The sequence below is a fragment of the Burkholderia sp. SR8 genome (assembly GCF_052851275.1).
Window position 1 is genome coordinate 1 of sequence record NZ_JAULUC010000039.1, and the last position, 43,280, is coordinate 43,280.

The window sequence follows — 43,280 nt, forward strand, 5'->3', positions numbered from 1 at the left end:
TCTAGATTCTGTCGCGCGCATCAAACAAAGTTAAGTGAGACAAAAATTTTACCGAGGGCCGGCCGCTGGATCGGCACCGCGGCCCGGCTGCCGGCCGGGCCGCGCGTCGTCCAGGTACGGGCGGCGCGCCGCTGCAGGCTCGCGATGTCACGCGATGCCGCCGGCCGCCGACGACAATGAACAACGGGTATCCGATGATCGATCGACTGAAATACAGCTTCTCCGGCCTTCCCCCGTATGACGCGTGCGTCGCCGACACGCAGGCCGGCCTGTCGCGCCTGCTCGACGCCGCGCGGCTCGACGCGGTCGTGGTCACGTCGCAGGACGAATACATCACCGAATACCTGCCGCGCCGCAACAACCCGCGCTACGCGGTGTCGGGCTTCGACGGCTCGGCCGGCTGCGGAATCTTCCTGAGCGCGGCGACCGCGCAGGCGCTCGGCGTGCCGCCGTTCGTGCTGTTCGTCGACGGCCGCTATCACCTGCAGGCCGAGCAGCAGTGCGACCCGGCGCGCGTGCGCATCGAGAAGCTCGGGATGAACGTGACGATCTGGCAGGCGCTCGCCGACTGGCTGAACGCGCATGCGAGCCGGCTCGCGCGGGTCGGCTACGATGCGCTGCGAATCAGCGTCGCGCAGCGCGACCGGCTGCTCGCGCAGACGCGGGCCGCGTCGATCGACTGGACGAGCCTCGCGGAGCGCGAGATCGATCGCGCGATCGCGCTGCCGGGCTGGGTCGTCGAACGGCCGATCTTCGAGTTGCCGGACACGGTGACCGGCGCGAGCGTCGCGCAGAACCTCGACGCGCTGAATCGCCGGCTCGCCGTGCACACGGGCGCGGCGGCCGGCAAGACCGCGTTCTTCACGTGCGCATCGGACGATCTCGCGTATCTGCTGAACAGCCGCGGCTATCACATCCCGAATGCATCGTCGCACCTGGGCTTCCTGTTCGCGATCGGCGAGCAGGTCGTGCTGTTCTTGCCGGAAGGCTGCGACCGGTGCCCGGTCGAACTGGCGTCGTATCCGGCGCTGCACGTGATCCGGCGCGACGTCGCCGAACTCGAGCGCTTCCTCGCGCAGTTCGCGGTCGACCACGTGTGCTACGGCTTCGAATCGGTCAACTGCGCGCTCGCCGAATCGGTGAGCCGCGTGTGGCCGCACGCGCGCCACGCCGATTTCAACCCGGTCGAGGCGCTGCGCGCCGGCAAGACGCCGGCGGTGCTCGAGCGGTTCCGCGACGCGTTCGCGCGCAGCTCGGCGGCGATCGCCGCGACGATGCGCTGGGCGAAGGTCGGCGAGCCGGGGCAGCGCCATACCGAATACGACCTGGCCCGCGCAATCAACGACGCGTACGGCGCACGCTCGGCCGTCGCGCTGACGTTCCCGTCGATCGCCGCGAACGGCGCGAACAGCGCGTTCGCGCACTACACGGCAGCGAGCGCCGACGTCGAGCTGACCGAAGGCGAGCTCGTGCTGCTCGACAGCGGCGCGTACTACGACGCCGGCTTCGCGACGGACTGCACGCGCGTCGTGCTGCGCCGCACGCGGCCGGACACGGTCGCGCAGCCGTGGCAGCGCGAGATCTACACGGTCGCGCTGAAGGCCTGCATCAAGGGGCTCGTCACGCGCTTCCCGAAGACGGCGACGGGCGGCGACGTCGATGCGGCGGTGCGGCAGGTGTGCCGCGACCACGGCTACGATTTCGGCCACGGCACCGGGCACGGCGTCGGGATCCACGTGCACGAGGGCGGCGTGCGGTTCGCGCCGGGCGCGACGTACGGGCTGGTGCCGAACGCGGTGATTTCGGTCGAGCCGGGCATCTACGTGCCGGGCAAGGGCGGCGTGCGGATCGAGAACATCGTGATCGTGCGCGCGGACGACGCGGAATCGGACACCGTCGCGTTCGAGAACCTGGTGACGGTCGGCTACGACTGGGACCTGATCGACGTCGACCTGCTGGACGACGACGAGCGCGCGTATCTGCGCGACTACGAACGGCTTTGCGTGGAACGCGGCACGCAGGTCACCGCGTGCCCGCTGCTGTAGGACGGGGAAGGAGTGCGCGGCGCGGCAGGGCCGCGCGGCGCGTGGCCGGCGCATTGGTGCGCCGGCGTGGCGCATACATCACTGCATCAATATATCGCTGAGTCAGCGCATCAGCGCCGACACACGCCCGTCGGGCCCGTAGACACCGGCCGGCGCGGGCGCCGAGCGCAGCACCGCGAGCGCGCGCTCGTTGTAGTCCATCCGGATCCGGATCAGCATGCCGTTGGTCGCATTGGCCTGGCGCGCGCGTTCGGCGGCCTGCAGCAGCAGTTGCCAGCGGCCGGCGAGGCGTGCGTCGCGCTCGGCGGCCTGGTCCATGCCTTTCTTGCCGGCCGGAAAGCCGAGCGCGGACAGCTGCGTGTCACGCGTGCGCTCGAGCTGCGCGAGGCGGTCGATCAGCTCGCTCTTCTTCTCGACGATGCCGGGCAGCATTTCAAGCGGCTCCGGCGTCGTCAGCGCCTTTTCCTCGTAGGCGAGCAGGGACGCGAACGCTTCGACCGTCGCGTGTTCGTCGTTGACCGTGGCCAGCAGCTCTTCTCTCATCGCGTCATGCTCGTCGCGCCGGCACGCGGGTGCGCATGCCGGCAAACCAGGGGACCGGTCAGGGCGTGACGGGCCCCGGGCCGGCTCAGTTGCCCTGCGAGCGCTGCTGCTGCAGCAGGTCGCGGGCGGTATTCAGTACGCCGTCGGCGATCTTGTTCACGTCGATCGTCAGCGTGCCGTTGTTCAGCGCGTCCTTGATCGACTGGACGAGGGCCGTGTCGATGTCGGCGTTGCCGGAAGCCGACGCCGAACGCAGCTGGCCGGACAGACCCGACAGGTTCACGGTCGTGTCGCCGCCGGTCGATCCTGCGTCGGCCGGCTGCCCGGACGTCGACGAAGCCGCGCCGGATTGCGCGCGGGCCGCGCCGTTGCCGGTCGGCGCGAGTGGGCTCGGGTTCGGAGTGGAATCGATCTTCACGATGGGTTTCCTGGACGGTATGACCCAGATAACGGCCGGGTCGGCCCGAACTTTAGCACCGTGCTTCCGAAATTCTCCGAATAAACAATTCTTTACAATCTTGCGGCAGGATCCGCCCCTATAGCGGAATTTCGACGGTCCCCGCGTCCTTGACGACCGCCGTAACGATCTGGCCCGCGGCCATCCTGACCCGCACCGACTGGCCCGGCGCCGCATTCGCGAGCGCGCTGCCCTCGGCCGAGATCGTGAAACCCGGGCCGGCCGCGACGACCCGCACCGTCTGGCCGGCCGACACTGACGCGGCGCTCTTCAGCATGTCCTGGCGCAGCGGCAGCCCGGCCGCGATCCGCGCGAGTGCGGTCGAGCCGACCGCCTGCGCGGGATCGGTGATCACCGCGAGCGGCAGCACCGTCAGGTCGCCGTCGCGCGCGACGAGGTCGGCCGCGGTCAGCGGCTCTCCGGGCGCGATCTGGCGCGCGGCGACGTAATAGGTGGCGTGCACCGTCACCTTTGCCTGCAGATAGACGGTCCACGGCCGCTCACCCGCGCAGCGCACGCCGACGGTCGTGCGGCCCCACAGGCGCGCGCCGGTCGGCAGGAACGGCTCGAGCGTCGTGCACGCGGCGAGCCCGCGCGGGAACGCGGCGGCGACCGTCGCGGTGGTCTTGCCCGGCAGGCCGGCGATCTGCTGCTGCAGGAACGCGAGGGCCGTGCGCCGGATCGACTCCGGGTCCTGCTGGCCGGGCGGCGTTGCCTGGGCCGCCGGCGCGGCGGCCGCCGGTGCGCGCGGCGCCGAAGCGGATGAAACGGATGAAGCGGATGAAGCGGTGCGCAGCGCGGCCATGCGGGCGGCGAGCGCCTGCCGGGCCGGATTCGATACGGGATCCGCGGTGGCGGTACCGGCGACGACGGTCGCGACACTGCCGGGATCGGCGGCGCGCGGCGCGCCGTAACCGGTGTTCGCGGCGTTCACGCGGGCTGCTGCGTAGACGGCGCGCGGTGCCGGAACTGGCGTCGGTACCGGCGCAGGCGCCGGAACGCTCGTCACGACCATCGATCCGGCCGGCTGCGCCGTGTAACCGCTCGCGGTCGCGCCGGCGGCAGTGGCCATGCGGGAAGCGCTGCCCGTGGCCGCACGGGGCGCGCCCGCCATGCCGGCGGCACCGGCCGCCGCTACGCCAGCCGCGCCGGCCATGCCGGCAGCACTGCCCGCCGCACCCGCCATGCCGGCAGCACCGCCCGCCGCGACACCCGCTGTACCGGCCATGCCGGCAGCACCGCCCGCCACCACGCCCGCCGCGCCGGCCATGCCGGTCGCGCCCGCCACGCCGAGCGCACCATTCCCGACCGCCTCCGAACCCGTGCCGGCGGTCCCGCCGAACTGCCCGCCGCTCGCCGCATTCGCATGCGCGAGCGCCGTCTCGGCCGTCTCGCCGCGGCCCGGAATCACGATCGTCCCGTCGTCCGCGTGCGCGGCCGGCGCCGCGACCCACAGCGCCGCGGCGAGCGCGAACGCACGGCGCAGGCGCGTACCGCGTCCGGCGTGTTCGCGAAGTGCGCTGCCTGCCATTGCCGTGTCCTCGAAGCCGTTGATCCGATTCGCATTCTAGGGAGCCGGCCGGGCGCGCAAACGATGAATAGAGGGGGCCTTTGCCGCGTTATTCGTCCGATTGCCGGTTGCATGCGCCGCCTACCATCGCTGTCATGGAAAAAAGCCCCTTGGGTCGCCATCCGGCGCGAGGGGCGTGCAGCGCTTCATACGGAGAGACGCACACATGCTGGACAAACTCGATGCCGAATTCGCGTTCGGCCGACAGGCGCTCGACGTGCGCGCCTATCGGCAGGAACTGCTGTCGTCGAACATCGCGAACGCCGACACGCCCGGCTACCAGGCCCGCGACGTCGATTTCGCGTCGACCCTCGCGCGCTCGCTGAAGCAGACGGGCGGCACGCTCGCGCCGAGCAACGCCGCGCAGCTGCCGATGGCGCAGCCGGCCGGCGTGACGAGCGGGATGTCGATGGTGTCGACGGCGCCCGGCCACATGGCCGGCACCGCGAAGCTGATTCCGACCGGCGGCCCGAGCGACGACTACGGTCGCGCGCAGTACCGGATGCCGCTGCAGCCGTCGCTCGACGGCAACACGGTCGATCTCGACGTCGAGCGCGTGCAGTTCGCGAACAACGCGCTGCACTACGAAACCGGGATGACCGTGATGACCCAGCAGATCAAGGCGATGATCGCCGCGATCTCGACGAACTCGTAAGCGCGCGCCGCTTCCGTACCCGAACCAGGAGCCTCCATGCCCTCGTTGATGAACATCTTCGGCGTCGCCGGTTCGGCGCTGTCCGCGCAATCGCAGCGCCTGAACGTCACCGCGTCGAACCTCGCGAACGCCGACAGCGCGACCGGCCCCGACGGCAAGCCGTACAAGGCCAAGCAGGTCGTGTTCGCGACCGACCCGATCGGCGGCGCGCGCACCGCGTCCGGCCAGGGCGTCGGCGGCGTGCGCGTGACCAAGGTCGTCGACGACCCGTCGCCGATGAAGTCGACCTACGACCCGGCGAACCCGGCCGCCGACGCGAACGGCTACGTGCAGATGCCGAACGTCGATCCGGTGCAGGAAATGGTGAACATGATCTCGGCGTCGCGCTCGTACCAGGCCAACGTCGAGACGCTGAACACCGCGAAGACGCTGATGCTGAAGACGCTGACGATCGGCTCGTAAGCCGCGCCGGCCGACGCTACAGATCCGATAGACCCGACAGTTCCGACCCAAGGCCACCCAGGATGACATCCTCCAGCACGACGATCGGCAGCAACGGCACCAACGTGTCGACCCTGCCGACCGACACGATGAACACCAACAACGTGTCGAGCACCGGCACGTCGGCGAGCGACCTGCAGGCGACGTTCCTGAAGCTGCTCGTCACGCAGCTGCAGAACCAGGACCCGACGAGCCCGGTCGACAGCTCGCAGATGACGTCGCAGCTCGCGCAGATCAACACGGTGAGCGGCATCGCGCAGCTGAACACGTCGCTCACGTCGCTGTCGACGCAGCTCGCCGCCGGCCAGCAGACGCAGGCCGCGCTGCTGATCGGCACGAACGTGCTCGCGCCGGGCAACAGCGTCGGGGTGAAGAGCGGCGCGGCGTCGCCGTTCGGCGTGTCGCTCACGAGCGACGTGTCGAACCTGACGATCACCGTGAAGAACAGCTCGGGCGCGGTCGTCAACACGATCAACGCGGGCAAGCAGTCGGCCGGCACGGTGCCGTTCAACTGGACGCCGACGGATGCGGCCGGCAACACGCTGCCGGACGGCACCTACACCGTCAGCGCGCAGTACACGGGCAGCGACGGCAAGACCTATGCGCCGACCGTGCTCGCGGCCGCGACGGTGCAGAGCGTGATCAAGCAGGCCGACGGCACGGCGGGGCTCGTGCTGTCGAACGGCACGACCGTGGGGCTGACCCAGGTTGCGTCGATCTTCCCGAACACCGCGTCGTCGTCGTCCGGCGGCACGAACACCACCAACTGATCCAGCTTTCTCGAAAACGGAGACCGAAATGGGTTATCAACAGGGTCTGAGCGGCCTCGCCGGTGCATCGAACGCGCTCGACGTGATCGGCAACAACATCGCGAACGCGAACACGGTCGGCTTCAAGTCGAGCACCGCGCAGTTCTCCGACATGTACGCGAACTCGATCGCGACGTCGGTCAACACGCAGATCGGGATCGGCACGACGCTCGCGTCGGTGCAGCAGCAGTTCGGCCAGGGCACGATCAACACGACGAACTCGTCGCTCGACGTCGCGATCAACGGCAACGGCTTCTTCCAGATGTCGAACAACGGCGTGACGACGTACTCGCGCGACGGCACGTTCCAGCGCGACAAGAACGGCTTCATCGTCAACTCGGCGGGCGCGAACCTGATGGGCTACGCAGCCGACAAGAACGGCGTGATCAGCACCGCGCAGACCGTGCCGCTGCAGGCGCCGACGACCAACATCGCGCCGACCGCGACGACCAAGATCTCCGCGCAGTTCAACCTGAACTCGCAGGACACGGTGCCGACCAAGACGCCGTTCGACGCGACCGACACCACGACGTACAACTATTCGACGGCGATCCAGGTGTACGACTCGCTCGGCGGCTCGCAGGCGGTCAACATGTATTTCGTGAAGTCGGCGGCCGGCACGTGGGAAGCGTACGCGGGCGTGCAGGGCGGCACGACGACCGATCTCGGCACGGTCACGTTCGATTCGTCGGGCGCGATCAAGAGCACGACGCTGCCGGGCTCGACCACGCCGACCGCGTCGGTCGGCCAGTTCCAGTTCAGCGTGCCGACCAGCGACGGCTCGGCGACGCCGCAGAACCTGACGCTCGACATGACCGGCACCACGCAGTACGGCGGCAAGGACGGCGTGAACAACCTCGCGCAGGACGGCTACGCGAGCGGCACGCTGACGACCTTCTCGATCGGCTCGGACGGCAAGCTGACCGGCAACTACTCGAACGGCCAGACGGCAGTGCTCGGGCAGATCGCGATCGCGAATTTCAACAACCCGAACGGGCTGATCAACCTCGGCGGCAACCAGTATGCGGAGACGTCCGCGTCGGGCGTCCCGCAGATCTCCGCGCCGGGCAGCACGAACCACGGCACGCTGCAGGGCAGCGCGCTCGAGAACTCGAACGTCGACCTGACGTCGCAGCTCGTCAACCTGATCACCGCGCAGCGCAACTATCAGGCGAACGCGCAGACGATCAAGACGCAGCAGACCGTCGACCAGACGCTCATCAACCTGTAACGCGCGGATAACCGGCAGCCATGGACCGACTGATCTACACGGCGATGACGGGCGCGTCGCAGTCGCTCGACCAGCAGGCGATCGTCGCGAACAACCTCGCGAACGCATCGACGACGGGTTTTCGCGCGCAGCTCGCGACCTACCGCGCGGTGCCGATGAACTTCGGCGACGGCAGCAACATCGACCCGACGACGACGCGCACCTACGTGCTCGCGTCGACGCCGGGCGCCGACTACGCGCCGGGTCCGATCACGCGCACCGGCAACCCGCTCGACGTCGCGGTGCAGGGCGCCGGCTGGCTGTCGGTGCAGACGGCCGACGGCAGCGAGGCGTACACGCGTGCCGGCAACCTGCACGTCGACGAGAACGGCCAGCTCGTCAACGCGAGCAACCTGCCGGTGATCGGCAACGGCGGCCCGATCTCGGTGCCGCCGAACGCGGAAGTGACGATCGGCAAGGACGGCACGGTGTCGGCGCTGATGCCGGGCGACCCGCCGACGGCGGTCGCGATCGTCGACCAGATGAAGCTCGTGAACCCCGACCCGGCCACGCTCACGCGCGGCAACGACGGGCTGTTCCGCACCGCCGACGGCAATCCGGCCGACGCCGACCCGACCGTGGTCGTCACGCCGAACTCGCTCGAAGGCAGCAACGTGAATCCGGTGACCGCGATGGTCGCGATGATCGACAACGCACGGGCGTTCCAGCTGCAGTCGAAGCTGATCCAGACGGCCGACCAGAACGAGCAGTCGGCGAACCAGCTGCTCAACTTCAGCTGAGCGGCCAGGCCCTCGCTACCAGGAGAAGATTCAACATGAACCGATCGCTCTACATTGCCGCCACCGGCATGAATGCGCAGCAGGCGCAGATGGACGTGATCTCGAACAACCTCGCGAACACCAGCACCAACGGCTTCAAGGCGTCGCGCGCGGTGTTCGAGGATCTGCTGTACCAGACCATCCGCCAGCCGGGCGCGAACTCGACGCAGCAGACCGAGCTGCCGTCGGGCCTGCAGCTCGGCACCGGCGTGCAGCAGGTCGCGACCGAGCGCCTGTACACGCAGGGCGGCCTCACGCAGACCGGCAACTCGAAGGATGTCGCGATCAACGGCGCGGGCTTCTTCCAGGTGCTGATGCCGGACGGCACGAACGCATACACGCGCGACGGCTCGTTCCAGACCAACGCGCAGGGCCAGCTCGTCACGTCGAGCGGTTATCAAATCCTGCCGGCGATCACGGTGCCGCAGAACGCGCAGTCGCTGACGATCGGCAAGGACGGCGTCGTGTCGGTCACGCAGCCGGGTTCCAGCAACGCGGTGCAGATCGGCTCGCTGCAGATCGCGACCTTCATCAACCCGGCCGGCCTCGAGGCGAAGGGCGAGAACCTGTTCGCCGAGACCACGTCGTCGGGCGCGCCGAACGTGTCGCAGCCGGGCCTGAACGGCGCGGGCGTGCTCAACCAGGGCTATGTCGAGGCGTCGAACGTGAACGTCGTGCAGGAGCTCGTCAACATGATTCAGACGCAGCGCGCGTACGAGATCAACAGCAAGGCCGTGACGACGTCCGACCAGATGCTGCAGACCGTCACGCAGATGAAGAGCTAACCGGAACACCCGCCGTCGCCATGAAGCAGGTTCGCCTTCTCCCGTCAGCCTCCGTCCGCGCCGCGTGCGCGGTCGCGGTGGCCGCGCTCGCCGGTTGCGCGCAGATTCCGCGCGACCCGATCATCCAGCAGCCGATGACGGCGCAGCCGCCGATGCCGATGTCGATGCAGGCGCCCGGCTCGATCTACAACCCCGGCTACGCGGGCCGGCCGCTGTTCGAGGATCAGCGGCCGCGCAACATCGGCGACATCCTGACGATCGTGATCGCGGAGAACATCAACGCGACCAAGTCGTCGGGTGCGAACACGAACCGGCAGGGCAACACCGACTTCAACGTGCCGACGGCCGGCTTCCTCGGCGGGCTGTTCGCGAAGGCGAACCTGTCGGCGGCCGGCACCAACAAGTTCGCGGCGACGGGCGGTGCGAGCGCCGCGAACACGTTCAACGGCACGATCACGGTGACCGTCACCAACGTGCTGCCGAACGGCAACCTCGTCGTCAGCGGCGAGAAGCAGATGCTGATCAACCAGGGCAACGAATTCGTGCGCTTCTCGGGGGTCGTCAACCCGAACACGATCTCGGGCGCGAACTCGGTCTACTCGACGCAGGTCGCCGACGCGCGGATCGAATACTCGGCGAAGGGCTACATCAACGAAGCCGAGACGATGGGCTGGCTGCAGCGCTTCTTCCTCAACATCGCACCGTGGTGATGACGATGCAGCAGCCTCTTTTCCACCGTCTGTCGTTGCGCGCATCGCGTGCGCTCGGTGCGCTGGCCGCCGCGTTGGTGCTGGCCGCGGGCGCGTTCGGCGCGGCGCCCGCGCACGCGGAGCGCCTGAAGGACCTCGCGCAGATCCAGGGCGTGCGCGACAACCCGCTGATCGGCTATGGCCTCGTCGTCGGCCTCGACGGCACGGGCGACCAGACGATGCAGACGCCGTTCACGACGCAGACGCTCGCGAACATGCTCGCGAACCTCGGCATCTCGATCAACAACGGTTCGGCGAACGGCGGCACGTCGTCGCTGAACAACATGCAGTTGAAGAACGTCGCGGCCGTGATGGTGACCGCCACGCTGCCGCCGTTCGCGCGGCCGGGCGAGGCGCTCGACGTGACCGTGTCGTCGCTCGGCAATGCGAAGAGCCTGCGCGGCGGCACGCTGCTGCTCACGCCGCTGAAGGGCGCGGACGGGCAGGTGTATGCGCTCGCGCAGGGCAACATGGCCGTCGGCGGCGCGGGCGCGAGCGCGAACGGCAGCCGCGTGCAGGTGAACCAGCTCGCGGCCGGCCGGATCGTCGGCGGCGCGATCGTCGAGCGTTCGGTGCCGAACGCGATCGCGCAGATGAACGGCGTGCTGCAGCTGCAACTGAACGACATGGACTACGGCACCGCGCAGCGGATCGTGTCGGCGGTGAATGCGAGCTTCGGCCCGGGCACCGCGACCGCGCTCGACGGCCGCACGATCCAGCTCGCCGCGCCGGCCGATTCCGCGCAGCAGGTCGCGTTCATGGCGCGGCTGCAGAACCTCGACGTGAGCCCGGACAAGGCCGCCGCGAAGGTGATCCTGAACGCGCGCACCGGTTCGATCGTGATGAACCAGATGGTCACGCTGCAAAGCTGCGCGGTCGCGCACGGCAACCTGTCGGTGGTCGTCAACACGCAGCCGGTGGTGTCGCAGCCGGGGCCGTTCTCGAACGGGCAGACCGTGGTCGCGCAGCAGTCGCAGATCCAGCTGAAACAGGACAACGGCGCGCTGAAGATGGTGACGGCCGGCGCGAACCTCGCCGACGTCGTGAAGGCGCTGAACACGCTCGGCGCGACGCCGGCGGACCTGATGTCGATCCTGCAGGCGATGAAGGCGGCCGGCGCGCTGCGTGCCGATCTGGAGATCATCTAAATGGCGGCGAACCTTCCGAACGCAAACGACCTCACGCAGCGCTTCGCGCTCGACGTGCAGGGCTTCGACGCGCTGCGCGCGCAGGCGAAGCAGTCGCCGCAGGCCGGCGCGAAGGCGGTGGCCGGCCAGTTCGACGCGATGTTCACGCAGATGATGCTCAAGAGCATGCGCGACGCATCGCCCGACGGCGGGCTGCTCGATTCGCACACGTCGAAGATGTACACGTCGATGCTCGACCAGCAGCTCGCGCAGCAGATGTCCAGGCGCGGGATCGGCGTCGCCGACGCCCTGATGAAGCAGCTGCTGCGCAATGCGGGGCAGGGTGCGGGCGACGAAACCGCGGCGGATGCCGGCGCGGCCGGGCTCGGCGCGGCCGGCTTCGGCACGTCGGGCAACGAAGGCAGCCTCGCCGCGATGAACGCGATGGCGAAGGCCTACGCGAACGCCGCGAACAACGGCGCGCTCGCCGGCGCGCGCGGCTACTCGGCCGGCAGCGCGCTGACGCCGCCGGTCAAGGGCGCGAGCGGCGTGCAGGATGCCGATGCGTTCGTCGACCGGCTCGCCGGCGCCGCGCAGGCAGCGAGCGCGACGACCGGAATCCCGGCGCGCTTCATCGTCGGCCAGGCCGCGCTCGAATCGGGCTGGGGCAAGCGCGAGATTCGCGCGAGCGACGGTTCGACGAGCTACAACGTGTTCGGCATCAAGGCGAACAAGGGCTGGACGGGCCGCACGGTGTCGGCGCTGACGACCGAATACGTGAACGGCACGCCGCGCCGCGTCGTCGCGAAGTTTCGCGCGTATGATTCGTACGAACACGCGATGACCGATTATGCGAACCTGCTGAAGAACAACCCGCGCTACGCGGGCGTGCTGAGCGCGAGCCGCAGCGTCGAGGGTTTCGCGCATGGTCTGCAGAAGGCCGGTTACGCGACCGACCCGAATTACGCGAAGAAGCTGATCTCGATCATGCAGCAGATCGGCTGACGCGCAGCGGGCCGGCACGGCTTGCTGCAGTCTTACGGACCGCGCCCGGCGTTCGCCGCGCGCGGTTTCAACGTTTGCGCGAAAAATATCCGCAATTCGATCTAAACTTTCGGTGAGCACTGCCGCTAAGTGTGTGAGACCGCAACCGGGCCATGTTCTGGCCCGGTTTTATTGCGCACCGGTCACCCGGGCGCCCATGACAAGAAGACCGGCTAGCCATGAATATCGAAACGTCGACCGATCCGAGCCTGGATGCGGGTCATTCCGGGCCCGACTACGCCCGCCGTAATCCGCTGGAGATCGGCGTGCAGCTGCGCAACCTCGTGAACCGCGGCGACTTCCTGACCGTCCAGTACCCGGGCGGCCAGCTGGTCACGCGCCTGCTCGAGGTCGACGTCGGCGCGCGCACGTTCACGTTCGACTGGGGCGCGCTGTCCGAGCAGAACGCCGGCATCCTCGCCGCGTCGCACTGCACGTTCGCGGCCGCGCCGGAAGGCGTGCGCGTCGAATTCACGACCGGCACGCCGCGCGAGACGCGCTACGAAGGGCTGCCCGCGTTCGTCGCCGATTTTCCCGACGTGCTGACGTGCATCCAGCGGCGCGAGTACTTCCGCGTCGATGCGCCGATCGTCGATCCGTTCCTGTGCCGCGGCAAGCTGCCGGACGGCGACGGTTTCGTGTTCGAGGTGCACAACCTGTCGCTCGGCGGCGTCGGGCTGCGCACGGCCGACGAACGCGTCGAGGCGCTCGAGGTCGGCACGCTGCTGCCCGACGTCGAGCTCGAACTGACCGGGCACGGCAAGCTGTCGCTCGACCTGCGCCTCGTGTCGCAGCGTTCGACGCAGATGCCGAACGGCTCGCGGCGCTATCAGCTCGGCTTTCGCTTCATGTCGCTGCCGGGCAGCGCGGAGAACACGCTGCAGCGCCTGATCACGCAGCTCGAGATGAAGCGCCGCTCGCTCGCGCGGGCCTGACGCATCGTCCGCGGCCCCGCCCGGGGCCGCTTGCGCACCGGTGCCGGCGGGTTCGGCCCGGGCGCCCGGCGGGCGACGCGCGCAGGCGCGCCGCACGCGCATTTTTTCCTCAATTTTTTCGATCCGCGGCCGTTATACCGGGAGTCACGCAACCCGGCGGCCGCAGCGCGGCCGGCTCATCAGGATCGCGCATGTCCAACACACTCATGAACCTCGGCGTCAGCGGCCTCAATGCCGCGCTCTGGGGCCTCACGACGACCGGCCAGAACATCAGCAACGCCGCGACGCCCGGCTATTCGGTCGAGCGTCCCGTCTACGCCGAGGTGAGCGGCCAGTACACGGCGAGCGGCTACATGCCGCAGGGCGTGAACACCGTCACCGTGCAGCGGCAGTACAGCCAGTACCTGAGCGACCAGCTGAACAGCGCGCAGTCGCAGGGCGGCGCGCTGTCGACGTGGTATTCGCTCGTCGCGCAGCTGAACAACTACGTCGGCAGCCCGACGGCCGGTATCTCGACCGCGATCACCGGCTATTTCACCGGCTTGCAGAACGTCGCGAACAGCGCAGCGGACCCGTCCGTGCGGCAAACGGCGATCAGCAACGCGCAGATTCTCGCGAACCAGCTCAATGCGGCCGGCCAGCAGTACGACGCGCTGCGCCAGAGCGTGAATACGCAGATCTCCAGCACGGTGTCGCAGATCAACACGTACACCACGCAGATCGCGCAGCTGAACCAGCAGATCGCGGCCGCGAGCAGCCAGGGGCAGCCGCCGAACCAGCTGATGGACCAGCGCGACCTCGCGGTGTCGAACCTGTCGGGCCTCGCCGGCGTGCAGGTCGTGCGTAACGACAGCGGCTACAGCGTGTTCATGGCGGGCGGCCAGCCGCTCGTCGTCGCCGACAAGAGCTACCAGCTCGCGGCCGTCACGTCGTCGTCCGATCCGAGCGAGCTGACCGTCGTGTCGCAGGGGATCGCCGGCGCCAATCCGCAGGGGCCGAACGAGGCGCTGCCGGATGTGTCGCTGTCGGGCGGCACGCTCGGCGGCCTGCTCGCGTTCCGCAACCAGACGCTCGACCCGGCGCAGGCGCAGCTCGGCGCGCTCGCGACCAGCTTCGCCGCGCAGGTCAACGCGCAGAACGCGCTCGGCATCGACCTGTCGGGCAAGCCGGGCGGCGACCTGTTCACGGTGCCGGCGCCGACCGTCTATTCGAATCAGGGCAATACCGGCAACGCGGCGCTGACCGTGTCGTTCGCGAACGCATCGCAGCCGACGACGAGCGACTACACGCTGTCGTACGACGGCACGAACTACACGCTGACCGATCGCGCAAGCGGGTCGGTGGTCGGTCAGTCGACGTCGATGCCGGCGTCGATCGGCGGGCTGAACTTCTCGTTCTCGTCCGGCGCGATGAACAGCGGCGACCAGTTCACCGTGCTGCCGACGCGCGGCGCGCTCGACGGCTTCGGGCTCGCGACGACGAGCGGCTCGGCGATCGCGGCTGCGTCGCCGGCCGTCACGTCGGCGTCGAGCACCAACATCGGCACCGGCAAGATCGCGCTGAGCGGCGTGAGCGCCGGTTATCAGGTGCCGTCGACCAAGCTCACCTACGACGCGGCGACGAAGTCGCTGTCGGGCTTCCCGGCCGGCACCACGGTGACGATCCCGGGCACGCCGCCGACGTCCGTCACGATCAGCAGCCCGACCGACCCGGTGCCGTACGACCCGTCGACCGGCGCGACGATGACGATGTCGGGAACGGCCGCGGGCGCGCTGAACGGCGTGACCGTCACGCTGTCGGGTACGCCGTCGGACGGCGATTCGTTCACGATCGGGCCGTACGCGGGCGGCACCAGCGACGGCAGCAACGCGCTCGCGCTGTCGCAGCTCGTCAACGCGAAGACGCTGGGAGGCGGCACGACGACGCTCACGGGCGCCTACGCGAACTACGTGAACAACATCGGCAACGCCGCGAGCCAGCTCAAGTCGTCGAGCACCGCGCAGACGGCGCTCGTCGGCCAGATCACGTCCGCGCAGCAGTCGGTGTCGGGCGTGAACCAGAACGAGGAAGCCGCGAACCTGATGCAGTACCAGCAGCTGTACCAGGCGAACGCGAAAGTGATCCAGACGGCGGCATCGCTGTTCCAGACCGTGCTCGGTCTGTTCAGCTGACCGGAATCGAGAGGACCGAACCCATGCGGATTTCCACGACCCAGTTCTACCAGCTGAACGTCGGGCAGATGAACGATCAGCAGGCGCAGCTCGCGCAGCTCTACCAGCAGATCTCGAGCGGCGTGAGCCTCACGACGCCGGCCGACAATCCGGTCGGCGCGGCGCAGGCCGTGCAGCTGTCGATGACGTCGGCCACGCTGTCGCAATATGCGGCCAACCAGAGCACGGCGCTCGCGTCGCTGCAGGCCGAGGACCAGGCGCTGCAGAACGTCAGCAGCGTGCTCGGCAGCATCCAGTCGGTGATCGTGCGCGCCGGCGACGGCTCGCTCGCCGACAGCGACCGCGCGGCGCTCGCGACGCAGCTCGAGGGCTATCGCGACCAGCTGATGTCGCTCGCGAACTCCACGGACGGTGCGGGCAACTACCTGTTCGCCGGCTTCAAGAATGACGCGGCGCCGTTCACGAAGAACGCCGCCGGCGGGATCAGCTACGTCGGCGATACGGGCACGCGCACCGTGCAGATCGACGATTCGCGCAGCGTGCCGCAGGGCGACTCGGGCGTCGCGGTGTTCATGTCGGTGCCGGCGCTCGGCAGCTCGCCGGTGCAGGCGGCCGGCGCCGGCAACGCCGGTACGGCCACCATCGGCAACGTCACGGTGACGGATCCGTCGGCCGCGACGAACGGCCATCAATTCACGATCACGTTCGGCGGCACCGCGGCCGCGCCGACCTACACGGTCACCGACAACACGGCGGCGCCGCCGACCACCACGCCCGCGCAGGCCTATACGTCGGGCACCGCGATCGCACTCGGCAGCGGGATGAAGGTGGCCGTGTCGGGCACGCCGTCGCCGACCGACACGTTCTCCGTCACACCCGCGCCGCAGGCGAGCGGCGTCGACGTGTTCTCGACGCTCGACTCGATGATCACGGCGCTGAAGACGCCCGTCACCGGCAATTCGGTGGCGAGCGCCGCGCTGTCGAACGCGATGGGCACGGCCGCGACGAAGATCAACAACTCGATGCGCAACGTCACGACCGTGCTGGCGTCGGTCGGCGGCCGCGAGCAGGAAGTCAAGGCGATGCAGACCGTGAACCAGACGGCCGCGCTGCAGACCACCAGCAACCTGTCGGACCTGACCAGCACGAACATGGTCACGACGATCAGCCAGTACCTGCAGGTGCAGAACGCGCTGAGCGGTGCGCAGAAGGCGTATGCGCAGCTGCAGAACATGTCGCTGTTCCAGTACATCAACCCGTGACGTACGCGGCGCCCGCTGCGATGTGAGCGCCCGCTTACGTCGCGCGGTGCGCCGAGCGCCGCACGCCGAGCGCCGCACGCCGCACGCCGCACGCCGAGCGCCGAGCGCCGAGCGCCGAGCGCCGAGCGCCGAGCGCCGAGCCGTCGGCCTGCGCGTGCGATCGCGCGCCTGTCGACGCCCACCGGCCGCGCCACGCCGTCGCGCCCGGCGAGCGGACGCGCCGCGCTTGCCAGCCCCATTTCCGCTCCGTAAACTCGCGCCAGATTCCAGACCGGCGCACCGTCCGCAGCCGGCGATCGACAGGAGCCCTTTTCCCCATGTCCGATTCCTACTTCCCGCGCTGGCGGGTGCAATCGACCGGCGCCGCGCGCGTGGTCGGCCCCGACGAACGCCTCGCGTGGCCGCAGATGGTCGCGATGGGCGTGCAGCACGTCGTCGCGATGTTCGGTTCGACCGTGCTCGCGCCGCTGCTGATGGGCTTCGATCCGAACCTGTGCATCTTCATGTCGGGCATCGGCACGCTGCTGTTCTTCGTGCTGGTCGGCGGCCGCGTGCCGAGCTACCTCGGCTCGAGCTTCGCGTTCATCGGCCTCGTGATCGCGGTGACGGGCTACGGCGGCAGCGGTCCGAACCCGAACATCCCGGTCGCGCTCGGCGGGATCATCGCGTGCGGTGTCGTGTACGTCGCGCTCGGCGCGCTGGTGCAGGCGATCGGCACGCGCTGGATCGAGACGCTGATGCCGCCCGTCGTCACCGGCGCGGTGGTCGCGGTGATCGGGCTGAACCTCGCGCCGATCGCGGTCAAGGGCGTGTCGGCGTCGACCTTCGACTCGGTGATGGCGCTCGTCACGGTGCTGTGCGTCGGCGGCGTCGCGGTGTTCGCGCGCGGGATGGTGCAGCGTCTGCTGATCCTCGTCGGGCTCGTGATCGCGTACGCGATCTACGCGCTCGCGACCAACGGGATGGGCCTCGGCAAGCCGATCGATTTCGCGATCGTCGCGCATGCCGCGTGGTTCGGCGTGCCGGGCTTCCGCGCGCCGGTGTTCGATCCGCACGCGATGCTGATGCTCGCGCCGATCGCGGTGATCCTGGTCGCGGAGAACCTCGGCCACATCAAGGCCGTCAGCGCGATGACGGGCACCAACCTCGACCGCTACGTCGGCCGCGCGTTCATCGGCGACGGGCTCGCGACGATCGTGTCGGGCAGCGTCGGCGGCACGGGCGTGACGACCTATGCGGAGAACATCGGCGTGATGGCCGTCACGCGGATCTATTCGACGCTGGTGTTCGCGGTCGCCGCGCTGATCGCGATCGGGCTCGGCTTCTCGCCGAAGTTCGGCGCGGTGATCCAGACGATTCCGGGCCCGGTGCTCGGCGGCGTGTCGATCGTCGTGTTCGGGCTGATCGCGGTGACGGGCGCGCGGATCTGGGTCGTCAACAAGGTCGACTTCTCCGACAACCGCAACCTGATCGTCGCGGCCGTCACGCTGGTGCTCGGCGCCGGCGACTTCTCGCTGAAATTCGGCGGCTTCGGGCTCGGCGGGATCGGCACCGCGACGTTCGGCGCGATCATCCTGTACGCGATCCTGCGCAAGGAAAAGGAACCGGGCCCGGTGGTGTGAGCCGCGGCGGCGCCGGCGCCGCGAGCGTCACGGGTTCGGCTGCACCGAAAACATCAGCGGCCATGCGAAGGTCCCGTCCTTCGCCTTCGGCGCGAACACGAAACGATAGGTCAGCGTGAACGTCGTGTTCAGCGCCGTGTAGGGCACGTTGATCGTGCCGCCCGTTCCCGGCAGCACCACCTTGCTGCCGAAGCCGCCGATCTCGATCGAACTGAACTGTGCCTGGCTGGCGGCGGCGACCTGGACGAGCACCGTGTAGCCGGCGCGGTCGTTGGTCTGCACCGCGAGCGTCGTACCCGACGGATTGTTCGCGCTCGGCACGGCCAGGTAGCCGATGCTCGTGTCCTTGTTCGCGATCACGAGCCGGGCCGGATTGGCCGCCTTGAGCCGTGCGTACGCCTGGACCGTCGTTCCCACCTGCACCGACCGGATCGCCTGCTTCGCGGCGCCGGATCCCGGCGCCGCGCCGACGAGCGCGATCGACAGCGCGACGAGTGCGGCCGGCAGCCGGCGCGCGCGGCCGGCGTCACGCGGCGGCGCGAAGGCTGCCGTGCGGGTCTGTCCGCGCCGGGCACACCGCGATGCGGCGGCGCTCGCTGTCTGGGTTCGATTCATGTCTGCCCCCGTTGTCCGAATCCGTGATGGCGATCGATGGCGGCACGCGCAACGCGGCCGCCGCCCGCGCGCCTGGTCCTAGTAATTGAACAGGATCATGATGTTGCGGTCCGCATAGCTGCCCGGCACGGCGTTCTGGCCGCCGCGGATCAGCCCGTATACGTTCGCGCTGAACGTGCCGGCACCCGTGATCTTGCCCCACGAAATCGCCGACGTGCCGCTCGTGCCGTCGCCCCAGATCGACGTGTGCGCAGTGTCGAGGTACAGGTTGTAGCCGAGCGTCTGCGTGTTGCCGGTGCGCGTCATCAGGCGGTTCGCGAAGGTGCCGCCGCCCGCGCTCGCGGTGACCGTCGGCGCAGCGTTGCCGCTGCCGGTGCAGCTGACCGAGATCGTGACGGCCGACGTGGCCGCGTTGATCGTGTCGTACGTGCCGAAGACCATCGACGACGGTGCGTTCATCGTGCAGGTGGTCGCCGCGCGTGCGGGCGGCGCGACCAGCACGGCGGTACCGGCCGCCAACGCGGCGAACGCCGCGGCTGCCGCGCGAACGCGTGCGAGCCCGGCCGGCCGCCCTGCATGCTTGCGATGTCTCATGGTGTGACTCCCTTGCAAAGATGGGTGCCCAGGTCCGGCAGCGGGTCGTCGCCGGCGGGAAAGCGCACGGTCGCGTCGCACTGCCGGTCGCGCCACGCCGCATGCAGGTGGTTCTGCTCCGACAGTCCGGTGACGTAGACGACGCCGTCGCGGCCGACCGGAAACGCGTCCTTCTGTCCTGCAATCGTGACGATCGCGCCGGCCGGCAGAGGCGCGCCGTTCTCGAGATCGAGCGTCAGCATCGCGCCGCGCGAGCGCGTGATCGGGAACACGAGCGCCATGCCGCTGCGGAAGTACGGCACCGCGTCGAGCTTCAGCGTGCCGATGGTCGCGTCGAACGGCAGGTCGGCCTGCTCGATCGAGATCGGGTTGCTTTCGTACGCGCGCAGCCGCGGCAGCAGCGCGACGCCGCTCGCATCGGTGCGCGCGACGAGCTGGTTGTCCGCGAGGATGCCGACGTTGGCGAAGCCCGGCACCTTGACCAGCGCGAAGCTGTCGGTGATCTGCCGCGACAGGCGCGCGGTGCCGTCGACGAACGCGACGCCGCCCGCGACGTTGGCGCGCACGCCGGCGCGGCCGCGATACGCCGCCGCCTCGACGCTGTAGGTGCCGGTGCGCGTCTGCAGCGTCGCGCTCGCGTCCTGCGTGTCGTTGCCGGCCTGCAGCGAGTAGCCGAAGCCTTCGCCGACCGGCAGGCTGCGCTGCAGCTGCGCGAGCATTTCGGTGCCGCCCTGCTGGTGCGTCATCGTGACCGATGCGCTGGTGCGGTTGTCGACTGGAATCGTCCATGCGGCGCCGACGATGGTCGCGCCCGCGCCGCTCAGCGGCTTGCTGACGCTGATGTTCGCGAAGCCGAAGCGGCCGAGCTGCGCGCTGTAGCTGAGCGACAGCAACTGGGTCTTGTAGCCGTCGCGATTGTCGAGGAATACGTGCGCGAGCCCGAGCGAGCCGAAGCGGCCCATCCCGAGGCCGACGTTGACGCTCGTCAGCAGCTTCGGCGCGAGCCTGCCCGGCTCGAGGCCGATCTGCGCGAAATGCGGCGTCGCCCATTGCGCGTGCGCGCCGATGTCCACGAGGCCGGCCTGGCTCTCGGCGCCGATCGTCGCCAGCGCGCCGGCGCCGTCCGTGCTGCGGCTCGCCGCCGCCGACGCATTGACGACGCCGAGCGGCCCGGCCAGTACGACGCCGCCGACGCCGAGGTTCTGCCGCGACGCTTCGGCTTCCGCGTGGATCTCGCCGGTGAACCGGTCGGTCATGCCGATCCGGTGCGTCGCGCTGGCGAACCAGTGCCCGTAGTCGTTGCTCGCCAGCCCGAAATCGCGCCGTTCCTTGCCGATCTCGTACGAGAAATCCTGCATGCCCTGCTTCAGCAGGTTCGCGCTCGCATAGAACGACTGCGTGATCACCTGCTCGCGGCCCATCACGTCGCGCACGACGACGCGCACGTCGCCCTGGCCGGTCACCACCGGCACGTTGTTGATCGCGAACGGGCCGGGGGCGACCTCGCGCGTCGACGTCAGCGCGTTGTTCACGTAGACGTCGACCGTCGAGGGCAGCACGGCCTGCCCGCTCACGCCCTGCAGCGGAATCGTGACGAGGCCCGGCTGCGTCGCGAAATTGGTTGCGTACTGGATCCCGCCGAAGCGGATCGCGCGGCCCCACATGCCCGCGCGGCTGATCGCGTCGCCGATTCGCAGGCTCGCGAGATGGCCGGGCCGGTCGGTCGTCCACGTGGTTTCGAGGCGGGTCAGGCGCCGCGTCGGGCCCGATTCGTCCGCGAGGAACGTGCCGACGCCGACGCCGAAGCGGTTGAAGAAGCCGAGCTCGAACAGCCCGGAGCCGTGCGTCTGGCCCGCGGCCTGTTCGGCGAGCAGGTCGTAGTTGAAGAAGCCGCCGATGCCCGGCTCGACGGCCAGCACGCGGCGCCGGTCGGCTTCGTCGAACGTCGCGCCGACGAACGCCTGCGCGGGCACGCTGATCGCCATCGTCAGGTTCTGCTCGTCGACGGTGTACGCGAGCCCCGCGATCGCGTTCAGCGGGTAGTACGGCGTGTCGTTGCCGGCGAGCGGCGCGACGTCCGGCCGCTTGAGCCGCCAGCGCTTCAGATCGTCGGCCGACACGTAGAACGCGCCGTCGGCCGCCTTGATCAGCAACGCGGTTTCGTCGAGCCCCTGGCGGTTGATGTCGATCTGGTACAGCAGCTCGGCCGGGCCGCCCGCCGCGCCATGCGACGCCTGCGCGGCCGCGGCGGCCGGTGCCGCGACGAGACGCTCTTCCGCGAGTGTGGTCTGCGCGCTCATGAGAATCGCGATCAGCAGCGCCGCGTCAGCGCGCGCTCGGCGCGACCGTCGAATCGATGTCGCCCGCATCGGAGTAGCCGATCAGGTGCATGCCGGAGGCAACGGCCGGCGCGGCGCCGGCGCCGGGCTTGAACATCAGTTCGCGCGACTGGCCCGGCAGGACATATGCGAATTCCGCGTGCGTGGCGACCGGGCGATCGCTGCCCGGCGCGAACAGCGCGAGGTTGGCCACCTGCGCATGCGCGGTGCCGTCGTTGGTCACGCGCAACGCGAGCATGCCCGCGCCGCCCGGCCGCGGTTCCGCGCTAAAGCGCAGCCGCGGCGCGGTGTCGGCCGCCGGCTTCACGAAGATCGGCAGGCTCATTTCCAGCGCGATCTGCACGCCCGCGAAACCGGGCTTCGGCGCGGGCGGGATCTCCTGCAGATAGAGCCGGTAGCTGGTTTCGCGATCCGCGGCGGGCGGATGCCGCAGGCCGACGCGCACGACCTGCGCACTGCCGGGCGCGATCGTGAAGATGGGCGGCGCGGCAATCAGGTCGCCGGTCGACGCATAGACGTCGTCGCCCGCGTTCTGCGACCACGCGACGGTGCGCAGCTGGACGATCACGGGCTGGTCGGGCGACTCGTTGCGCACCGTGAGCGCGACGCTGCGCTGCGCGGCCGACAGCTCGACGCGCACGGGCGACACGGTGAAGTCGGTGGCCTGGCTGTCGGCGGATGCGGCGGCGAGCGTCACGGCCGCGAGCCAGGTCGCGAGTTTGCACACGTTCGGTTTCATCACAGATCCACCTCCAGGGATTCGCTGCCGAATGCTCGGTGTCGGCCGGTCGGGAGGGCGCGCGCGTCTGCGCTGCGGCGCGCCCTCCGCGCGGCACTAAAACGTCACGGTGACCGTCACCGTGTCCGCATAGCTGCCGGGCACTGCATTGGGCTGGTCGGGCACCTTGCCGTACACGGTCTTGGTGATCGCCTGCGCCATCGCCATGCCCTGGCCCATGCCGTTGACGGTATCGGTCGTCGGCGTGTTGCCCCATACGACCGTGCGGTTCGAATCCTGATACAGCGAGTAGTTGAGCTGGTTCGAGCCGCTCGTCATGATGCGGGTGGCGACCGTGGCGCCGGACGTCGAGCCCGCATTCAGGCCGATGTTGAAGTTCGTGCCGTTCGTGCAGCGGACCGTGATCGCGGACTGCGCCGCTTGATCGCCGGTGCCCGGCGTATAGGCGGGGAAGGTCAGCGCGCCGGCCGAGTCGATCAGGCAGGTTGCGTTGACGGTGGCGGACACGCCGAACGTCGTGCTGGCCTGTCCGGCCGATGCCGTGACGGCTGCGCAGGCGAGCGATGCGGCAAGCGCCGCGTGAGTCAGTACGGACTGCTTCATGATGCGTTTCTCCCTTGAAAGCTGGAATGTGCGGCCGGTGCGACGAGCCGTTCGGGACGGCGTCTCGATCGTCCGGATGCGCGAGGGTCTTCTGGGTGCGTCGGAATCGGGTCGCTTGCTGGGCGGGCACCTCCTTCGTGTCGTTATGCGGAGTCGGAACGGCGTCCGGGTCCACTGGCCGCTGCGCGGCGGCGCGTACGGCGTTCGTCGTGGCCGTCGCCGGCGCGTGCGCGGCGGCACGTGGACGGACGGGCGCGGGCGGCACTGCCCGCATGAACGGCACGAACGGACGCTGCGCGCATGCGCGCGGCGAGGGACTCCCGGGGTTCGCCTATCGGATCGGCGCGTCGTGACTTCGGGTGACGGCGTGGGCCGTGTTCGCGCATCGGACGGCGGCGGCGCGAAGCCGCGCCGCCGGTATCGGCGGATGCGTGACAGGAACAGTGATGCAGGACAGCAGCCGTGTGACGGCCGATATGAGATTCGACATGATTTCCCCGACCCGCTTGATGATTGTTTGTCGCCTGCATCGAGCCGCTCGCCCGTGCAATGTCGTTGTCTGCACCGCTGCATCAGCAAGCAACGGGCCAGCGTGCGGACGACCGCGCTGACACGGGCTCGGCGGTCGTCGAACGGCTACCGGGTGACGGCGTACACGCGGAAATGTTTCAGCCGTGAAACGCGACGCGGTGACGGGAAGTCGGCCGCTCGTCCGGCTGGCGTGCAGCGGCGGGGCGACGGGGAAATCGCAGGGGGCGCGTGACGGCGATTCCGCTGTGGAATCGCACGCGTCGCAGGCCGATCGGTTTCATTCGTGCAACGCGCGGGGGCCGGTGGCGCGCATCGCTACGGAGTCGATCGGGTGCCGGCGGCGTCGCGCGTCACGTGTTCACGTTCGACTGCGCGGCGAGCCACGCGCAGAACTGCGCGACGAGCGGATCGTCGGCCCGCGCGCCCGGCGCGATCCACCAGTAGCTGCGCGTCGCGATGCGCGGCCCGTCGAGCGGCATCACGAGGCGGCCGCTCGCGAGCTCGTCGTCGATCAGCGGCAGCGGGCCGAGCGCGACGCCGAGCCCGTCGACGGCCGCCTGCAGCGCCAGGTAGAAGTGGTCGAACGACTGCCGCTTGCGGCCCTTCATCGTCACGCCGGCCGCCGCGAACCAGTCGCGCCAGCCTTCGGGCCGCGTATCGGAGTGCAGCAGCACGTGGCGCGCGAGATCGTCCGCGCGGGCAATCGGCGCGCGCTTGAGCAGCGCGGGGCTGCACACCGGAATCACGCTTTCGTCGAGGAAGTGGCCGCTCATGCAGTTCGGCCACTGGCCGGGGCCGCGGCGGATCGCGACGTCGAAGCCGTCGAGCGTTTCGAGCGGCGCGTTCGACGTGGACAGCTTCAGCTCGACGTTCGGCACGTCGCGCTGGAACCGCGACAGCCGCGGCAGCAGCCATTTCATCGCAAAGGTCGGCAGCGCGTTGATGCGCAGCACGCGCGCGGCACCGGTGTGGCGCAACTGCTCGGTCGCGAGCGCGATGCTGTCGAACGCGGCGCGCACCGTGTCGAGATAGCGGCGGCCTTCGTCGGTCAGCTTCACGCGCTTGCCGTAGCGGTGGAACACCGGCTTGCCGAGCCACGCCTCGAACCCGGCGATCTGCCGGCTGATGGCACCATGGGTCACATGCAGCTCGTCGCCCGCGGCGCTGAAGCTTTCGTGTCGTGCCGCTGCTTCAAAGGCCCGAAGCGCGGAGAAGGGCGGGAGGTCGCGTGCCATGCTTGTGATTCTAGATCACAAGGGCGCGCCGATAAAATCGTTTTGCCGGGATCCGGAACGGCGGTAACCTCGGGGCATCGTTTGTTGAGGATCCCCATGCAATCCGTTTCCCCGCCGTCCGCCGCGCCGGCCCGCCGGATCGGCCTCGCCGAGCTGTTCACCGGCTTCCTGTCGCTCGGCCTGATGTCGTTCGGCGGCGCGCTGCCGTTCGCGCGGCGCACGATCGTCGAGCAGCGCAAATGGCTCACCGCCGACGAATTCACCGATCTGCTCGGGTTGTGCCAGTTCCTGCCGGGCGGCAACGTGATCAATCTGTCGGTCGCGGTCGGCATGCGCTTTCGCGGCGTTGCGGGCGCGTTCGCCGGCATTCTCGGGCTGATCGCGGGGCCGACGCTCGTCGTCGTCGCGCTCGGCGTGCTGTATGCGAAGACGCAGGGCGATCCGCGCGTGCAGCACCTGTTCGGCGGGCTCGCCGCCGCGGCCGCGGGCCTGCTCGTCGCGATGGCCGTGAAGGTCGCGAAGCCGCTGCTGCGCGCGCCGCGCACGGCGGCCGCGATCGCGGTGCTCGCGTTTGTCGCGATCGCGGTGCTGCGCATTCCGCTGTTGACGACGATGCTCGTGCTGACGCCCGTCAGCATCTGGCTCGCGTCGCGGCGCGGCGACACGCCGGCACCGCAGCGCACCGCCGCGCGCGATGGAGGCCGCTCGTGAACGACACGCTGATCGCAATCGCGACGATCTTCAGCCAGCTGTCGTTGCTCGCGTTCGGCGGCGGCAACACGATCCTGCCGGAGATGCAGCGGCAGGTCGTCGACGTGCATCACTGGATGAGCGCGCACGAATTCACCGCGCTGTTCGCGCTCGCGCAGGCCGCACCTGGGCCGAACATGATGATCGTGTCGCTGGTCGGCTGGCATGTGGCCGGCTGGTCCGGGCTGCTCGTCGCATCGATCGCGAAGTTCGGGCCGTCGTCGGTCGTGACCGTGCTCGCGCTGCACGCGTGGGAGCGCTTTCGCGACCGGCCGTGGCGCCGCTACGTGCAGCAGGGGTTGATGCCGATCACGGCCGGGCTCGTCGCGGCCAGCGCGGTGCTGATCTCGGAAGCGTCGAACCGCACCGCGATCCAGTGGGGCATCACCGCCGCGTGTGCGGTGCTCGCGTGGCGCACGCGCATCCACCCGCTGTGGCTGCTCGCGGGCGGCGCGCTGATCGGGCTCACCGGCATCGGGCAGTGAGCGGCGGCCGGTCGTTGGCGCGGCACCGGCGTCGAATCGGTCGGTGAGCGGCGGCGGTCGGTGCGGCACTGGCGCCGAATCGGTCAGTGCGTAGCGGCGGCCGGCGTGCCAGCGATGACGAATCGGTCGTGGAGCGACGGCGATCGATGCGGCACCGGCGTCGATCGAACGGGGCGACCGCTATGGCGACGCCGGCCGGTCGCCGTTCACGAGGCCGAGCAGCCGGCCGCGCTCGCCGCCGACGTCGTCGGTCGCGGCCGGCCAGTCCACCACGTAACCGGCCTCGAGCGCGTCGCGCATGATCGCGTCGTAATCGGCCTTGCCGAGCCGGCCGCTGCCGTGCAATGCGTCGGCCACCTCGTGCTTCAGCTTCGGCGTGAACGACGGATAGGCCGCCACCAGCGCCGCATACTGGCGCGCGTCGATTTCGCCCGATTCGCGATGGAACGCCCAGACGGCCACCAGCACGATCGCGACGAACGGGATCACGGTGTAGCGCACGAAGAACTTCGCGGGTGTCATGGCATTCGGTCGCGGGTCGAGAGGGCGTGCGTATCGAAAAGTCGCGCGCGAGCGCCGCAGGCCGTGCGTGCAGCCGCCGCGCAACGCTCCGGCCACCTCGTGTTTCCGCTATGGCGTGAACGACGGTTCGGCCGTCGCCGGCGGTTCGCGTAGCCGCTGACGCAGTGGCCGTTATACTCGGCCGGTCTTTCGGCCCGGCCACTCGCCACGGCGGTGCGGGCCGGCACGTTGCGCACGCACCTGCGCTTGCGGCGCCAATCATTATATTGGCGCGGCTCGCAAGCGGAAGCCACGGTCGCGTGCAAGTCGCGGTGTGCGGCGCTCGCCGCAACACACAGTTTCGCGTCGCCCGCCGCGTGCGGCCGGGCGGCGCGCCACACGGGAGGATCGATGGATCTCGACGGCGCCAGCCGCAACCTCACTGTCGCCGCGCTGCTCACGCTGTCGGGCGGCTATCTCGACGCGTACACGTACGTCGGCCACGGCCACGTGTTCGCGAACACGATGACCGGCAACGTCGCGCTGCTCGGCATCAGCGTTTCTGCCGGCGAATGGGCGGCTGCGCTGCATCACGTGCCGCCGCTCGGCGGCTTCGTGGTCGCGGTATTCGTCGCGCACCTGCTGGGCGTCGCCGCGCAGCGCGGCTGGATGCGTCACACGGCGTTCGCGAGCCTGATCGTCGAGATCGCGTTTCTCGGCGTCGCCGCGAGCGGGCTCGTCGGCGCGTCGAGCGCATGGCTGATTCCCGGCATCTCGTTCGTCGCGACGCTGCAGACGCTGTCGTTCACCCATCTCGAGGAACTGTCGTACACGTCGGTGATGACGACCGGCAACCTGCGGCGCGCCGCGCAGAAGCTGTTCGTCGGCCTCATTCCGCGCTATGACGCGGGGGCGCTGCACGACGCGGCGCTGCTCGCGACGATCAGCTTCTGCTTTCTGGCCGGCGCGGTGCTCGGCGGCTTCGTGACGCGGCTCGTGCCCGATGTCGCGCTGTGGGGCGCGGTGCTGCTGCTCGTCGGCGCGTTCGTGGAGATCGTGCGGCGGGCGCGGCGACGCGCCGGGGATGGCGGCGGCGCGAGCGGCAACGATGGCGACGCCGGCACCGGTGACACTCCCGACGGCGGCGCGCCGCGGCCGGCTTGACGGGAGCCGGTCCGCAGCCCCGTGCGGCCTGCCGTCATATCGCACGGCCGGATCGCCGCGTCATCGCTTCATCGACCCGCTACTGCGCCCGAATCCGAAGCGCGCGACCGAATCGCCGCTTCATGGTTTCACCGTCCCGCCCGACGCCCGGCCCCAATCCCGCTGCCGGTGCCGTATCCGATATCAGCGATCGGTGACCGGCGCCCGCACCCGGCCTCGTTCCTTACAACACCGTCCTGCCTCCCGCGGTCGCTCGACCTCCCGCCGTTCCCGCCACCGCCCAAGCCCGGCGCGGGGAAAACGTTGTGCCCGGACGACAAACGCGCGTTACCGGGCATTTCAATTTCTTTCAGGCTGCGCACTCGTCTTATGATTCAGCCCACATCGCGCGCGCCATGAGCGGGCGCGATCGCCACCCGGCTGCGCACGCGGCCGGCCATGAATGGAGACACCTACAAAAAGGAAAGCTCATGAAGCAGACCACCCGACTCGCAGCCATCGCAGGGGGCGCGGCGCTGGCCTTCGCCAGCCAGTACGCAGTCGCACAAAGCTCGGTCACGCTCTGGGGCGTCGCCGACGCCAGCATCCGTTACCTGACCAACGCCAACGCGAAGAACGACGGCCTGCTGTCGATGACCAACGGCGCGATCACCAACAGCCGCTTCGGCATCTACGGCACGGAAGACCTCGGCGGCGGCCTGAAGGCCGTGTTCAACCTCGAAAGCGGCGTGAACCTGCAGAACGGCGCGTTCGCCGACAGCGGCCGCCTGTTCAACCGTGCAGCGTACGTCGGCCTGCAGAGCCCGTACGGCACGGTGACCCTCGGCCGCCAGAAGACGCCGCTGTTCGACCTGCTGTCCGACACCTACGATCCGCTGACGGTCGGCAACTACCTCGAAAACGCGTGGCTGCCGGTCGCGCTCGGTGGCGGGCTGTATGCGGACAACCAGATCAAGTACACGGGCAAGTTCGCGGGCCTGACCGCGAAGGCGATGTACTCGACGGGCACGAACTACGAATCGACCGGCGCGGGCGGCTTCTCGGGCCAGATCCCGGGCTCGCTCGGCAAGGGCAATGCCTGGGGCGTGTCGCTGTCGTACGTGATGGGTCCGCTCAGCATCGCGGCCGGCGCGCAGCAGAACAGCGACAACTCCGCCCGCAAGCAGACGATCTACCACGCGAACGTCGTGTACGCGTTCAGCAAGGCGAAGGTCTATGCCGGCTACCTGCGCTCGAAGGACGACACCGGTTTCGTCGACAGCCTGCTCGCGCAGCAGTCGATTCCGGTCGCGAAGGGCACGGGCCGGATCGACGACGGTCCGTTCGCGGGCGTGAGCTGGCAGGTCAGCACGCCGCTGACGCTGACGGGCGCGTTCTACTACGACCACATGCGCAACGCGATGACCACGAACGGCACGCTCGCGAGCGGCAACCGCTATGCGATCGTCGGCATCGCCGAATACGCACTGAGCAAGCGCACGGAAATCTACGGCACCGTCGACTTCAACAAGACGAACGGCGCGGCGAACGTCGAGCTGCCGGGCCGCAGCAACCAGACCGGCATCGCGATCGGCCTGCGCAATATCTTCTGACGAACGTCGGAACGCTCGCGCCGGCTCCTGGCCGCCGCGTATCGAAGAGGCTCCTGCGGGAGCCTCTTTTTTTCGTCACGCGCCGTTCACGCGCGCGCCCGACCATTCAGCGATCGCTTCATCGGTGCAGGCCGCGCCGTAAGCGTTCCGTCGGCATTCCAGAACATACTTTGACAGTGCGCGCGAAGCGTTTCCGCTACGCTGCGTGCATGGTTCGCCGTGTGCCGCATGCGCACGCGCGGGCGACGTTCCGGCGCGCGTTTCGCGTGCGGCCGGCCTGGTGCGTAACTTGTGTATCCGGTGGTGACAAACACCGTCCGCCGGTTTTTTTCGTGGGACGATGCGCTCACGATTTTCTTGAAAGGGGATGACGATGGGTATCCTGAATACCGTGGGTGAAATCGCCGGCGCAGTGGCCGCAGTCGAAGCAGCGGAGAAGGTCGATCCGGATGCGGGCCTGCTGACCAAGGCCGCGGCAGCGGTTGCCGGCTTCAAGGGCGCCGAGGCGATCGAAGGCATGCTCGAGAAGAAGGAAGAGCAGCCGCAGCAGGCGGACGACACGCAGGCGACGGACGGCAGCGACACGTCGCAGGCCTGAGCATGGCGGCTGGTCGCGCCGCGGGTGCGCCGTTCGCGCGCCCGGGCGGACCGGTGCCGCGCGGCCGGCAGGCCGGGCATGCGGTCGATCGGTGACGCATGGCACACCCGGCAGCTGGTTTGACCGGCGAGAGGCGACGTCTCTCGCCGTTTTTTATCGTACACGCGCGACGTCGCGCCACCTTCCGCACGAATTCCCGAATCTTGCTATCGTGCCGTCATCCGAACTGCGATGAGGGCTTGCGATGGATTTCGACTACGACCTGTTCGTCATCGGGGCCGGCTCCGGCGGCGTGAGGCTCGCCCGGATGTCGGCGTCATACGGCGCGCGCATCGGCATAGCGGAGGAGGAGCAGATCGGCGGCACCTGCGTGCTGCGCGGCTGCATCCCGAAGAAACTGCTCGTCCATGCATCGCACTACCCGCACGAGATCGAGGACGCGAAAGGCTTCGGCTGGACCTTCGGCGCCGGCTCGCTCGACTGGCCCGCGCTGATCGCCGCGAAGGATCGCGAGATCAACCGGCTCAGCGACATCTACATCAACCTGCTGCGGCAATCCGGCGTCGACATGCACGCCGGGCGCGCGACGCTCGTCGACGCGCACACGGTCGCGCTCGGCGACCGCAGGTTCCGTGCGCGCCACATCGCGATCGCGACCGGCTCGCGTCCGGTGCTGCCGCCGCGGCCCGGCATCGAGCACGCGATCACGTCGCGCGAGGCGCTGTCGCTGCCGCAGCTGCCCGCGCGCATCGCGGTGGTCGGCGGCGGCTATATCGCGGTCGAGTTCGCGGGCATCTTCAACGGCTTCGGCAGCCACGTCGACCTGTTCTATCGCGGCGACCGGATCCTGCGCGGCTTCGACGACGACGTGCGGCAGTTCCTGACCGACGAGATGACGAAGCAGGGTGTCGCGATCCACGCGCACGCGGTGGTCGAATCGATCGCGCGCGCGGATGACGGCACGCTGACCGTGCGCGTCGGCGACGCAACGCACGGCCCGTACGACACCGTGCTCTATGCGACGGGCCGCGTGCCGAACGTCGACGGGATCGGGCTCGAACGCGCGGGCGTGCTGCTCGACGCGCGCGGCGCGATCGCGGTCGATGCGTATTCGGCGACGTCGGTGCCGTCGATTCATGCGATCGGCGACGTGACCTCGCGGCCGCAGCTCACGCCCGTCGCGACGCGCGACGGCGCGCTGCTCGCGCGGACGCTGTTCGGCGGGGCGCGCGTCGCGACCGACCACGCCTACGTGCCGTCGGCCGTGTTCAGCCAGCCGGAAGTCGCGACGGTCGGGCTCAGCGAGGCCGACGCGCGTCGCCTGCACGATGCCGTCGACATCTACCGCACGTCGTTCAAGGCGCTGCGTCACACGCTGTCGGGCCGCGACGAACGCACGCTGATGAAGCTCGTGGTCGCGCGCGACAGCCAGCGCGTGATCGGCGCGCACATGGTCGGGCGCGACGCGGGCGAGATCATCCAGGGCGTCGCGATCGCGATCCGCGCCGGTGCGACGAAGGCGCAGTTCGACGACACGATCGGCATCCATCCGACCGCGGCCGAGGAGTTCGTGACGATGCGGCAGAAGGTCGCCGACTGACGCGAACCGGCACGCCGGCTCACGGGCCGGCGCGGCATCCCGCAGATGCCGCGCCGGTGCGCGACATAGCACGGGATGCGCGGCGATTCCGAAAGAACGTCAATTCTGCTCAGGAAATCCCGCGTCGATAACGAGGCTTGGTATGATCGGCCAAAATCACATACGGGGCCGATCATGCGCGATCAACAGCGCAGCAAGCACAACCACGGGGTAGCCGGCGCACCCGGCATTGTCCAGCGATGCGCCGCGCATTCGCATCCTGCCGCAATACGTCCGTTGCGCGCACCTTCCCTTCGCATGCCGCCATCTCCATCGCCGTCCGGGCGATGAAGTCGCGCGCGCCAGCCGTTTCGATCACGCAACAACCGCCGGCTCGTCAGTGAGTCTGTGCGCCGGCGTGCCCGTTCCGGGCCATCTTTTCACGCAAGGAGACCAGCAGTGAACATTCAGACTCGACGCACCGTGCTCGTGGCGGCGGCGCTCGCCGCGGCGCTGTCCGGCTGCGCGACCGAATCGTCGCGCACGCTCGACGTGCCGGCCGTCAGCAGCGCGCAGAAGCCGTACGCGGGCAAGCCCGTCGCGATCGCGGTGGGCAAGTTCGACAACCGTTCGAGCTACATGCGCGGCATCTTCTCCGACGGCATCGACCGCCTCGGCGGACAGGCGAAGACGATCCTCGTCACGCGCCTGCAGCAGAGCCGCCGCTTCAACGTGCTCGATCGCGAGAACCTCGAGGAGATCAAGCAGGAAGCCGGCTTCATGAAGAAGGCGCAGGCCGTGAAGGGCGCGAACTACGTCGTGACCGGCGACGTGACCGAATTCGGCCGCAAGGACGTCGGCGATCACCAGCTGTTCGGCATTCTCGGCCGCGGCAAGACGCAGGTCGCGTACGCGAAGGTCAACCTGAACATCGTCGACACGACGACGTCGGAAGTCGTCGCGTCGAGCCAGGGCGCGGGCGAATTCAGCCTGTCGAACCGCGAGGTGATCGGCTTCGGCGGCACGGCCGGCTACGACTCGACGCTCAACGGCAAGGTGCTGGACCTCGCGATCCAGGAAGCCGTGAACCACCTCGTCGACCAGGTCGACGCCGGTGGGCTGAAGGCGCCGCAGTAAGCGTCGCAGCATGCGCCGCAGCGCGCGCCGCGAGCCGGCGCCGCGCTGGACCGATTCACCACGACACCAATCAAAAGAGAACAGACCATGAAACGGGGTAACTGGCTGCCGACGACGGCCGCCGCCTTGCTGCTCGCCGGCTGCGCGAGCTCCACGCCGCCGCTGTATCAGTGGACCGGCTATCAGCCGCAGGTGTACGAATACTTCAAGGGGCAGAGCTCGCCGCAGCAGCAGATCGACGCGCTCGAAAAGGCGCTGCAGGAGATCCGCGCGAAGGGCCATACGCCGCCGCCGGGCTTCCACGCGCATCTGGGCATGCTGTACGCGAGCGTCGGCAACGAGCAGCAGGCCGAACAGGAACTGCAGGCCGAAAAGCAGCTGTTCCCGGAATCGTCGACGTACATGGATTTCCTGCTGAAGAAAAAGACCGGTGCGCCGAAGACCGCGGACCAGAAGACGGCCCAGGCGATCGCCGGCCAGAAGGATCCTGCACCGACCACCGCCAAACAGTAACGCGCCCGCCATGTTCAAGACACTCTCATTCAAGCTGATGTCCGTGCTGTCGATCGTCGCGCTGCTGAGCGCGTGCGCGCAGCCGGTGAAACGCCCGGACTACACGGCGTTCAAGAAGAGCCAGCCGCGCTCGATCCTCGTGCTGCCGCCCATCAACGACACGTCCGACGTGACGGCGACCTACGGGATGCTGTCGCAGATGACGCTGCCGCTCGCCGAATCCGGCTACTACGTGGTGCCGGTCGCCGTGATGGACGAGACCTTCAAGCAGAACGGCCTGACCAACGCGGCCGAGATCCAGCAGACGTCGCCCGCGAAGCTGCGCGAGATTTTCGGGGCGGATGCCGCGCTGTATTCGAAGGTGTCGCAGTACGGCACCGTCTATCGGGTTCTCGCGAGCGCAACGGTCGTGTCGGCATCGGCCAAGCTCGTCGACCTGCGTACCGGCGACGTGCTGTGGCAGGGGCGCGCGAGCGCGAGCAGCGACGAAGGCGGCAACAACGGCGGCGGCGGCCTGATCGGCATGCTCGTCGTGGCCGCGGTCAAGCAGATCGCGAACACGTTGATGGATCAGAGCCACAGCGTGGCCGCGTACACGAGCAGCCGGCTGCTGTCGGCCGGGCCGCCGAGCGGGATTCTGTACGGGCCGCATTCGCCGAAGTACGGGACGGACTGAGCGGCGCATCGCGCGCGGTGCCGCGGGTGCTGCATTCGCCTGCCGCGCCGCGAACACGCCGATGGCCTGCGTTCCGGTCGAACGGCCGCGCTTGTTGCGCGGCCGTTTTCATTTTGCGTCGGTGCACGGTGCACCGCGCACGGCGTGCATGCGCTGCGACCGTCATCGCACCGCACGGACGCCGCATCACGCTCAATGCACGCCGAACGCATCGAGCAGCCGGTACCAGCTCATCGCGAGCACGAGCGCCGGCGTGCGCAGCGCCGCCCCGCCCGGGAAATCGCGATGCCGGATCCTGCCGAACAGGTCGAAGCGGCTCGCCTGGCCGTCGATCGCTTCGGCGATCAGCTTGCCCGCGAGCGCGGTCGTGTTCACGCCGTGCCCCGAGAAACCCTGCGCGAAGTACATCGTCGGCGCGACGCGCCCGAAGTGCGGCGCGCGATTCATCGTGATGTCGACGAAGCCGCCCCACGCGTAATCGACCTTCACGTCGGCGAGCTGCGGGAACGTCTTCAGCATGTCCGCGCGCATCGCCGCCGCCAGATCGCGCGGCGGCCGCGTCGAATAGCTGACCTTGCCGCCCCATACGAGCCGCGTGTCGGGCGCCGGCCGGAAATAGTCGAGCACGAAGCGGCTGTCGCACACGGCCGCGCGCGCCGGCATCAGCGCGGCGGCGCGCGCTTCGCCGAGCGGCTCGGTCGCGATCACGTACGTGCCGACCGGCATGATCTTCTTCGACAACGCGGGTGCGAGCGTGCCGACATAGGTGTTGCAGGCGAGCACGACGAAGCGGGCGCGCACGTGCCCCTGCTCGGTCTCGACGACGTGGCCGCCGGCGACGTCGCGCACGCGCGTCACGCAGCTGTCCTCATGAATCCGCACGCCGGCGTCGGTCGCCGCGCGCGCGAGTCCGAGCGTGTAGTTCAGCGGATGCAGGTGGCCGCTGTCGGGATCGTACAGGCCGCCGCGATAGCGCGCCGACTGCACGTAGTCGCCGAGTTCGTCCGCTTCGACGAAATGGAACCGGTCGTAGCCGAAGCGCTTCGCGGCCGCGTCGCGCCAGCGCTTCAGCGCATCCGTGTCGCGCTCGGTGTTCGCGGCGGTCAGGTAGCCGGGCACGAGCGCGCAGTCGATGCCGTGCCGCGCGATGCGCGACTTCACGAGCGACAGCGTTTCGAGCCCCATGTCCCAGATCCGCTTCACGTCGGCTTCCGGCATGAATTGCGCGAACGTGTCGATGTCGCACGCGAAGCCGCCGATCAACTGTCCGCCGTTGCGACCGCTCGCCGCCCATCCGACCCGCGACGCCTCGAGCACGGTCACCGAATGGCCGCGCTCGGCGAGGTTGAGCGCGGCGGACAAACCGGTGAGGCCCGCGCCGATCACGCACACGTCGGCATCGGTCGCGCCGGCGAGCGGCGCATGGCGGGTCGTATCGTTGACGGTCGCCGCGTAGTACGACGCGACGTGCGGCTGGTTGGCAAAGGTCTGCATGATCGGATGAACGGATAAGGAAGGCTCAGAACAGCTCGCGCACGCGGTGGTACAGCATCCCGAGCTCCAGCGCGGGCTGCCGCCACGCGTCGCCGCCCGGAAAGCGCCGGTGGCGCAGCTGCGCGAACAGGTCGAACGCGCTTGAGTCGCCCGCGATCGCGCCGGCGATCGCGCGACCGGCGATGCCGGTGAGCGCGACGCCGTGCCCGCTGAAGCCCTGCACGTAGAAGAAGTTCGGATCGAGCGCGCCGAAGTCCGGTGCGCGGTTGCGCGTGACGTCGACGAAACCGCCCCACGCGTGTTCGACGCGCACGTCGGCGAGTTGCGGGAACACGCCGACCATGCGCTGCCGGATCGTTTCGGCGAGCGTGTCGGGCGATGCGCCCGCGGAGTTCGCACGGCCGCCGAACAGCATCCGGTCGTCGGCCGACAGCCGGAAGTAATCGAGGAAGAAGTTGTTGTCGCACACGGCCTCGCGCCGTGCGATCAGCGCATCGGCGCGTGCGCGGCCGAGCGGCTCGGTCGCGATGATGTACGACGCGATCGGTGCGATGCGCGCGGCGGTCGCGGCCGGCAGGATGCCACCGGGGCCCGCGTTGCAGCACGACACGACGAAGCGGCAGCGCACTTCGCCCGACGGCGTGCGCACGACCGGCCGGGCGCCGCGCACGACGTCGAGCGCGCGCGTCTGCGCATGGAGCGCGACGCCTTCGCGGCGCGCGGCCTCGGCGAGACCCAGGCAGTACTTGAGCGGATGCAGATGACCGGACAGCGGATCGTAGACGCCCGCGACATAGCGGGACGACGCGACGCGCGCACGGATTTCGCCGGTATCGAGCCACGACAGCGACGGATGGCCCCAGCGCGAGCCTGCGGCCTGCATCCACGCGCGCAGGTCGTCGACGCGGCGCCGCTTCGTCGCGACCGTCAGGTAGCCGCGCGCGAAGTCGCAGTCGATCCCGTAGCGTGCGATCCGCTCGGCGATCAGTGCGACGCCGTCGAGCGACAGCGACCACGCGGCGCGCGCGCCGGCCGCGCCGAGCTGTTTCTCGATCACCTCGTCCTTCGCGAAGCCCGTGATCGCCTGGCCGCCGTTGCGGCCCGACGCGCCCCAGCCGGGCCGGTGCGCGTCGATCACGGCGACCGACAACCCGCGCGCCCGGCAATCGAGCGCCGTCGACAAGCCCGCGAAGCCCGCGCCGATCACGCACACGTCGACGTCGATCGTGTCTTCCAGCACAGGATCGTCCGCCAGCGGTCGCGTGGCGGTTGCTTCGTAGTACGAGTCGCGCGCGAGCGCATCGGCGCGGCGGGTGAAAGACTGCGTCATCGAACCGGCTCCCGTCGGTTGCGGCCGGCGCGGTGCGCGAGGCACCGCGGTCCGGCCCGGTGAAACGAAGCGGGACGTCGTGCATGCGGCACGGCGTCCCGCGCGGCCTGCATCAGAACGAATAGATGAACTGCGTCGCGAGCAGGTCGTTGGACTTGCCGTACGACCCGTCGTTGCGCAGGAACACCTTGTTGTTCGCCCAGTCGTGCCGGTATTCGACCTTCACGGTGATCTGCTGGGTCGGATAGAACAGCAGGTCGAGCGCGACGTCCTGACGGACCGCACCCTTGCAGTCGAAGCCGAGGCCGCCGTTCGCCTTCGACGTCGCGAGGCAGTCCGCGTCGACGCCGAAGCCGTTGAACGGATCCATCCCGTTGCCGTTCAGCGCGATGCCGCCGCCGCCGCCGCCGTTCTTGCTGTTCACGAGCGCATCGTAGCGCAGCGTCACGCCCATGCGGCCGACCACCGGCGCGTTGAACTTGCGGTGCGCGAGCAGCGACAGCCCGTACCACTGCGCGAGCCCGCCGTTGTACGCCGCATGCTGCTGCTGGCCGTAGTCGAGCTCGGCGTTGTACTGGATGTCGGCCAGCGTGTAGGTGGCGTCGACTTCGCCGAAGAAGAACGTGCCGTATCCGCTCGGCGCGGCGCCGCCCGGGCCGTAGTGCACGACGCCGTTCGAATCGATCGCGCTCGCGAGCGTCTGGCGGCCGATGTTGATCGAGCCGCCGAGATCGAGCGCGCTGGACCACGTGTAGTCCGCACGTGCGGTGAAGGTCGGCACCTTGTTGCTGGTCGTGATCGGATCGCCGAGCGCGTTGGTGCCCGTCTGCGTGACCGAGCCGTAGGTGCGGTACTGCTCGTTGCCGACGAAGAACTTCCACGCCCAGGCGCCCTTCGTGTAGTTCGCGCCCGCGCCGACGTAGCTGCCAGGATCGGAGAAGTCGTACAGCAGGTTGTGCGTGAGCGTGAGCATCTGGTTCGACTGCTGCACCTCGTAGCCGCCGAAACTCGGGATCAGGCCGGCAACCAGCGTCGTCTCGGCGGTGATCGGCACGTTGACGACCGCGGTGTTCAGCAGGTTGTCGGTGATCGAGCCGCGCGAGTTCTGCAGCAGCGTGATGCCGTTGCCGCGGTTCGGCATCAGCGTGATCTCGGCCGACGGCGCCATCGGGCCGACGCCGAAGGTCTTCTTGATGTCGAGGTACAGGTCGCCGAACGTGCTGTTGAAGTAGTTGTACGCGTTCTCGTGGTTCGCGAACAGGAACGACGACGTGCCGGCCGCGCGGTTGTAGATGTAGGTCGGGTCGATGTAGCCGGTGACCGACAGGCCCGCGAGCGGCCCGGTGTTCGCTGCGTCGGTCAGCGAGTCGACCTTCAGCTGCTGGTTCGCGATCTGCTGCTTCATTTCGCTGACCTCGTCGTTGGTCAGCGCGGCCTGCGACTTGCCGTAGTCCGGCGACGACGGATCGGCGGCCACGATGACCGGCCTGGCCGCGGCCGTCGTGCCTGCTTGCGCGACCGCGGTGCCGCCCGGCTTCGCGGCGAGTTGCGCCTGCATCGCCTTCATCTGCTTCTGCAGCGCGGCGACCTGCGCCTGCAGCGCCCTGATTTCGGCGGATGTCGAGCTGGCCGGCGCGATGCCCGGCAACGCGCCGGCCACCAGCAGGCAGATCAGTTTCTTCTTCATTGCGGATTCTCCTGGTCGTGCGGTTGTCAAAGTGCGTTTCGACGGGCGCGCCGCATCGCGCGGCGCGCCGGTCTCGTTATCGGTCGATGGGGAAGCGGCGCGTCACGCGGCGGCGAAGGCTGCCTTCATGTCGGCCACGCGGCGCCGTTCGCGCGCGATCATCATCTGGTTCACGACGATCACGCCGATCGTCACCGCGGTGATGAACAGCGTCGCCAGTGCGTTCATTTCCGGGTTCAGGCCGAGCCGCACGCGCGAGAACACCACGAGCGGCAGCGTCGTCGAGCCGGGCCCGGACAGGAACGCCGACAGCACGAGGTCGTCGATCGACAGCGTGAACGACAGCAGCCACCCGGACAGCAGCGCCTGCGAGATCAGCGGCAGCGTCACCACGAAGAACACCTTCAGCGGCGTCGCGCCGAGATCGAGCGCGGCCTCCTCGAGAGACTTGTTCATCTCCTTCACGCGCGACTGCACGATGATCGCGACGTACGACACGCAGAGCATCACGTGACCGATCCAGATCGTCACCATCCCGCGACCCTTCGGCCAGCCGAACATCTGCTCGAGCGCGACGAACAGCAGCAGCAGCGAGATGCCCTGGATCACCTCCGGAATCACGAGCGGCGCGTTGATCATCCCGGTGTACAGCGTGAAGCCCTTGAAGCGGCCGAAGCGCGCGAGCACGAAGCCGGCCCACGTGCCGATCACGACCGACGCAGTGGCCGTCAGCAGGCCGATCTTCAGCGACAGCCATGCGGCGGTCAGCAGCTCGTCGTCGTCGAGCAGCGCCGCGTACCACTTCAGCGAGAAGCCGGACCACACCGTGACCAGCTTCGACTCGTTGAACGAGTACACGACGAGGCTGATGATCGGGATGTACAGGAACAGGAAGCCGAAGGCGAGGACGCCCGTCGACAGCGGTTTGCTCGGCTTGATCATTTCGCTTCCTCCAGTTCCTTGACCTGGTAGTACTGGAACAGCGCCATCGGCACCAGCAACAGCAGCACCATCGCGACCGTCACCGCGGACGCCATCGGCCAGTCCATGTTGTTGAAGAACTCGTCCCACATCACGCGGCCGATCATCAGCGTGTCGGCGCCGCCGAGCAGTTCCGGAATCACGTACTCGCCGACCGCCGGGATGAACACCAGCAGGCTGCCGGCGATGATCCCGTTCTTCGACAGCGGCAGCGTGATGCGCGTGAACGCGACCCACGGCTTCGCGCCGAGGTCGTACGCGGCTTCGAGCAGCGTGAGGTCCATCTTCACGAGGTGCGCGTAGAGCGGCATCACCATGAACGGCAGGTACGAATAGACCATCCCGATGTAGACGCCCGCGTCGCTGTGATAGAGGCGCAGCGGTGTGTGGATGATGCCGAGCGCGATCAGCGCGTGGTTCAGCAGGCCGTCGTCCTTCAGGATTCCGATCCATGCGTATACGCGGATCAGGAACGACGTCCAGAACGGCAGCATCACGGCCATCATCAGCACGTTGCGCCGGCCCGGTTCCGAGCGCGCGATGTAGTACGCCATCGGATAGCCGATCAGCAGGCACAGCAGCGTCGACACGGCGGCCATCTTCAGCGAGCTGAGGTAGGTCGCGATGTACAGGTCGTCCTGCAGCAGGAACGCGTAGTGCGACAGCTGCAGCGCGAAGTGCACGACGCCGTCCTTGAACTCGACGAGCGACGTGTACGGCGGGATCCCCATCACCTGGTCGGCGAAGCTGATCTTGAACACCAGCACGAACGGCAGCGCGAAGAAGATCGTGAGCCACAGGAACGGCACGCCGATCGCGACGCTGCGGCCCGACGGCAGCAGGCGCTGGAGGGCGGTGAAGCGGCTGCGGCGTCGCGAAGCCGGTGCCGCGGCGGTGGCGCCGGTCGAAACCGGCGCGGACGGTGTGGAAGCGGAGGTTCTGATCATGTCGTCCTCGCACCGTTACGCCGTCAGCACGACGCCGCTCGCCGGCGACCACGACACGAACACGTCGTCGTTCCACGACGGCGCGCCGTCGTGCATCAGGTGCGAGCTCGACAGGTTCGACACGACGGTCTTGCCGCTCGGCAGACGCACGTGATACAGCGAGTAGCTGCCCATGTACGCGATGTCGGTCACGACGCCGCGCGCCCAGTTGTGATGCGAGCCGGGCTTGTCGCGCGACACGTGCACGCGCTCCGGACGCACCGAGATGCCGACCGGCATCCCGAGCGGGCCGGTCACGCCGTGGCTCACGTACATGCGCGCTTCGAGGTCGTCGCTCTCGACGAAGATGTGATCGGGCTCGTCCTCGACCACGCGTCCTTCGAACAGGTTCGTCGAGCCGATGAATTCGGCGGAGAAGCGGCTGTTCGGGTATTCGTACACTTCGCCGGGCGTGCCGATCTGCACGATCTTGCCTTCGCTCATCACCGCGAGGCGGCTCGCCATCGTCATCGCCTCTTCCTGGTCGTGCGTGACCATCACGCAGGTCACGTCGACTTTCTCGATGATGTTCACCAGTTCGAGCTGGGTCTTCTGGCGGATCTTCTTGTCGAGTGCCGACATCGGTTCGTCGAGCAGCAGCAGCTTCGGGCGCTTCACGAGCGAACGCGCGAGCGCGACGCGCTGCTGCTGGCCGCCCGACAGCTGGTGCGGCTTGCGCTTCGCGTACTTGCTCATCTGCACGAGCGCGAGCGCATCGGCCACGCGCTCCTTGATCTCGTTCTTCGGCGTGCCTTCCTGCTTGAGCCCGAACGCGACGTTCGATTCGACCGACATGTGCGGGAACAGCGCATACGACTGGAACATCATGTTCACCGGCCGGCGGTACGGCGGCAGCGACGCGAGATCTTCGCCGTCGACGAAGATCTTGCCGGAGGTCGCCGTCTCCAGCCCGGCCAGCATGCGCAGCAGCGTCGACTTGCCGCAGCCCGAGCTGCCGAGCAGCGCGAACAGCTCGTTCTTCGCGATCGTCAGGTTCACGTTGTCGACGGCCGTGCTGTCGCCGAACTTCTTCACGACGTTTTCGATGCGCACGAACGCGTCGTTCTTCGAGCGGGCCGCGGCGGCCGGTTGGGTCTGGCGTGCAGCAGCGGAAGAGGGTATCGATTGCATGGGAGTCACCATTCGTTCTTCACGGATTGCAGGCGTGAGCGTCCCCGCGCGAGGCGCGCAACGCGACTCGCGGACAACGGCTCGTGCCGGATGGAACAGCGCGCGCGATGCGCGCGGGCGGACGCAGCGTCCGCGGATCCCGCGCGGGCAGGTTTCGGCCGGTCGTCAGCCGCTGCCTGCGCCGCCGCGGTGGTCGTCGATCAGTGGCCCGTCTTCAACTGCGCCCACAGACGGTTCTCAAGGCGCAGGATGTCGGCCGGCATCGGCTTCATCAGCACCATCTTCTTCAGCACGTCCTCGGGCGGGTAGACGGTCGGGTCCTGCGCGACGGCCGGCGTGACGAACTGATGCGCGGCCTTGTTCGCGGTCGGGTAGAACACCGTGTTGGTGATCGCCGCATTGACCTTCGGGTCGGACACGTAGTTGATCCACTTCAGCGCAGCCTCGGCATGCGGTGCATCCTTCGGGATCACCATCACGTCGAACCACAGCAGGCCGCCTTCCTTCGGGTTCGAGAACTTGATGTCGTACGAGCGTTTCGCTTCGGCCGAGCGGCGGTGCGCGATGCCGACGTCGCCGGACCAGCCGAGCGCGACGCACACGTCGTTGTTCGCGAGATCGTTGATGTAGCCGGACGAGTTGAACTGCGTGATGTACGGGCGGACTTTCTTCAGGACTTCGAACGCCGCCTGGTAGTCGCCCGGGTTCTTGCTGTTCGGATCCTTGCCCATGTACTGCAGCGTCGCCGCGAACACGTCGACGGCCTGGTCGAGGAACGACACGCCGCAGCTCTTCAGCTTTTCCATGTTGGCCGGGTCGAACACCAGCGCCCAGCTGTCGACCGGCGCCTTGTCGCCGAGCGCCTTCTTGACCGCCTGCGCGTTGTAGCCGATGCCGTCGGTGCCGTACGCCCACGGCACGCCGTACTGGTTGCCGGGGTCGGCATCCGCGATCATCTTCATCAGCAGCGGATCGAGGTTTGCGAGGTTCGGGATCTTCGACTTGTCGAGCTTCTGGTACACGCCGGCCTGGATCTGCTTGGCCATGTAGTTCGACGTCGGCACGACGATGTCGTAGCCCGAGCTGCCGGCCAGCAGCTTCGCCTGCAGCGTGTCGTCGCTGTCGTAGTTGTCGTACTTGACGTGGATGCCCGTCTGTTTCTGGAAGTTCGGGATCGTGTCCGGCGCGATGTAGTCGGACCAGTTGTAGACGTTCAGCTCGTCGGCATGTGCGGACGGGCTGGCGACCGACGTGAACGCAGCCGCGGCGGCGAGCGCCGCGACGGAACAGGCTTGGCGAAGAATGCAGGCACGCATGGTGGAATTCCCCTGGTTATGGTGACGTGCGGCGCCCGCCGCACGCCTGTAGGCAAAGCCGTTACGAAAGGCCCAACTGCCGGGCGGTCGCATCGACGGCCTTCTTCGCCTTCGATACGAGTTCATCGATTTCCTGACGCGAGATCACGAGCGGCGGCGACAGCAGCATCCGTTCGCCGGTCGCACGCATGATCAGGTTGCCGTTGAAGCAGAAGTCGCGGCAGATCGTGCCGACGTCGCCGCCGTTCGCGAAGCGGCGCCGTTCGGCCGGCGCTTCCGCAAGCTGCAGGCTCGCGACCATCCCGTGGCCGTGCACCTCGCCGACGATCGGGTGGCGCGCGAAGGTTTCGCGCATCAGCGCCTGGAAGTACGGGCCCGTG

The 43,280-nt window shown here is 68.8% G+C and carries 40 protein-coding genes and 1 pseudogene; 23 read left to right on the forward strand and 18 right to left on the reverse strand.

Going from position 1 to position 43,280, the window contains the following annotated elements; genetic code table 11:
• Positions 1 to 194: 194 nt before the first annotated feature.
• Positions 195 to 2,045 (forward strand): M24 family metallopeptidase, encoded by a 1,851-nt coding sequence (locus tag Q3A80_RS30050; RefSeq protein WP_446332421.1) that lies wholly within the window; start codon positions 195 to 197, stop codon positions 2,043 to 2,045.
• Positions 2,046 to 2,147: 102 nt separating this feature from the next.
• Here the strand turns inward: Q3A80_RS30050 and Q3A80_RS30055 are convergent, their stop codons facing one another.
• From Q3A80_RS30055 to flgA, 3 genes are all read right to left on the reverse strand, one after another.
• Complete coding sequence (locus tag Q3A80_RS30055; RefSeq protein WP_446332422.1) at positions 2,148 to 2,588, reverse strand: flagella synthesis protein FlgN; 441 nt, start codon at positions 2,586 to 2,588, stop codon at positions 2,148 to 2,150.
• An 85-nt stretch (positions 2,589 to 2,673) separates the two neighbouring features.
• Positions 2,674 to 3,006: a flagellar biosynthesis anti-sigma factor FlgM gene (flgM, locus tag Q3A80_RS30060; protein ID WP_446332423.1), complete on the reverse strand. Its 333-nt coding sequence runs from the start codon at positions 3,004 to 3,006 to the stop codon at positions 2,674 to 2,676.
• Positions 3,007 to 3,124: 118 nt separating this feature from the next.
• Positions 3,125 to 4,576 (reverse strand): flagellar basal body P-ring formation chaperone FlgA, encoded by a 1,452-nt coding sequence (gene flgA, locus Q3A80_RS30065; RefSeq protein ID WP_446332424.1) that lies wholly within the window; start codon positions 4,574 to 4,576, stop codon positions 3,125 to 3,127.
• 205 nt (positions 4,577 to 4,781) lie between these two features.
• On the opposite strand from flgA, the gene flgB reads away from it, so the two are divergent.
• The 13 genes from flgB to Q3A80_RS30130 all read left to right on the forward strand — a co-directional run bounded on the left by flgB (position 4,782) and on the right by Q3A80_RS30130 (position 18,324).
• Positions 4,782 to 5,270, forward strand: a complete 489-nt coding sequence (gene flgB / locus Q3A80_RS30070) for a flagellar basal body rod protein FlgB (protein ID WP_446332425.1) — start codon at positions 4,782 to 4,784, stop codon at positions 5,268 to 5,270.
• 36 nt (positions 5,271 to 5,306) lie between these two features.
• Entirely contained in the window at positions 5,307 to 5,732 is a 426-nt protein-coding gene (gene flgC, locus Q3A80_RS30075) for a flagellar basal body rod protein FlgC (protein ID WP_040142404.1), read from the forward strand.
• 62 nt (positions 5,733 to 5,794) lie between these two features.
• Positions 5,795 to 6,541, forward strand: coding sequence for a flagellar hook assembly protein FlgD (locus tag Q3A80_RS30080; protein ID WP_446332426.1), 747 nt, complete (start codon positions 5,795 to 5,797; stop codon positions 6,539 to 6,541).
• 28 nt (positions 6,542 to 6,569) lie between these two features.
• Positions 6,570 to 7,811, forward strand: a complete 1,242-nt coding sequence (gene flgE, locus Q3A80_RS30085; protein WP_446332427.1) for a flagellar hook protein FlgE — start codon at positions 6,570 to 6,572, stop codon at positions 7,809 to 7,811.
• Positions 7,812 to 7,831: 20 nt separating this feature from the next.
• Positions 7,832 to 8,590 carry a flagellar basal-body rod protein FlgF gene (gene flgF, locus Q3A80_RS30090; protein ID WP_446332428.1) on the forward strand — a complete coding sequence of 253 codons (759 nt, stop codon included), beginning with the start codon at positions 7,832 to 7,834 and terminating at the stop codon, positions 8,588 to 8,590.
• Between the two features lie 35 nt (positions 8,591 to 8,625).
• A complete protein-coding gene (gene flgG / locus Q3A80_RS30095; protein ID WP_014895799.1) occupies positions 8,626 to 9,414 on the forward strand; it encodes a flagellar basal-body rod protein FlgG in 789 nt (262 codons plus the stop codon).
• 20 nt (positions 9,415 to 9,434) lie between these two features.
• A complete protein-coding gene (flgH, locus tag Q3A80_RS30100) occupies positions 9,435 to 10,124 on the forward strand; it encodes a flagellar basal body L-ring protein FlgH (protein WP_446332429.1) in 690 nt (229 codons plus the stop codon).
• Positions 10,125 to 10,129: 5 nt separating this feature from the next.
• The gene (locus tag Q3A80_RS30105) at positions 10,130 to 11,311 is read left to right on the forward strand and encodes a flagellar basal body P-ring protein FlgI (RefSeq protein WP_446332430.1); all 1,182 of its coding nucleotides are present in this window, start codon (positions 10,130 to 10,132) and stop codon (positions 11,309 to 11,311) included.
• Positions 11,312 to 12,295, forward strand: coding sequence for a flagellar assembly peptidoglycan hydrolase FlgJ (gene flgJ / locus Q3A80_RS30110; protein WP_446332431.1), 984 nt, complete (start codon positions 11,312 to 11,314; stop codon positions 12,293 to 12,295).
• A gap of 218 nt (positions 12,296 to 12,513) precedes the next feature.
• Positions 12,514 to 13,269, forward strand: coding sequence for a flagellar brake protein (locus tag Q3A80_RS30115; RefSeq protein ID WP_446332432.1), 756 nt, complete (start codon positions 12,514 to 12,516; stop codon positions 13,267 to 13,269).
• A gap of 191 nt (positions 13,270 to 13,460) precedes the next feature.
• On the forward strand, positions 13,461 to 15,440 hold the full coding sequence (gene flgK / locus Q3A80_RS30120) for a flagellar hook-associated protein FlgK (protein ID WP_446332433.1): 1,980 nt from the start codon (positions 13,461 to 13,463) through the stop codon (positions 15,438 to 15,440).
• Positions 15,441 to 15,463: 23 nt separating this feature from the next.
• Entirely contained in the window at positions 15,464 to 16,702 is a 1,239-nt protein-coding gene (gene flgL / locus Q3A80_RS30125; RefSeq protein WP_446332434.1) for a flagellar hook-associated protein FlgL, read from the forward strand.
• A 317-nt stretch (positions 16,703 to 17,019) separates the two neighbouring features.
• A complete protein-coding gene (locus Q3A80_RS30130) occupies positions 17,020 to 18,324 on the forward strand; it encodes a solute carrier family 23 protein (protein ID WP_446332435.1) in 1,305 nt (434 codons plus the stop codon).
• 27 nt (positions 18,325 to 18,351) lie between these two features.
• Here the strand turns inward: Q3A80_RS30130 and Q3A80_RS30135 are convergent, their stop codons facing one another.
• The 6 genes from Q3A80_RS30135 to Q3A80_RS30160 form a co-directional block, all read right to left on the reverse strand.
• Entirely contained in the window at positions 18,352 to 18,939 is a 588-nt protein-coding gene (locus tag Q3A80_RS30135; RefSeq protein WP_446332436.1) for a hypothetical protein, read from the reverse strand.
• 78 nt (positions 18,940 to 19,017) lie between these two features.
• A complete protein-coding gene (locus Q3A80_RS30140) occupies positions 19,018 to 19,533 on the reverse strand; it encodes a Csu type fimbrial protein (protein ID WP_446332437.1) in 516 nt (171 codons plus the stop codon).
• Positions 19,530 to 21,833: a fimbria/pilus outer membrane usher protein gene (locus tag Q3A80_RS30145; protein WP_446332438.1), complete on the reverse strand. Its 2,304-nt coding sequence runs from the start codon at positions 21,831 to 21,833 to the stop codon at positions 19,530 to 19,532. The genes Q3A80_RS30140 and Q3A80_RS30145 overlap by 4 nt, the downstream gene beginning before the upstream one ends.
• A gap of 25 nt (positions 21,834 to 21,858) precedes the next feature.
• Entirely contained in the window at positions 21,859 to 22,611 is a 753-nt protein-coding gene (locus Q3A80_RS30150) for a fimbrial biogenesis chaperone (RefSeq protein WP_446332439.1), read from the reverse strand.
• A gap of 96 nt (positions 22,612 to 22,707) precedes the next feature.
• Positions 22,708 to 23,214, reverse strand: coding sequence for a Csu type fimbrial protein (locus Q3A80_RS30155; RefSeq protein WP_446332440.1), 507 nt, complete (start codon positions 23,212 to 23,214; stop codon positions 22,708 to 22,710).
• A gap of 881 nt (positions 23,215 to 24,095) precedes the next feature.
• On the reverse strand, positions 24,096 to 24,980 hold the full coding sequence (locus Q3A80_RS30160; RefSeq protein ID WP_446332441.1) for a transcriptional regulator GcvA: 885 nt from the start codon (positions 24,978 to 24,980) through the stop codon (positions 24,096 to 24,098).
• A gap of 96 nt (positions 24,981 to 25,076) precedes the next feature.
• Between Q3A80_RS30160 and Q3A80_RS30165 the strand changes: the two genes are divergently transcribed.
• Positions 25,077 to 25,691 carry a chromate transporter gene (locus Q3A80_RS30165; protein ID WP_446332442.1) on the forward strand — a complete coding sequence of 205 codons (615 nt, stop codon included), beginning with the start codon at positions 25,077 to 25,079 and terminating at the stop codon, positions 25,689 to 25,691.
• Positions 25,688 to 26,215 (forward strand): chromate transporter, encoded by a 528-nt coding sequence (locus tag Q3A80_RS30170; RefSeq protein WP_446332443.1) that lies wholly within the window; start codon positions 25,688 to 25,690, stop codon positions 26,213 to 26,215. The genes Q3A80_RS30165 and Q3A80_RS30170 overlap by 4 nt, the downstream gene beginning before the upstream one ends.
• Positions 26,216 to 26,395: 180 nt before the next feature.
• Here the strand turns inward: Q3A80_RS30170 and Q3A80_RS30175 are convergent, their stop codons facing one another.
• Positions 26,396 to 26,737 carry a hypothetical protein gene (locus Q3A80_RS30175; protein ID WP_446332444.1) on the reverse strand — a complete coding sequence of 114 codons (342 nt, stop codon included), beginning with the start codon at positions 26,735 to 26,737 and terminating at the stop codon, positions 26,396 to 26,398.
• A 390-nt stretch (positions 26,738 to 27,127) separates the two neighbouring features.
• Between Q3A80_RS30175 and Q3A80_RS30180 the strand changes: the two genes are divergently transcribed.
• The 7 genes from Q3A80_RS30180 to Q3A80_RS30210 all read left to right on the forward strand — a co-directional run bounded on the left by Q3A80_RS30180 (position 27,128) and on the right by Q3A80_RS30210 (position 33,975).
• The gene (locus Q3A80_RS30180; RefSeq protein ID WP_446332445.1) at positions 27,128 to 27,880 is read left to right on the forward strand and encodes a YoaK family protein; all 753 of its coding nucleotides are present in this window, start codon (positions 27,128 to 27,130) and stop codon (positions 27,878 to 27,880) included.
• 470 nt (positions 27,881 to 28,350) lie between these two features.
• Positions 28,351 to 29,472 carry a porin gene (locus Q3A80_RS30185; protein WP_446332446.1) on the forward strand — a complete coding sequence of 374 codons (1,122 nt, stop codon included), beginning with the start codon at positions 28,351 to 28,353 and terminating at the stop codon, positions 29,470 to 29,472.
• A gap of 373 nt (positions 29,473 to 29,845) precedes the next feature.
• Positions 29,846 to 30,070, forward strand: a complete 225-nt coding sequence (locus Q3A80_RS30190; RefSeq protein ID WP_014895816.1) for a hypothetical protein — start codon at positions 29,846 to 29,848, stop codon at positions 30,068 to 30,070.
• 244 nt (positions 30,071 to 30,314) lie between these two features.
• Entirely contained in the window at positions 30,315 to 31,670 is a 1,356-nt protein-coding gene (gene gor / locus Q3A80_RS30195) for a glutathione-disulfide reductase (RefSeq protein WP_446332447.1), read from the forward strand.
• Positions 31,671 to 32,114: 444 nt separating this feature from the next.
• Positions 32,115 to 32,786: a CsgG/HfaB family protein gene (locus Q3A80_RS30200; RefSeq protein WP_446332455.1), complete on the forward strand. Its 672-nt coding sequence runs from the start codon at positions 32,115 to 32,117 to the stop codon at positions 32,784 to 32,786.
• A gap of 87 nt (positions 32,787 to 32,873) precedes the next feature.
• Positions 32,874 to 33,299 carry a DUF4810 domain-containing protein gene (locus Q3A80_RS30205; RefSeq protein ID WP_446332448.1) on the forward strand — a complete coding sequence of 142 codons (426 nt, stop codon included), beginning with the start codon at positions 32,874 to 32,876 and terminating at the stop codon, positions 33,297 to 33,299.
• Between the two features lie 10 nt (positions 33,300 to 33,309).
• Positions 33,310 to 33,975, forward strand: coding sequence for a DUF799 domain-containing protein (locus tag Q3A80_RS30210; RefSeq protein ID WP_446332449.1), 666 nt, complete (start codon positions 33,310 to 33,312; stop codon positions 33,973 to 33,975).
• 192 nt (positions 33,976 to 34,167) lie between these two features.
• On the opposite strand, the gene Q3A80_RS30215 is transcribed toward Q3A80_RS30210, so the two are convergent.
• The 8 genes and pseudogenes from Q3A80_RS30215 to Q3A80_RS30250 all read right to left on the reverse strand — a co-directional run.
• Positions 34,168 to 35,469, reverse strand: a complete 1,302-nt coding sequence (locus Q3A80_RS30215) for an NAD(P)/FAD-dependent oxidoreductase (protein ID WP_446332450.1) — start codon at positions 35,467 to 35,469, stop codon at positions 34,168 to 34,170.
• Between the two features lie 25 nt (positions 35,470 to 35,494).
• Positions 35,495 to 36,799: an NAD(P)/FAD-dependent oxidoreductase gene (locus Q3A80_RS30220; protein ID WP_446332451.1), complete on the reverse strand. Its 1,305-nt coding sequence runs from the start codon at positions 36,797 to 36,799 to the stop codon at positions 35,495 to 35,497.
• Positions 36,800 to 36,911: 112 nt separating this feature from the next.
• Positions 36,912 to 38,486, reverse strand: coding sequence for a DUF3138 family protein (locus Q3A80_RS30225; protein ID WP_446332452.1), 1,575 nt, complete (start codon positions 38,484 to 38,486; stop codon positions 36,912 to 36,914).
• A 102-nt stretch (positions 38,487 to 38,588) separates the two neighbouring features.
• Positions 38,589 to 39,428 (reverse strand): ABC transporter permease subunit, encoded by an 840-nt coding sequence (locus tag Q3A80_RS30230; RefSeq protein WP_059454059.1) that lies wholly within the window; start codon positions 39,426 to 39,428, stop codon positions 38,589 to 38,591.
• Complete coding sequence (locus Q3A80_RS30235) at positions 39,425 to 40,411, reverse strand: ABC transporter permease subunit (protein ID WP_446332456.1); 987 nt, start codon at positions 40,409 to 40,411, stop codon at positions 39,425 to 39,427. Before Q3A80_RS30235 ends, Q3A80_RS30230 begins: the two co-directional genes overlap by 4 nt.
• Before the next feature lie 18 nt (positions 40,412 to 40,429).
• Positions 40,430 to 41,584 (reverse strand): ABC transporter ATP-binding protein, encoded by a 1,155-nt coding sequence (locus Q3A80_RS30240; protein WP_446332453.1) that lies wholly within the window; start codon positions 41,582 to 41,584, stop codon positions 40,430 to 40,432.
• 200 nt (positions 41,585 to 41,784) lie between these two features.
• Complete coding sequence (locus tag Q3A80_RS30245) at positions 41,785 to 42,900, reverse strand: polyamine ABC transporter substrate-binding protein (protein ID WP_446332454.1); 1,116 nt, start codon at positions 42,898 to 42,900, stop codon at positions 41,785 to 41,787.
• A gap of 61 nt (positions 42,901 to 42,961) precedes the next feature.
• Positions 42,962 to 43,280, reverse strand: a pseudogene (locus tag Q3A80_RS30250) (aspartate aminotransferase family protein); the annotation flags it as partial.

Coding starts and splice junctions, on each gene's coding strand:
- Q3A80_RS30050 (WP_446332421.1), top strand. CDS start 195: ATGATCGATCGACTGAAATACAGCTTCTCCGGCCTTCCCCCGTATGAC.
- Q3A80_RS30055 (WP_446332422.1), bottom strand. CDS start 2,588: ATGAGAGAAGAGCTGCTGGCCACGGTCAACGACGAACACGCGACGGTC.
- flgA (WP_446332424.1), bottom strand. CDS start 4,576: ATGGCAGGCAGCGCACTTCGCGAACACGCCGGACGCGGTACGCGCCTG.
- flgB (WP_446332425.1), top strand. CDS start 4,782: ATGCTGGACAAACTCGATGCCGAATTCGCGTTCGGCCGACAGGCGCTC.
- flgC (WP_040142404.1), top strand. CDS start 5,307: ATGCCCTCGTTGATGAACATCTTCGGCGTCGCCGGTTCGGCGCTGTCC.
- Q3A80_RS30080 (WP_446332426.1), top strand. CDS start 5,795: ATGACATCCTCCAGCACGACGATCGGCAGCAACGGCACCAACGTGTCG.
- flgE (WP_446332427.1), top strand. CDS start 6,570: ATGGGTTATCAACAGGGTCTGAGCGGCCTCGCCGGTGCATCGAACGCG.
- flgF (WP_446332428.1), top strand. CDS start 7,832: ATGGACCGACTGATCTACACGGCGATGACGGGCGCGTCGCAGTCGCTC.
- flgG (WP_014895799.1), top strand. CDS start 8,626: ATGAACCGATCGCTCTACATTGCCGCCACCGGCATGAATGCGCAGCAG.
- flgH (WP_446332429.1), top strand. CDS start 9,435: ATGAAGCAGGTTCGCCTTCTCCCGTCAGCCTCCGTCCGCGCCGCGTGC.
- Q3A80_RS30105 (WP_446332430.1), top strand. CDS start 10,130: ATGCAGCAGCCTCTTTTCCACCGTCTGTCGTTGCGCGCATCGCGTGCG.
- flgJ (WP_446332431.1), top strand. CDS start 11,312: ATGGCGGCGAACCTTCCGAACGCAAACGACCTCACGCAGCGCTTCGCG.
- Q3A80_RS30115 (WP_446332432.1), top strand. CDS start 12,514: ATGAATATCGAAACGTCGACCGATCCGAGCCTGGATGCGGGTCATTCC.
- flgK (WP_446332433.1), top strand. CDS start 13,461: ATGTCCAACACACTCATGAACCTCGGCGTCAGCGGCCTCAATGCCGCG.
- flgL (WP_446332434.1), top strand. CDS start 15,464: ATGCGGATTTCCACGACCCAGTTCTACCAGCTGAACGTCGGGCAGATG.
- Q3A80_RS30130 (WP_446332435.1), top strand. CDS start 17,020: ATGTCCGATTCCTACTTCCCGCGCTGGCGGGTGCAATCGACCGGCGCC.
- Q3A80_RS30135 (WP_446332436.1), bottom strand. CDS start 18,939: ATGAATCGAACCCAGACAGCGAGCGCCGCCGCATCGCGGTGTGCCCGG.
- Q3A80_RS30140 (WP_446332437.1), bottom strand. CDS start 19,533: ATGAGACATCGCAAGCATGCAGGGCGGCCGGCCGGGCTCGCACGCGTT.
- Q3A80_RS30145 (WP_446332438.1), bottom strand. CDS start 21,833: ATGAGCGCGCAGACCACACTCGCGGAAGAGCGTCTCGTCGCGGCACCG.
- Q3A80_RS30150 (WP_446332439.1), bottom strand. CDS start 22,611: ATGAAACCGAACGTGTGCAAACTCGCGACCTGGCTCGCGGCCGTGACG.
- Q3A80_RS30155 (WP_446332440.1), bottom strand. CDS start 23,214: ATGAAGCAGTCCGTACTGACTCACGCGGCGCTTGCCGCATCGCTCGCC.
- Q3A80_RS30160 (WP_446332441.1), bottom strand. CDS start 24,980: ATGGCACGCGACCTCCCGCCCTTCTCCGCGCTTCGGGCCTTTGAAGCA.
- Q3A80_RS30165 (WP_446332442.1), top strand. CDS start 25,077: ATGCAATCCGTTTCCCCGCCGTCCGCCGCGCCGGCCCGCCGGATCGGC.
- Q3A80_RS30175 (WP_446332444.1), bottom strand. CDS start 26,737: ATGACACCCGCGAAGTTCTTCGTGCGCTACACCGTGATCCCGTTCGTC.
- Q3A80_RS30180 (WP_446332445.1), top strand. CDS start 27,128: ATGGATCTCGACGGCGCCAGCCGCAACCTCACTGTCGCCGCGCTGCTC.
- Q3A80_RS30185 (WP_446332446.1), top strand. CDS start 28,351: ATGAAGCAGACCACCCGACTCGCAGCCATCGCAGGGGGCGCGGCGCTG.
- Q3A80_RS30190 (WP_014895816.1), top strand. CDS start 29,846: ATGGGTATCCTGAATACCGTGGGTGAAATCGCCGGCGCAGTGGCCGCA.
- gor (WP_446332447.1), top strand. CDS start 30,315: ATGGATTTCGACTACGACCTGTTCGTCATCGGGGCCGGCTCCGGCGGC.
- Q3A80_RS30205 (WP_446332448.1), top strand. CDS start 32,874: ATGAAACGGGGTAACTGGCTGCCGACGACGGCCGCCGCCTTGCTGCTC.
- Q3A80_RS30210 (WP_446332449.1), top strand. CDS start 33,310: ATGTTCAAGACACTCTCATTCAAGCTGATGTCCGTGCTGTCGATCGTC.
- Q3A80_RS30215 (WP_446332450.1), bottom strand. CDS start 35,469: ATGCAGACCTTTGCCAACCAGCCGCACGTCGCGTCGTACTACGCGGCG.
- Q3A80_RS30220 (WP_446332451.1), bottom strand. CDS start 36,799: ATGACGCAGTCTTTCACCCGCCGCGCCGATGCGCTCGCGCGCGACTCG.
- Q3A80_RS30225 (WP_446332452.1), bottom strand. CDS start 38,486: ATGAAGAAGAAACTGATCTGCCTGCTGGTGGCCGGCGCGTTGCCGGGC.
- Q3A80_RS30230 (WP_059454059.1), bottom strand. CDS start 39,428: ATGATCAAGCCGAGCAAACCGCTGTCGACGGGCGTCCTCGCCTTCGGC.
- Q3A80_RS30240 (WP_446332453.1), bottom strand. CDS start 41,584: ATGCAATCGATACCCTCTTCCGCTGCTGCACGCCAGACCCAACCGGCC.
- Q3A80_RS30245 (WP_446332454.1), bottom strand. CDS start 42,900: ATGCGTGCCTGCATTCTTCGCCAAGCCTGTTCCGTCGCGGCGCTCGCC.